We start from the raw sequence: 55,398 nt of genomic DNA, 5'->3' as shown, positions 1-55,398 counted from the left end.
CGGGAAAGGGGCGTAGGACCCCCGGCCCGAAGGGTTGCTTCTAAAAGGTTCTCCCTCGTTGTTGCTCGCTTCTTGAGTGGCTTGCGGCCACACGGCGGCGCTCGCGCCTAGATGGAGAACCTTTTAGAAGCAACGCGGGCTTTCCAAAGTGCAGGACAGGCTCTAGAACAGTCGTCCACCCTTTTTCCCTATTTTCCCATGTTCCAGTGGCTCATCAAAAAAGTTCTCGGCTCCAAAAACCAGCGTGAGGTCCGCCGCCTCCTTCCCATCGTGGAGCAGATCAACCGGATCGAGGAGGGCTACCGCTCCCTTTCCGACGACGCCCTGAGGGCGAAGACGGTCGAGTTCCGGGAGCGCCTCGCCAAGGGCGAGACCCTCGACGCCATCCTGCCCGAGGCCTTCGCCGTCGTGAAGAATGCCTGCCGCCGCTTCACCGAGGGGAAGCGGATGATCTCGGTCCGCGGCCACCAGCTGGCGTGGGAGATGATCCCGTTCGACGTCCAGCTCATCGGCGGCATGGTCCTCCACTCCGGCCGGATCGCCGAGATGGGGACCGGCGAGGGGAAGACCCTCGTCGCCACGCTCCCCTCCTACCTCAACGCCCTCTCCGGGCGGGGCGTCCACATCGTCACGGTCAACGACTACCTCGCCTCCCGCGACTGCGAGTGGGTCGGCGAGATCCACCGCTTCCTCGGCATCACCGTCGGCTGCATCCAGCACGGGCAGAGCCCGACGGAACGCCGCGCCCAATACGCCGCCGACATCACCTACGGGACGAACGCCGAGTTCGGCTTCGACTACCTCCGCGACAACGGCATGGCGACCCGCAGCGAGGACCAGGTCCAGCGCGGCCACGCCTACGCCATCGTCGACGAGGTCGACAGCATCCTGATCGACGAGGCCCGCGTCCCCCTCATCATCTCCGGCCCCGCCACCGTCTCGAACACCCAGGCCTACGAGAAGTACAAGGGCCCCGTCGCCCGCATCGTCCAGGAACAGCAGCGGGAACTCGCCCGCCTCGCGGAGCAGGTGCAGAAGCTCATCGCCGCCAACGGCCCGAAGGACCAGATCGGCCGCCTCCTCTACAAGATCAAGCTCGGCATGCCCCGGAACAAGCCCCTCCTGAAGCTGATCGAGGAGCCCGAGGTCCGTCGCATGATGGACACGGCCGAGCTCTCCTTCTACCAGGACACCCGCCGGACGGAGCTCTACGCGATCAAGGAGGAGCTCCTCTTCAGCATCGACGAGAAGAACCACGAGGCCGACCTCAGCGAGCGCGGACGGGCCTATCTCAGCCCCGCCGACCCGAACTACTTCTCCCCCTCCGACCTCCCGACCCGCTTCCACGAGATCGACAGCGATCCGGCCCTCGCCGACAACGCCGAGGAGAAGCTCCGCCAGCGCGCCGTCGCCCAGGCCCTCTACGAGGAGACGAGCGAGCGGATCCACAACATCGCCCAGCTCCTCCGCGCCTACTGCCTCTACGAGAAGGACGTCCAGTACGTCGTCCAGGAGAACAAGGTCGTCATCGTCGACGAGCACACCGGCCGCCTCATGGCGGGCCGCCGCTGGAGCGACGGCCTCCACCAGGCCGTCGAGGCGAAGGAGGGGGTGCAGCTGGAACGCGAGACCCAGACCCTCGCCACGATCACGATCCAGAACTACTTCCGCCTCTACGAGAAGCTCTCCGGCATGACCGGCACCGCCGAGACCGAGGTCAACGAGTTCCACGACATCTACAAGCTCGACGTCATCGTCGTCCCGCCGAACCGGAAGAACATCCGCAAGGACCTCGACGACACGATCTACAAGACCCGCCGCGCGAAGTACGGCGCCCTCATCCAGGAGATCAAGCGGCTCAACGAGACCGGCCAGCCGGTCCTCGTCGGGACGATCTCGGTCGAGTCGTCGGAGCTCGTCTCCCGCATGCTCGCCCGGGAGAAGGTCCCGCACCACGTCCTCAACGCGAAGTTCCACCAGCAGGAGGCCGAGATCGTCGCCGGGGCGGGCCAGAAGGGCGCCGTCACCATCTCGACGAACATGGCGGGCCGCGGTACCGACATCAAGCTGGGGCCGGGCGTCGCCGAGCTCGGCGGCCTCTGCGTCATCGGGACGGAGCGGAACGAGTCGCGCCGCATCGACCGCCAGCTCCGGGGCCGCTGCTCCCGCCAGGGCGATCCCGGCGCTTCGCGCTTCTTCATCTCCTTCGAGGACGACCTCATGCGGAACTTCGGCGACTCCCGCCGGATCTCCGACCTCATGACCCGCCTCGGCATGAAGGATGACGAGGAGCTCCAGCACCCCTGGCTGAACCGCGCCGTCGAGACCGCGCAGAAGCGGGTCGAGGAGCGGAACTACCTCATCCGGAAGCATACCCTCCAGTATGACGACGTGATGAACCTCCAGCGCGACGTCATCTACAGCTACCGCAGCGAGATCCTCGTCACCGAGGACCCCCGCGCCGAGGTCTTCGAGGTCGTCTCCGAGATCGTCCGCGGCGAGGCCCTCGCCCGCCTCGAGGGGCAGGAGGAGCCCGATGCCGCCGGCCTCCTCGCCTGGGTCAACTCGACCTTCCCCCTCGGCCTCCGCGCCGAGGAGATCGACTTCGCCCCGAAGGGCGGGGCCGCCGCCGTCGGGGAGGAACTCCTCGCCCGCGTCACCGAGGCCTACGACCTGAAGGTCAAGTTCGAGGAAGAGGATGCCGTGAAGGGGATCGAGCGTTACATCATCCTCTCCGCGATCGACCGCCTCTGGCAGGAACACCTCTACGCCATGGACGGCCTCCGCACCAGCGTCGGCCTCCGCGCCTACGGGCAGAAGGACCCCCTCATCGAGTACAAGCAGGAAGCCTACGCGATGTTCGAGGAGCTGATGGGCCGGATCAAGCACGAGGTCGTCCACAACCTCTTCCGCTCCGCCTCCAGCCTCACCGCCTTCGAGCGTTTCCTCAGCGCCCTGCCGCAGCGCCTCGTGAAGGCCGACCTCCCCTCCGGGATGGCCGCCCCCGCCGACGCTCCCGTCGCGCCCCTCCCTCCCGTCGAGGAGCCGGCGGCCAAGTCGGAATCGAAGCCGGAGCCGAAGCAGGAGGAGATGGTCCTCCCCCTCCGCCGCGATATCCCCAAGGTCGGCCGGAACGATCCCTGCCCGAACCACCCCGACGTGAAGTTCAAGAACTGCCCCTGCTCGAAGGGGATCAACCTTCCCCCCTCGCGGGGCTAAGGGCGGGAACGGGCGAGGCAAGGTCGGCACAGCACCGGAAAGACGCCCATGTCCTCGACGCCCATGACGGTACGGTTGGAACGGTGGACCTGGGCGGCGGCGATCCTCCTCGGCCTGGGGGCGGTCGCCTTCCTCCTCTGGCACATCGCCCGGCCCTACCCGGTCGAGGCTTCGGAGCCGTCCCATATCCTCAACACCGTCCTCTTCGTTCAGGGGATCAATCCCTACGCCGTCCCCTTCCATCCGGAGTGGCTCTACGTCTACGGCACCCTCCACAACGCCGTCGCCTATCCCTTCGCCCTTCTCTTCGGGCCGACGTTCCTCCTCCACCGGATTCTCTCCTGCCTCTGCCTCCTCCTCGCCACCGGCGTCCTCTACCGGGGGATGCGGCTCGACCGGATCTCCCCCGCGCTCGCCGGGTTCGGCGCGCTCCTCTTCTTCATCCACTTCGCCTTCTCGGTCACGATCACCGCGAAGGGGAACGCCGTCGCGATCCTCTGCTACCTGCTGAGCGTCGTCGTCCCCTACGCGGGGCGGTTCCGGCCCGGCAGCCTCGCCGCGGGGGCGCTCTTCTCGGTCCTCGCCTTTTACTCGAAGGGCTACCTCGCCCTCGGCGCGCCCCTCGTCTCCCTCTACCTCTTCTTCTTCCAGTCGCGGCGGCTCGGCCTCCTCTCGGCGGCCTTCTTCGGCTTCTTCCTCCTCGCCAGCGCCGCCGTCGTCCGGCATTTCTTCCCCCTCTTCCTCGAGGAATCGGTCCTCTACCAATACTACTGGACCCGCGCCTTCCACGACCGCCTCCACCTCTTCGTCGTGATGAAGGAGGTCGTCGTCGTCGAGGCCGCGCTGCTCGCCCTCCTGGCCTGGGGCCTGTGGCGGGGGAAAAAGGGGAGCGTCGAGCCCTTCGCCGCCTTCCTCCTGGCCGGGTCCTTCCTCGTCTACGTCGCGGTCCTCTCGCCGAACAAGGGGAACGGGAGCGCCTACGTCTACCACCTCGTCCTCCCCTTCCTGATCTGGGCGGCGCTCCTCGTCGTTTCCCGGAACCGGGAAGCCCTCGTTCCCCGGGTGCTGTTGCTCGCGTCGGTCGCCCTCGTCGCCCTCTTCGTCGGTCGTCCGGCCCTCCAATACGGCCATGGCGATCATCGCGCCGCATGGGAGCGCGTCGGCACCCTCCTCCGCGCCCATCACGATCCCCTATGCGACGGCTCCCTCTCCGAGTCGGTCCGCGCGGCGGGCCTGCCGGTCTACGACAACGGCCTCACCGAGGGCCTCCGTTACGTCACCGACAACCCCTCCGTTCCCGAGACCCGCCTCCACAAGGCCGAGGCGCGGGCCTATTGCGAGGCGATGACCGGGAAGCTGAAGGCGAAAGGCTTCGACCTCCTCCTCCTCTACCCGGAGGGCTCCCCCTTCTTCCCCCGCGAGCTGATCCCGCTCTATTACCGGAAGGTCGATTCGTTCTCCCTCTGGGAGAGCTTCCCCAACGATTTCAAATCGAATATCGAAGTCTGGGAACCCCTTCCCTAATCGTTCCCATCAGGCATGAACGTCGAGATCCTCAACACCGGCAGCGAGCTCCTTCTCGGCCACGTCGTCAACACCCACGCCGCCTTCCTCGGGCGGGAGGCCTTTCCCCTCGGCCTCCGCATCTCCCGGCAGACCACCGTCCCCGACGGGGCCGCGATCGGCACCGCCCTGGCCGAGGCGCTGGGCCGCTCCGACCTCATCCTCGTCACCGGGGGCCTCGGCCCGACCTCGGACGACATCACCCGGGAGCTGACCGCCGAACTCCTCGGCCTCCCCTTGGCCTCCGATCCCGCCGTCCTCGCCCATATCAAGGGCTACATCGAGTCGCGGGGGAGCGCGATGGCCCCCATCAATGCCCGGCAGGCGATGGTCCCCGCCGGGGCCGTCGTCCTCCACAACCCCGTCGGCACCGCGCCCGGCCTCATCCTCGAAAAAGAGGGGAAGATCATCGTCCTCCTCCCGGGACCGCCCCGGGAGCTGATCCCGATGTGGCGGGATGGCTTCGTCCCCTGGTTCCGGCGGCGGGGCCTTCTCCCCCCGCTCCACATGCGGAGCTGGAACATCGTCGACGTCCCCGAGTCGCGGCTGGCCACGATCATCGAGGAACCGCTCCGCGCCCTCCCCGGAGGGGAGACCCTCGAGATCGGCTACTGCGCCCGCCCCGGCCAGGTCGATCTCCGCCTCATCGCGCCCGCGCCCGCCGTGCTGGAGGCGGCGGCCCTTCTCGTCGCCGAAAAGCTGGGGCCGAACATCGCCACCGTCGACGGGGAAACCCTCGAAGCCTGCGTCGTCCGCCTCCTGACCGAGCGGAAGCAGACCGTCGCCACCGCCGAGTCTTGCACGGGGGGGCTCATCGCCCACCGCCTCACCAACGTCCCCGGGGCCTCCCGCGTCCTCCGGTACGGCTGGGTCGTCTACGCCAACGAGGCGAAGGTCGAGGAACTCGACGTCCCCACCCCGCTCTTCGCCGAGGACGGTCCCGGCGCGGTGAGCGAGGAGACCGCCCGCGCCATGGCCGTGGGGGCCCGCCTCCGCGCCCGGGCCGATTTCGCCGTCGCCGTCACCGGGATCGCCGGTCCCGACGGCGGGACGCCGGAGAAACCGGTCGGCACCGTCTGGATCGCCATCGCCTCGGATGCCGGGACCGAGGCGGTCCTGAAGACCATCAAGGCGGAGCGCGAAACCTTCAAAAACCGTGTCGCACAAACAGCGCTTGACCTTTTAAGGCGAGCCGTGCATACATCCGTATAATTATTATACAGAGTTATAACGAACCGCGAAAAAACGCAAAATAACGACACCCCTCACTGAACACGATTATGGCCAAAGCTGACACCAAGACCGACAAAACCGAGACGAAAGCCGAAACGAAGACCGGCGTCGTGCGCGACAAGAACCTCGAGCTCGCCCTCCAGGCCATCTCGAAGCAATACGGGGACGGTTCCATCGTCCGCCTCGGCGACGAGAACGCGAAACTCTCCATCGACGTCATCCCGACCGGCTCCATCGTCATCGACCACGCCCTCGGCGCGGGCGGCTTCCCCCGGGGCCGCATCATCGAGGTCTACGGCCCCGAATCGTCGGGCAAGACGACCCTGGCCCTCACCGTCATCGCCCAGGCCCAGAAGCTCGGCGGCAACGCCGCCTTCATCGACGTCGAGCACGCCCTCGATCCCCAGTATTCCCGGAAGCTCGGCGTCAACATGGACGAGCTCCTCGTCTCCCAGCCCGACTCGGGCGAGGAAGCGTTGAACATCGTCGAGACCCTCCTGAAGTCGAACGCCCTCGACGTCATCGTCGTCGACTCGGTCGCCGCCCTCATCACGAAGGCCGAAATCGAAGGCCAGATCGGCGACTCGACCGTCGGCGCCCAGGCCCGCCTCATGAGCAGCGCCCTCCGCAAGCTCACCTCGATCATCAGCAAGGCGAAGACCGTCGTCATCTTCACCAACCAGCTCCGCGAGAAGATCGGCGTCATGTTCGGCAACCCGGAGACGACCCCCGGCGGCAAGGCCCTCAAGTTCTACGCCTCGGTCCGCATCGACATCCGCCGCATCGCCGCCCTGAAGCACGCCGACGGCACCGTCTACGGCAACCGCACCCGCGTGAAGGTCGTGAAGAACAAGGTCGCCCCGCCCTTCACCGAGTGCGAGTTCGACATCCTCTACAACGAGGGCATCTCCGGCTTCGGCTCCCTCCTCGACCTCGCGATCGAGCAGAACGTCGTCGAGAAGAAGGGCGCGTGGCTCTACTACGAGGGGGCCCAGATCGCCCAGGGCCGCGACGCCGCCCTCAACGAGCTCAAGGGCAACCCCGAGCTCTTCGCCAAGATCGAGGCCGCCACGAAGGAAAAGATCGGCGTGAAGGTCCACGTGACGAAGGGCAGCAAGGCGGCGGCCGAGGCGAAGGCCGCCGAATAACCGTCCCCTCCCTCCGTTGCGGCACTTCCTCCTCCTTCCCCTGATCGCCGGGATCGGCTACGCCGTCGGCACGCTCTTCATCAAGCGCGCCGCGGCGCACGGCGTCGGTCCGTGGAGGACGGCCTTTGTCTGCAACATGGCGGTCGCCGTCTTCAGCCTCCCGTTCTTCCTGCTGGGGGCGGGCGGGAGCTTGCCGTGGGGGAAGTGGTATCAGCCGGTCATTGCCGCCGCCACCTTCTTCATCGGCCAGATCTTCACCTTCTACGCCATCGAGAAGGGGGAGCTCTCCATCGCCACGCCGATCCTCGGGACGAAGGTCATCTTCGTCGCCCTCCTAACCCTCCTTCTCATCGGCGTCGCCGTCCCTCTGAAGCTCTGGCTGGCCGCCTTCCTGACGGCGTTTTCCCTCGTCCTGCTCGGGGGAGGGAAGGCGACCGACGGCTCCCGCCGGAAGTTCTGGCTGACGGCGCTCTGGGCGGGCCTGGCCGCCTTCCACTTCGGCGTCACCGACACGCTGGCGCAGAAATGGGCCCCCGGCTGGGGCGGGGCGCGGTTCAGCTCGGTCGTCTTCCTCGTCTGCGCCCTCCTCTCCCTCGGCCTGATCCCCTTCTTCCACGCCCCGCTTCGGGCGTTGAAGGGGGAGGGGCGGAAGTACCTGATGTGGGGAATGGTCGTCGCGGCGGGGCAGGGGGCGATCCTTTATTACGCCATCGGCCGCTACGGCCACGCCACCTCGATCAACGTTGTCTACAACTTCCGCGCCCTCGCCACGATCCTCCTCGTCTGGATCGTCGGCCACTGGTTCGGGAACCGGGAAGGCGAAGCCGGCCATGGCGTGATGGCGCGGCGGCTCATCGGTTCGGCGTTGCTCTTGTTCTCGATCGGGCTGGTGATGAGCTAGAGGAGGGGCGGCCCTTCGGGACCGGGTACATCCCCTGTACAGGGGGAGGCGATCCGCCGCGTTTAGAGATGCAAGAGGGGCTGCGCCCCTCCCTGCAGGCCTTGAATCCATAAGCCCGCTCTACTCCGCGGGATCTAACCTCCTTGAGGGCCGAGCTATGGGAAGGAGCATCCAGTGGCAGGCCTATCTCCTCGGTGCTGAACACCGCTCCCTTCGAGACCGCTACATGAGCCGCTTTGCCGCCATCTGCGCCTTGAGGCACAACTCCGCCGCCTTGAACGCGTGCTTCTGCGTCATCGCCGTCTCGGTCCGATTCAGACAGTCGACGATCAGCCTCCCGAAGAACGGGAATCCGACCTGGCCTGCGAGGGAGAGGTGCTTCTCGCCGTCGCCGTTCACGAGGTAGAGCTGATCGCCGCCGCCTTCCCGGCCGACGTCGATGTACTTCCGCAGCTCGATGTAGCCCTTCGTCCCGAGGATCAGCGTCCGCCCGTCGCCCCAGGTGCGGAGCCCGGCGGGGGTGAGCCAATCGACGCGGAAGTGGTTCGTCGTCCCGTTGTCGCCGACGAGGTTCGCGTGGCCGTAGTCCTCGAGTTCAGGCGTTCCCGGATTGCCGTAGTTGGCCACGGCGGCCTCGGTGACGGTGGCGTCCTGCGCGCCGGAGTAGAAGAGGTACTGCTCGATCTGGTGGCTGCCGATGTCGCAGAGGATGCCGCCGTACTTCGCCTTCTCGAAGAACCAGCCGGGCCGGGAGGCCGGATCGCCGAGGCGATGGGGGCCGAACCCGGCGACCTGGACCACCCGCCCGATCGCCCCGTCGGCGATGAGGTCCCCGGCGGCGACGGCGCATTCGACGTGGAGCCGCTCGCTGTAATAGACCATGTACTTCTTCCCCGTCCGGGCCGCCGTCGCGCGGGCGAGGTCGAGCTGGTCGAGGGAGGTGAAGGGGGTCTTGTCGGTGAAGTAATCCTTCCCCGCCTTCATGACGCGGACGCCGAGGGGGCCGCGGTCGCACGGCACGGCGGCGGCGGCGACGAGCTGGATCCCCGGATCGTCGAGGATCGCCTCGAGGGAGGGGGCCGGCTTCGCCTGGGGGAACTTCGCCACGAAGGCGGCGACCTTGGCGGGATCGGGATCGTAGACGGCGCGGAGCGTGGCCCCCGCCTCGGTCAGCCCGTTGCACTGGCCGTAGATGTGGCCGTGGTCGAGGCCGACGGCGGCGAAGACGAACTCGCCTTCCTTCACCACCGGCGCCGGTTTGCCCTTCGGGGCGTAATTCATTCCTTCGGATTGGGGCATGGGAGGAGGCTATCAGGAATTGAACGACTTGGAAAAGTCCCCCGCCGTCTTGGCTAGCTTGGGCTTCGGCTTCGCCTTCGCGCTTTTCTTCGATGCGGCGATCCGTTTTTCGAGCAGCGCCGCATAGCGGGCTCCGCTGAGCGGCAGCGCCACGGTCGCCTCCTCGGAGGAGGAGAGGAGCATGGCGTTGGCCAGCTCGACCGAGTGGATGCCCTCGACGGCGGGGGCGATGAGGGTCTTCCCGTCGAGGATCGACTCGACGAAGTTCTTCAGGATGCCGTTGTGCTGCTCCCCGTTCCCGCTGATCGGGATCGTCGCCTCCCACACCGGGGGGCGCTCGAAGCCGTGCGGCGTGGTGCGGGAGAACTCCGACATCGGCACCTCGTTCCGCGTGTAGCTGAAGCGGCCGTTCTCGATGACCACGCGGCCCCGCTCGGCGGCGACCTCGAGGCGGTTCGTTCCCGGGGCCTCGCCCGTCGAGGTGATGAAGACGCCCGTCGCGCCGTCGCGGTAGGAGAGGTAGGCGGTGACGTCGTCCTCGACCTCGATGTCATGGTAGCGGCCCAGCGCCGCGAAGGCGCGGACCTTCTCCGGCATCCCGAAGAGCCACTGCCAGAGGTCGAGATTGTGCGGGCACTGGTTCAGCAGGACGCCGCCGCCCTCGCCCGCCCAGGTGGCGCGCCATCCGCCCGAGTTGTAGTAGGCCTGGGAGCGGAACCAGTTCGTCACCGTCCACTGGATGCGGCGGACGGAACCGAGCTCGCCGCTTCGGATCAGCTCGCGGAGCTTGAGGTAAAAGGGGTCGGTCCGTTGGTTGAACATCGCCGCGAAGACCTGCTTCCGGTGCTTGAGCTTGCTCGCCTTGTAGGCGGCGATCAGCTTCTCGCAATCGGCCTTGTGGACCGAGATCGGCTTTTCCACCAGCACGTGGAGGCCCGCCTTCAGCGCGGCGATCCCGATCGGCGTATGGGAGAAATGAGGCGTGCCGATCAGGACGGCATCGACCGCGCCGGAGGCGATCATCGCATCGCTCTCGGAGAAGGAGAGGATACCGGGAAAGGCGGCGAGGGCTGCCGGATTCATATCGCAGACCGCGCCGAGGACTGCGCCGGGGATTTTCCCCTCCAGGATCGCCCGCGCGTGGACGCCTCCCATGTTGCCCAAGCCGATGATACCGAAACGGACGTTCTTCATGGCAGGAAAAGTAGCATTTTTCAGTGAGCCATGATACGGACTCTTTAGGCATTTAATGGTATTTTTAACGCATCCATGGGATGAAAAAGGATCGTCAGGCGCGGCAATCGGGCGCACGATCGAAGGCCATGCCTTCCCCGGTTTCCTCGGTCATCCCCGCCTTTCCCTTCCGCGAGATCGAGATCGTCGGCCTCGGCGGGCGCATGCATGGACCGACGTCCCATCCCTGGGTATGGGAGACAACCACCCCTCATTTCAATTTCTGGTTTCTCATCCAGGGCGAGGGGCGGCTCCGCTACCGGAAGCGCGATTGGGTCCTCGAGCCGGGGACCTGCTTCCTCTTTCCGCCCGGCTCCCGCATTTCGGGCGGTCCCGCGCCCCACTCGCGGGAGCCGGTCCTGAACTTCTCCGTCCACTTCTTCCCCCGTCCCCGCCAGCCCGTCCCCGAGGACGCCCTCGCGCGGCTCTCCGGGCGGAAAGTCCACCGCATGGCCTTCTTCCTCGAACTGGCCCTCCACGCCACCGACGCCTACAAGCGGGGCGACGCGCACGGCCTGCGGCAGACCGAGCTGGCGGCCCTCCAGATGCTGCACCATCTCTGGCGCGAGGCCTCCTCCCCTCCGCCCCGCAAGCAGGACGATCGCATTCTCCAATTCCTCGCCGAGGCCGGGCGCAAGGGCGGGACCGACGTCCCCCGCCTGGCCAAACGGGTCGGCCTCTCCCCCTCGCAATTGACGCGTCGCGTGAAGGTCCTCACCGGTATGGCTCCCGCCGCCTACCTCATCCGGGAACGGATCAGCCACGCCTGCTCCCTGCTCACGGAGACCGCTCAATCGGTCAACGAAGTGGCCGAGGCCCTCGGCTACAGCGATCCCTCCTACTTCGTCCGCCAATTCCAGGAAGTGATGAAATCGACCCCCGCTCGCTTCCGCCGGAAGGCGTTGTCAGAAGGGCGCGCTTAATTTTCTTGCCGTCTTTTCGAACGGCGGCAATCTGTCCTTTCTGCTAAAGGAGCTGTGGCTGAGTGGCTGAAAGCGGCAGTTTGCTAAACTGTTTTAGGGGTTAAACCCTAACGGGGGTTCGAATCCCCCCGGCTCCGCAGCAGAGCTGCAAGACGGAAAGCCCCCTCAAAAAAAGCCGGAGGCGAACCCTAGGCTGCCGGGCCGCTCAGCAGCCGAAACAGTGGGACGTTGACGTAGTAGCTGTTTCGCCCGATTTTCAGCTTCTCGACGATTCCGGCCTTCGCCATTGCTTCCAGATACTTCGTTGCCGTGAGGCGCACAACGCGGAGGTCCCGCGCAACGAACTCGATTCGCGTGTAGGGGTGCCGGAAAAGGTTGTTCAACAAATCCTGACTGTAGATCCCGGGGAGTTCCGTGCGGAGGCGAAGCTTGGTCTCGGCAATGAGATTTTTGATGTGCTGCACTGTAATGAGCGTCTCCAAAGCTGTCGCTTCAATCGCCATAAGCATAAAGAGAATCCACCCTTCCCAGTCTTCCTTCTCGCGGATCGCCTGAAGGCCGCTGTAGTACGCCTCCTTGTGCCGGACGATGTAGCTGCTGAGGTAAAGAACCGGGAGATCGAGGAGCCGGTGTTGCACGAGGTGGAGGAGGTTCAGAATGCGCCCGGTGCGCCCATTCCCGTCGTAGAAGGGGTGGATGCTCTCGAATTGGTAGTGGAGGATCGCCATGCGGATCAGCGGATCCGGATCGCCCGCCTCATCCCGGTTCATGTGTTCGACGAAGTTGCCCATGAGCCTTTCGATCTCCGCTGAATCTTGCGGCGGCTCGTAGACGACGGCCCCGGTGTTGGAGTTCTTCAGAACTGTCCCGGGAAGCTTCCTCAGGCCGGCCCGGTTTTCGACGAGGGTCGCCTGGATTTCGAGGATGTGCTTGAGCCGGATCACACCCTCTTTGCGGACGTGCCGGAAGCCGACTTTGAGGGCGGCGGCGTAGCTGTGGACCTCCTTCGCCGCGGGGGTCTGGAATGTGCCGCCGACGGCGTCCGCCTGAAAGAGTTCGTCCTCGGTCGTGATGATGTTCTCAATCGTGGAGGAGTCCTTGGCTTCGCGGAGAGAGAGGGTATCAATGAGGATCTCTTCGTTCGGGATGGCCGTCACTGCCCCTTTCAGTTCAGCAAGGCGACGGTGCGCCTGGACTAAGCACTTCAGGATGGGAGCACTCTCCAGTTGGACTGATGGGGGCAAGGGGAGGAGAGGAAGAGATGACTTCATCATCAAGGGGATCGGAATGGTTTTTTACATGTCCCACACGATATGTAAAGAAAACGCCATTTTCTTTACATATCATTCCAGCTTGGGCGACCTTCTTCAATGAGGACCCACAGGCTCAGCCTTTTGGGCCGGTCGGCATTCTATACTGAGAATCGCAAGGCGCTTCACGCGAGGTGGTTGTCCGAGGTAGGCTCGCTTCCGTCCTTCCCCACCCGTGAAAGCTTTTCCGCGCCCTTTCTCTTTGCCCTTTTTGGTCGTGCTGGCCGTCGCTTTTCTGACGGCCCCGTTTCTCTCCGCACAGGAGGAAGCCCCGGCTGCCAAGGCGGAGAAGCCGTTCTCGGTCATCCTGAAGCTCGATGACCTCAATGGATACAAGGGCGAGTTGGGCCGGTGGCAGAAGTTGCGGGACTTCGCCGTCGAGCGGCAGTTGAAGCTCTCGATCGGGATCATCTGCAATTCCCTGGAGGGCGAGGGGAAGGAATCGTATTATGCCTGGATCAAGGAATTCCAGCAGACGGGCCTGGTCGAGTTCTGGAATCACGGATACGACCACCTGGCGTGGAAAGACGAGGCGGGGAAGCAATTCTGGGAGTTCAAGGGCCCTTCCTACGAGCAGCAGAAGGATCACCTCGTCCGCTCGCAGCAGCTGGCCAAGGACAAGCTGGGGATCACCTTCCGCGCCTTCGGGCCGCCCTTCAACCTGACCGATGCGGCGACGCTGAAGGCCCTTTCCGAGGATCCCGATCTCCAGATCTTCCTCTATGGGCAGCCCCAGACGGCCTCGGCAACGCCGCATCTCCTCATCCTCGATCACACCGACCTGACGATCGAGGAGCCGACCTTCGTCCCGAATCCGGCGAAGGTCGAGGGGGCCTATGCGAAGTTGGTCGGGAGTCGCGATTGCTTCGTGATGCAGGGCCATCCGGGGAAGTGGGACGACGCCCGTTTTGCGAACTTCGTCGCCATCGTCGATTTCCTCACGGCGAAGGGGGCCCGCTTCATCACGCCTTCGGAATATCTGGAAAGCCGCGCCGGCGGGACGAAGGCCGCGACGCCCTAGGTTTTTAAGCGGGTCGGCCCGCCCTACCAGACCCGGCTGATCTCCTCGTTCTCGGCCTTCTGCTTTTCCCTCTCCTCCGGGGTGAGGGTTTTCCGCTCCCGCAGCGATTGGACGTTCAGGACGACGAAGAGCGCGGCGAGGCTCACGAAAAATCCGATCAGGAATGCCTCGCCCTCCATGGGGCGAACCTATCCCGCTTGTTGGAGATGGAAAACCAAATGGTATACTTTTATTATATTAATATTGGTCTATCGCTAAATCTCTAAAGCCGGGTCTGGAAGACCCGGGGGGCGCAGCCGCAATGGCGTTTGAACCAGAAGGAGAAGTGAGAAAGGCTCGAGAAGCCGAGTTCCGAGGCGACTTCCTTCACCGAGACTCCGACCTCGCTCAACCGCATCTGGGCGTGGCGGAGGCGGCGACGCTCGAAGTACTGGCTCGGCGACATGTGCAGCTCGGCCCGGAAAAGCTGTTGCACCCGCCGCCACCCGACATTGAGGGCGAGGTCGACTGAGATGGAGGAGGCCGATTTGTTCAGCGGCCTTTTATCGAGGGCGGTCCGGACCTTCCCGACGGTCGAGTCCTGAATGGAGAAGGGGCGGGGAGTGGTCTTCCGTTTTTCGAGGCACGCCATCAGGACCGTAAGCCATTTCCAGAGGGCGGCCTGTCGGGCGGCATGGTGGACGAGGTCGGGGGCCTCCTCCGGATAGCTCTGGATCGAGGAGGGATGGCGCAGTTTCGGATGGACCGCCCGGCATAGGGCCACGGAGGCGGCCTGGAGGGCGTGGTCGGCGGCTCGGCGTTGGCTCTTGGGGACGTGGAGGCCGAAGGGAAGATCGTAGAGCGGCGGCTGGTCGACCAGCCCCAGCTGGTAGCCGATGGAGAGGAGGCGGGTGCCGGGGGCGGCGAACTGGGAGCGGTGGCCGGTGAAGGTGAAGAAGAGGTCGCCGGGGCGGCAGAGCGTTTCCTTCCCTTCGTGGCGGAGGCCGATCAGGCCGCTTTCGACGAAGAAGACGCCGGGCTGCACCTCGAATTCCTCAATCCAGGAATCGGAGAGGAAAAGGGTGCCGTGATAGGCCCAGAGCAGGGTGATGCGGGGGTGGACGGGACCGTGCAGCATGGATTCCTGGCAATGGCCGTTCCCCAGCCTAGGCGTGGCGGGCCGAAAGAATCAATGAACCTCTGCGGTCGCAGTGAAACCCTGTTTCCGGCGATAGGCGAGGCCCGCGAGGAAGGCTCCGAGGATCATGAGGGCGTACGTCGACGGCTCGGGAACGGCGGCGATCGAGGAGACGGTGAGGTTGTCGATCATTACCGAGTTGCCGGAGGATTGGTCGAAGAGGCGGAGGCCGATCTCGACATTGCTGAGCGCGGTGCCGGTGCCGAAGTTGTAGGTGCTCGTGAAGGTCCCGATGGTCATCGTGAGGATGGCCGAGGTGCCGCTGACGGTGTACTTCACGTCGACGTCGGTCGTGGTGTTGGCGGTGTAGCTGACCCCGCCATTCCCGCTGACGTCTGTTTTCACGAAATCGGCCCCCGAGTTGCTGCCGCTCGGGTTGCCGGTGAAGAAGCGGATGCGATCCGAGGTGTCGCTCACGTAATTGCTCAAAGCCAGCAGGCTCGAGGTTTCCCCGGTGGGGTTGATGAAGAGAACACCGATGCCGGGCGGGCTGGAGGGGACGGTGCCGCTCAGGGTGACCTGGAAGTGAACGTCGAGGCCGCCGCTGGTCGAGAAGGTATTCTGGACCGTACTGTCGGCGGGGGTCGTGTCATAGACGACCGCCCCGTTGGCCGAGTAGCTGTTCGAGAGGGTGAGGGCGAGGCTGCCGGACGCACCTTGGGCCGTTACAGAATTGGCAATGGCGGTGCCGGATAGATTGCGGAAGTTGTTCGTGAAATCGGTGATTCCGCCCTGAAAATCGAGGGAGACGAGGCTTTGCGCCTGGGCGGCAAGGGGGGCGGCGGCTAGGAGAGCGATGAAGAGAAAGCGTGAGAGGAGTGCGCGGCGAGTTCCCATCTTCATGGAACCACTCTGCGCCGGTTACCTCCTCCTCACGACCGAATTGGCTTACACCTTTCCGAACTCCGCTTGTGTCTTTGCGAAAAAACTCTTTTGATTAATTGCGATTTCCTGTCGGGCCGGAAGAAATCAATGAACCTCTGCGGCCGCAGTGAAACCCTGTTTCCGGCGATAGGCGAGGCCCGCGAGGAGGAGGACTCCGAGGATCATGAGGGCGGTGGTCGACGGTTCGGGAATGGCGGCGATCGAGGAGATGGTGAAGTTGTCGATGGTCGCGTAGGCAGTGCCGTTGACCGCATCGTAGAGTCGGAGCCCGATTTCGACGTTGGAGAGGGACGTTCCGGAGGCGAAGGTATAGGTGCTCGTCAGGCTGCCGACGGTCATCGTCAGGAGGGCCGAGGTGCCGCTGATCGCATACTTTACATCGACGTTGGTGATCGAGTTCGTGGTGTAGCTGGCACCGCCGTCTCCGGTCGTCGTGGTCCCTCCCTGGGCGTCGGCACCCGAGTTGGAGCCGTTCGGATTGCCGCCGAAGAAGCGGATGCGGTCCGAGGTGTCGGAATCGAAGTTGACCAAGGCCATTTGGCTCGAGGTTTCCGTGGTCGGATTGATGAAGAGGACGCCGATCGAGGGGCTGTTTGCCGAGCTCGCCCCAGTCCCTCCAAGAGAGACCTGGAAGTGGACGTCGAGCCCGGCGCTGGTGGAAAAGGTGTTCTTGACGCTCGAATCGGCGGGAGTGGTATCGAAGACGACGCTCCCGTTGCCCGAATAGCTGGTGGCGATCCTCAAGGAGAGGTTGCCGGCACCTCCACTGGCCGTGACGGGATAGTTCAGGGCGTTGGTCTGGGCGGTGGTATACAAGGCCCGGAAATTGCCCGTATAATCGGTGGTTCCGCCCTGGAAATCGAGGGAGTAAAAGGTCGTCTGCGCTCCTGCCGTGGAGATCCCGAGGCCGAGCATCCACGCCATGCCGACCAGGAGGCTCAAACGGGACGGGAAAAAGCCGCAAGTCCGAGGTGTCATGGAAACCAGTCTGAACCGGTCCCTTTTCCCTCACGACCGAATTGGCTTACATCGAGCCGAAGTTCGCTTGCTAATTTGCGAAAGGAATCTTTCGATTCTTTACGACTTTCGGAGCGGTTTCCCTCCCGCGCCGCTTCTATTTCTTCTCGTCCCCCGCCTTCGCGGCGGCGGCGCGGTCGGCGGCCTCGGCCTGTTCCTGGAGCGATTGCTTGATCTGGCTGATCTGGGCTTTCTCGGCATCGGTCGGGGCGGGGGCGTACCACTTCGCGATGCGGCGGCGGACGCCGTCGATGTCCTGGTAGAATGCGGGGCGGTAGAGGTAGATCTGGGTCGGCTGCGCGGTGGGCGGGAGGGGGGCCCAGGCGGAGGGGAGGTTCATGAGGATGTAGGGGGTGACGTTCGGCTGGTTCGGCGCCCGGTTCTCCTCGGCGACGACGCGGGCGGGGGGGAGGATCTTCGCCGGATCGGGGCCGGTCCGCTCGATCTCCCGCCAAGCGCTGTAGATGTGGGTGGCGGCCTGGGAATCGAGGAGGAGGTTCTTCGACTGCTCGGCGGCGGCGGGCGAGGAGGCGCCGATGATGAGGTCCTTCGCGGTGAGGGGGGAGAGGAATTTGGCGACCGGGACCCAGATCCATTCCTCGGGCTTCGCGTAGCGGTCGCTCTCCTTCTCGACGAACTCGCCCGCCTCGTCGAGGCGGGAGGCGCGCCAGCCGATCGAGTCTTTCGTCTGCCGGAAATCGACGGGGACCGGATGCCACGTCCCGTCGGGATGCCACGACCATTTCGCGCCCTCGGAGGTGTTCGTGGTCGGCGCATCGAGGGTCCACCAGCCGTAATGCTCGGTCCCCCAGCTCCCCGGCGTGGTGCCGATCCAGAGCCAGCCGAAGTCGCTGTACTCCCACCGGCCCTGGGTGAAGGGGACGGCGGCGTCGTAGGGGCGGAAGAACGGCTTGCCGTCCTTGATCGCCGCGTTGGTCCAGGTGCCGAGGGGGTTGAGGATGTCGAGGACGACGTCGAAGTCGGCCTTGCCCCGGTCGGCGTAGGCGGAGATCGCGGCGCGGCCCGGCGTGAGGGGGAGGACGGAGCCTGCGAGGAGGAGGAAGGGGAGGAGAAGGGTGGCGCGTTTCATGGGGGTGCTAGCTGGCTTTGGAAAGGTACTTGGCGATGCCCTGCCGGAACGATGCCTGTTTCAGGCCGAAGGCGGCGGCGGCGGGGGCGGGATCGCCGACGTTGTCGTCCCGGAGCATCGTGACCTGCGCCACGGTGACGGGGGGATCGGGCAGTTTCTCTAAGAGCGCCCCGGCGAGGAAGGCGAGGGGCCAAGGCAGGGGGAAGAAGAGGATGTGGCTTCCCTGCACCTCGACGATGACGCGGAGGAGCTCCCGGAGGGTGAGGGGCTCCGGCCCGACGAGGTCGTAGGTCTTCCCCGCCGCGTCGGCGTGGGGGATGGCGGCGACGAAGGCCTTGGCGACGTCGTCGACCGAGACCGGCTGGAGCCGGGAATGGCCGCCGCCGAAGAGGGGGAAGGTGTTCAGCTGGAGGAGCGAGAGCGGCGGGCGGAGGAAGGCGGCGAGGCGGTTCGCGAAGCGGTCCCGCGGCCCGAAGATCACCGAGGGCCGGAAGATCGTCCAGACCATGCCGCCGCTCCCGTTGCGGACGCTTTCCTCGCCCTCCCACTTCGTCGCGTGGTAGGGGGAGCGGGCGCCGGGCTTCGTCCCGAGGGCGCTCATGTGGACGAAGCGGTGGACATCGGCCTGCCGGGCGGCGCGGACGAGGTTCGCCGTCCCCTCGGCGTGGACGCGGCGGAAGGTGTGGGTGCCGCGCTCCGCGATGATGCCGACGAGGTGGACGACGGTGTCGACCCCCGCGCAGGCGGCGGGGAGGGAGGCGGGGTCGAGGATGTCCCCGGAGACGACCTCGATCTGGCCGTGGTTGCCCTTGGCCAGGGCGCGGAGCCAGGGCAGGCCTTTCCCCTTCACGGCATCGCGGCAGAGCAGGCGGATGGTATAGCCCCGCGCGGCGAGTTCCCGGACGACTTCGCGCCCGACGAACCCGGTGCCGCCGGTGACCAGGATGAGAGACATGGGGCGCGATTCTATCGGCCCCGCGCGGTTTCGGCAACCGGGAGGAGGGGGCGTCACGGTATTTTAACTTTGAATGGCCGCGGGAAGTGAGGTACTTTGGAGCATGCGCCGGATTTTCCTCTCTGTTTCCCTCCTGGGCCTCGCCCTGGCCTTCTCCACCCTCGCCCCCACCGCCCACGCGGGCCTCTTCTCCAGCTCGAAGACGCCGACGGCCTTCGAGGCCCTCGACGTGGCGAAGAAGCAGGTGACCCCCGAGATCGGCTCGAAGCTCATCTCGATCACCGGCGAGCGGAGCGAGACAGCGCTGACGCCCGACACCTGGAAGTTCAATTTCTACGACGAGCTCGCCAGCCAGCACGGGCGGCAGATCACGACGAAGGGCAAGGCCGTCGCCGGGGTCCGCGACGGGTACACCCAGCTCGATAAGTTCCGCCTCTTCGCCTACAAGCTCGAGGAAGTCGTCGGCCCCGACCAGCTGAAGATCGACTCCGACAAGGCGCTGAAGATCGTCCAGAAGACGAACCTCCTGAACAACTACTCCCTCAGCAGCGTCCTCTACACCCTCGCCCGCGATTCCGATCTCCGCGAGCCGGTCTGGAAGATCCAGATCTTCATCGACGGCGGCGACGGCAAGGAAAAGGACGCCGGCTACGCCCGCATCTCGGCCTTCGACGGCAAGGTCCTCGAGCTCCGCTTCAAGACCCTCGAGACGGCGAAGCCCGAGGCGAAGTAGCCCGCCCGCCCGATACCTTTGAAGGCGGGAAGAATGCGTCACCTCGCGATACGGAGGGCCGTTCTTCCCGCCTTTTTCGCTTTTCTCTCCCTTGCCTCCCTCGGCGCGGAGGAGTCCCGCCCCGCCGTCCCCGTCCCGCCCTTCAAGCCCCATCTGACCCCGGGGGAGCCGCTCCCCGACTGGTCCCGCCTCGAGGCGCGGCAGGAGGCGGTGACGCGGGCCGAGTTCGACCGGGCGCTGGAACGGCTCTACTCCTCCGGCCCCGACTCCCTCCGGCGCTTCCTTTCCTATGCCGACGTCTCCGACGCCGAGGCGGTCTTCTACGCCGACCAGGGGAAGACCGTCCCCCGGTTCCGCCTCCGCTTCGCGGCGTCGAAGGGGGCGAAGAAGGCGCTCCCTCTCTCTTTCGCCCCGTCGGGTCCCTCCCCGGGCCTGTCGGCCAAGCCCCTCGACGGTCTCGTCGTCTGCCTCGATCCGGGCCATATCGGCGGCGAGTGGGCGAAGGTCGAGGAGCGTTACTTCCAGGTCGGCGACGACGCCCCCGTCCTCGAGGCCCGGCTCGCGATCCTCGCCTGCCGCCGCGCCGCCACGGCGCTGGAGGCGGCGGGGGCCACGGTCCTCTGGACGAAGAAGACCGAGGAGCCGGTCACCCGCCTCCGGCCCGACGATCTCCGCCAGACGGCCCTCGACCTCCTGAAGGAAGGCAGCCCCGAGCAGCCCCTCCTCCTTCCTTCCGACCTGCTGGAGAAAAAAATCAGGATCACGGCGGAGAAGCTCTTTTACCGGACCGAGGAGATCGAGGCCCGCGCCGCGAGGATCGCCGCGATGAAGCCCCGACCCCAGCTCACCCTCTGCGTCCACTTCAACGCCGCCCCCTGGGGCGACCCGGGCCATCCGCGCCTCGTCCCGCAGAGCCGCCTCGTCGTCTTCGTCCACGGCCAATACTCGTCGGACGAGGTCGATTACGAGGACGAACGCTACGGCCTCGTCGCGAAGCTCCTCGAACAAAGCTCGTCCCTCGAGCTCGGCGTGGCCGAGAAAGTCGCCGCCGCGCTGGAGCAGGCGTGGCATATCCTCCCCGAGGAGTACAAGGATTGGCCCGCCGTCCGCCGCGTCGGCACCCATCCCTACCTCTACGCGCGGAACCTGCTGGCGAACCGCGCCTTCCCCGGCCCCGTCGTCTTCGTCGAGGGTCCCTACATGAACGCCGACGACGCCTATCCCCGCCTCGTCGCGGGCGATTACGAGGGGACCCGCCTCATCGCCGGGAAGGAACAGCGGAGCCTCTTCGCCGAATACGGCGAGGCGATCGCCAAGGGCGTGGTCGACTACGTCACCGCCGCCCGGGGCGAGTGAGGCGGCCTCGGATCCCCTTTAGACGACCTCGAGGTAATCGCGGTCGGGCAGGGCCGGGAACGGGGCGGCGGGAAGGGTCTGATACCAGAAGGCGACGGAGGCGATGTCGTCCTGCAGCGGGAGATAGCGCCATCCCGAGCGCCAGCCGAGGGCCTGGATCGTGATCTTCAGGTCGCTCTCGAAGCGGACGGGATCGGTGATGTGCCACCGGTACATGCCGAAGCGGGTCTGGGCCTGGTAGACGCCGTCGGGCCGGATCACCTGGTGGAGGCCGGCGTAGGGGGTGGTGAATTCCTGGTATTGCTTCGTCTGCCGGTTCTCGAAGTTGTAGGAGCCGCAGAAATAATCCTCGGTCCCCGTCCCGCAGATCGTCGGGAGCTCCCGGTCGCCGTCGAGGTAGAACTTGATCTCCCCCTCGCCCCACCAGCCGGTGTTGTTCACGCCCCACGCCATGTAGGTGCCGACGTAGTGGCCGCGCCCCCGTACCCCGTCGAGGATCGTGTAGACCTCCTTGTAGGGGAGGGGATTCACGCGGCGGAATTGGGCGTGGAAGTAGGCCGCATCGTCGGGGACCTCGGTCAGCACGTAGTTGATCTGGTAGTAGAGGCGCATCGACTCTTCGATGCCGATGTAGGTGAGCGTGATCCGGCACGATTTGCGGAACGGCATCTCCCAATAGCAGTTGAAGGCGCTGCCCGGATTAACGCAGACGGCGAGGGAGGAGAGGGGGGAGAATTGTCCCCAGCCGCTGGCGAAGAAATCGCCGATGGGGCATTCGACCGAGGGTGTCTCGGAGCCGTCCCAATAGAAGCGGAGGATCGTGTGTCGCCAGTTCCCCGTCGGCGTCATCCAGATCTGCTGGATCGCGCCCGGCCCCTCGATGAAGGCGATTTCCCGGGTCTGGCCCGATTCGATGATATCGTAGGGATTGACCTTCCATCCCTTGCCGAGGTCGTGCGACGGACCCGAGGCGACGCCCGTCTCGGCCCCGCCGCCCGCCCCCTTCGCGCCTGTCGGATTTTCCGAGCTGATCGAGCGGGTCTTCGCCCGGCTGAGGCGGAAGAGGTTTCCCATGGAAGAGCCAAGGCCGTTATAGGGAAGGGAAGGTTGCATGGTGCGAGGATGGCTCGCTCCCGGCCCGATTCCAATGGACGCTCTTTGGGAAGATTTGTAATATCTTTCGGTATCGAGGTTCCATGCTCCGCATCCGTTATCTCCACGAGAAGCCCCTTTTCCGGACGCCGCCGCTCCGCATCCGGGGGATCGGCATCCGGGAAAGGATGCCGCCCTGCTTCATTTCCCGGCCCGGGGGGACGGGGGACGCCCTGTTCATGCTCTTTCACTCCGCCGTCCGGATCGGGACCGATCCGGCCTCGCCCCTGCTGCCCGAAGGGACCGCGATCTTCTGGACGCCGGAGATGGGGCATCATTACGGCAGCATGGCCGAAAGATGGAGCCATTCCTGGATTCATTGCGACGGGGAGCGGCTGCGGGCGGCGTGCCGTGCCGCCCGCCTCGTCCCCGGAAGGCCGCTCCAGCCCCGGGACCCTTCCCGGGTGGAGCGGTACCTGTTCGATATTCACGGGGAACTGAGCGGCTCCTCCTCCCGGCCCGACGGGATCATTCTCGGGAACCTCCTCGAGAACCTCCTCCGGGAGGCGGCCCGCACCGGGCCTTCTCGCGCAAAGGCCGCCCCGCCCGGCCTGCTGCGGGCGAAGGAGCGGATCGACGCCGCCTACGAGCATCCGTTGACGCTCGACGCTCTGGCCCGGTTGGCCGGTCTCTCGGTGCCTCATTTCTGCACCGCCTTCCGCCGCAGCTTCGGCTTCACGCCGATCAGTTATCTGCTGCAACGCCGGATGGAGGTCGCCTCCGCCCTGGTGCGGGGGACCGGCCTTCCCCTGGGCGAGGTCGGCCGTTCGGTGGGCTGTCCCGATCCCTATTATTTCTCGAAGCTCTTCCGGAAACACTTCGGAATTCCTCCCTCGCGGCTCCGGCGGGAAAAAGCGTAGCTCATCAGGCCTGCGTCTGCGAGAGGGCGAGGTAGAACGTGGTGCAGACCACCAGGTAGAAGGCGAGCAGGAGGGAAAGAGTCATCACGGCGTGGAGGGAGGACGATTTCCAGGGTTGCGATTTCATACCCCGAAAGACGCCCCCCGCCAAACCGGGTTACGCCTTCTTTCCTTCTTCCTTTTCCACCTCGATCCGGGGGAAGAGCGGCGTGGGGGGCTGGACCGGCTTGCCTTCGAGGCGGTTGCCGAAGGCGGCCTCGGTGAGGCGGAACGATTCCGCGGTCACGGGGAGGTTCAGGACGGCGTAGATCTTCTCCGAGGTGTGGGGGAGGACCGAGGCGGTGAGGACGGCGACGCGGCGGACGGTCTCGGCCAAGGTGGCGAGGACGACGTCGAGGCGCGGGGCCAGGGCGGGGTCCTTCGCCAGCTTCCACGGGGCGCTCTGCTCGACGTACTGGTTCGCCTTCTGGAGGTAGGCCCAGAGATGCTGGAGGGCGATATGGATCTGCTTCGATTCCATGGCCTCGCGGAAGAGTGTGGTCGGCTCGTCGCTCTCCAGCTCGCGGTCGAGGTCGGTGAGGGCCTCGGCGGGGCGGGCGGGGACGCTTCCCTCGCGATACCGCCCGATCATCGAGAGGCTCCGCTGGACGAGGTTGCCGAGGTCGTTGCCGAGGTCGCTCTGGTAGCGTTGGATGAATTTCTCGTCGGTGAAGTCGGCGTCCTGGCCGAGCGACATCTCGCGCATGACGAAGTAGCGGAGGGCGTCGGGGCCGAAGGTCTCGATGTAGGGCTCGGGATCGACGACGTTGCCGACCGACTTGCTCATCTTCGCGCCGCGGTTCATCCACCAGCCGTGGACGACGAGCTGCTTCGGCTGCTCCAGGCCGAGCGCCTTCAGCATGATCGGCCAGTAGACGGCGTGGGCGGGGATGAGGATGTCCTTGCCGATGAGGTGGACGTCGGCGGGCCACTTGTCGGTGGGAAGGCCGGGATCGGCGAACGAGACGTAGTTGATGAGGGCGTCGAACCAGACGTAGGTGACGAAGTCCTCGGCGAAGGGAAGGGGGATGCCCCATTCGAGGCGGCTCTTCGGGCGGGAGATGCAGAGGTCGCCGATCGGGTTCTCGAGCGCGGCGAGGACCTCGTTCCGGCGGAACGAGGGGAAGATGAACTCGGGATGGTCGGTGACGTATTGGCGGAGCCAGTCCTGGTAGGCGGCGAGCTTGAAGAAGTAGTTCGGTTCCTTCGTCTTCACGACTTCGCCGTAGATCTCGGGCCAGACGCCGTCGACCTGGTCCTTCTCGGTGACGAACTGCTCGGCGCGGGCGCTGTAGAAGCCCTCGTGTTCCTTGAAGTAGATCTCGCCCTTGTCGTAGAGCTTCTGGAGGCAGGCGCGGACGTAGTCCTTGTGGGGCTGGTCGGTGGTGCGGACGAAGCGGTCGTTGGAGAGGCCGAGGCGGGCCCAGAGGTCGCGGAAGAGGGCGCTGGTCTGGTCGCAGAACTCCTGCGAGGTGAGGCCCGCCTTCTGGGCCGATTGCTGGACCTTCTGCCCGTGCTCGTCGACGCCGGTGAGGAAGAAGACCTCTTCCCCGAGGCTGCGGCGGTGCCGCACCATCACGTCGGCGAGGATCTTCTCGTAGGCGTGGCCGAGGTGGGGGCGGCCGTTGACGTAGTCAATAGCCGTGGTCAGGAAAAAACGCTGGGACATCCGGAGAGTTAAAGCCAAGACGGCAGGGGATGCAACCGGAGATGATCGGGCCTCGATCCCGGAGGGATCAAAGAAGGTAGCCGGGGGTTGAGGGCAAAGCCCGACACCCCCGGAATAACGTGAGAGAAGGGTCCGACCCCGGCAGGGGTCGCAGAGGTTGTCGGAGGTGCGCCCCGGCCTTCATCAAAGAAGGGACAACCTGATGACGGGGCGAATTTTCCGATCTGAAACCGGGGGTGTCGCTGCGCTCGACCCCCGGCTAATCGCTTCGACCCTTTCAGGGTCGAGGAGGCGTCGCTTAGTCGACGATGATCCAGACGTGGTTCCACCAGTAGCCGCGGTGGCCGTTGCGGACGATGTAGGGGTGGTGCTGGTGGTTGCCGTCCCAATAACCGTTCCGGTCATGCTCGTAGTGGGCGGGCTTGCCGTGGGGGCCGTGGCCGTGAGGGCCGTCGGCGAGGGCGAGGGGGGCGGTGCCGAGCAGGGCAAGGGCGGCGACGGAACCGAGGAGGAGGCGGGGGGAGGGGAGTTTCATGGAGTGTGTCAGGATTGAAGCCAAAGCTAAGCCATGAGGGCGGGCAGCGCAAACGGTCGGGGCAAAAGAAAAGGCGGAAGGATTTCTCCTTCCGCCTTTTTCGAGCTGGGCGCCTTAGCCCGCCCCGCCCGCGTCGCTGGGGGCGGGGGTGGTCGCCTCGACGGCGGAGGCGACGAGGAACTGGCGGTTGAGGCGGACGATGAGGTCGTAGGGGATTTCCTTCGGGCAGACGGCCTCGCACGCCATGGTGTGGGTGCAGGCGCCGAAGCCCTCGTCGTCGAGGGCGCGGACCATCTTCAGGACGCGGTCGTGCTTCTCGGGCTGGCCCTGGGGGAGCGAGTTGAGGTGGGCGACCTTGGCGGCGACGAAGAGCATCGGGGAGCCGTTCTTGCACTGGGCCGCGCAGGCGCCGCAGCCGATGCAATGGGCGGCGTCGAAGGCGGCCTCGGCGACGGGGCGGGGGATGAGGTGGGTGTTCGCCGCCGGGGCCTGGCCGGTGCTGACCGAGACGTAGCCGCCCGACTGGATGATCCGGTCGAAGGCGGAGCGGTCGGTGACGAGGTCCTTCAGGACGGGGAAGGCGGCGACGCGCCACGGCTCAACGACGATGGTCTCGCCGTCGGTGAAGGAGCGCATGTAGGTCTGGCAGGTGGTGACGGCGTGGTTCGGGCCGTGGGGCTTGCCGTTGATGACGAGGGAGCAGGTGCCGCAGATGCCTTCGCGGCAGTCGTGGTCGAAGGCGATGGTGTCGCGGGCGTCCTTGTTCGGGTTGACCGAGGCCTCGTCGTTGACGACGTCGAGCATCTCGAGGAACGACATGTTCGGGTTGATGCCGTGGGCCTGGTAGGTGACGAAGCGGCCTTCGGCCTCGGGGCTTTCCTGACGCCAGATTTTGAGAGTGAAATTCATGGGGTGATTTTCAGGTGGAGTGTCGGGGGACGGGCCTAAGGCCTATTTATAGCTCCGGGTGACGAAGGAGAGTTTCTCGTAGATGAGCGGCTCGACGAGGCGTTCGGGCGGGGCGTCCTCACCTTGGTAAGCCCAGGCGGCAACGTGGGCGAAGTCATCGTCGTTCCGCTTGCACTCGCCGTCTTCCTGGTATTCCTCGCGGAAGTGGGCGCCGCACGATTCCCGGCGGGTGAGGGCGTCGCGGCAGAGGAGTTCGCCGAGTTCGATGAAGTCGGCGACACGGTTGGCCCGCTCGAGGGCCTGGTTCATCTCGGCGCCGGTGCCGGGGACGCTGACGTTCTTCCAGAAATCCTCGCGGAGCTTCGGGATCAGCTCGAGGGCCTTCTTCAGCCCTTCCTCGTTGCGGGCCATGCCGCAGTAGGTCCAGAGGATCTTGCCGAGCTCGCGGTGGAACTCGCTGATCGGCTTGTCGCCCTTGATGTTGACGAGCTGGTCGATGCGGGCCTGGCTCTCGGCGAGGGCGGCCTGCGCCTCGGGACAATCGGCCTTCGGGCGGTTGGCGGGCTTCTGCTTCGCGAGGTAGTCGCCGATCGTGTAGGGGAGGACGAAGTAGCCGTCGGCGAGGCCCTGCATGAGGGCCGACGCGCCGAGGCGGTTCGCGCCGTGGTCGGAGAAGTTCGCCTCGCCGACGCAGAAGAGGCCGGGGACGGTCGTCATGAGGTGGTAGTCGACCCACAGTCCGCCCATGGTGTAGTGGACGGCGGGGTAGATCCGCATCGGGGTCTTGTAGGCGTTCTCGGCGGTGATCTCGTTGTACATGCCGAAGAGGTTCGCGTATTTCTCGCGGACGCCGTGCTCGCCGATCCGCTTCGTGACCTCGGTGAAGTCGAGGTAGACGCCGAGGCCGCTCTCGCCGACGCCGCGGCCCTCGTCGCAGACGCGCTTCGCGGCGCGGGAGGCGATGTCGCGGGGGGCGAGGTTGCCGTAGCTCGGGTACATCCGCTCGAGGAAGTAGTCGCGCTCGTCCTCGGGGATCTGGTCGGGGTGGCGGTTGTCCTTCTGCTTCTTCGGGACCCAGACGCGGCCGTCGTTGCGGAGGGACTCGGACATCAGGGTGAGCTTCGACTGGTAGTCGCCGGTCACCGGGATGCAGGTGGGGTGGATCTGGGTGTAGCAGGGGTTGGCGAAGGCCGCGCCGCGCTTGTAGGCGCGCCAGATCGCCGTGGCGTTGGAGCCGCGGGCGTAGGTGGAGAGGTAGAAGACGTTGCCGTAGCCGCCGGTGCCGAGGACGACGCAGTCGGCCATGTGAACGGTGAGCTTCCCGGTGACGAGGTCGCGGGCGACGATGCCCTTCGCGTGGCCGTCGACGACGATGAGGTCGACCATCTCGGTCCGGTAGAAGAGCTCGACCTTCCCGGCCTTCACCTGGCGGGAGAGGGCCTGGTAGGCCCCGATGAGGAGCTGCTGGCCGGTCGCGCCGCGCGCGTAGAAGGTGCGGGAGACCTGGGCGCCGCCGAAGGAGCGGTTCGCCAGGAGGCCGCCGTATTCGCGGGCGAAGGGGACGCCCTGGGCGACGCACTGGTCGATGATGTTCACGCTGACCTCGGCGAGGCGGTGGACGTTCGCCTCGCGGGCGCGGAAGTCGCCGCCCTTGATCGTGTCGTGGAAGAGGTGGAAGACGCTGTCGCCGTCATTCTGGTAGTTCTTCGCCGCGTTGATGCCGCCCTGGGCCGCGATGGAGTGGGCGCGGCGGGGGCTGTCCTGGAAGCAGAATGACTTCACGTTGTAGCCGAGCTCGCCGAGGGTGGCGGCGGCCGCACCGCCGCCGAGGCCGGTGCCGACGATGATGATGTCGTATTTCCGCTTGTTGTTCGGGGCGACGAGCTTGACGTTGTTCTTGAAGCTCGACCACTTGCCTTCAAGCGGGCCTTCGGGAATCCGGGGATCGAGTTTGGGGAGAGGGATGCTCATGGATGGGCCTTGTTACCTGATTATTTGACGATTCCGGTGAGGACGCCGAGCGGGACGGCGGCCATGGCGAGGAAGACGAAGAGCCCGAACGCGCGGGCGATGAAGTTCTGCCAGGGGAAGGTGGCGCGGTTCCCGATGCCGAGGGAGCGGAAGAGGGCCGCCGCGCCGTGGTTCAGGTGGAGGCCGAGGATGGCGACCGAGATGAGGTAGAAGGCCGAAATCCAGACGTTGCTGAAGCCCTCGACGACCATCCGGTGGATGTCGTGGATGGCGGTGATCTCCGTCGAGCCGTTGTGGACATCGGGGACGGTGAGGAGGTTCAGCGTGGCGACGTCGGCGGCGGAGACGGGGGCCTCGTAGCCGCGCGACGTGGCGAAGGGACCGGCCTCGACGGTGAACTGGAGGATGTGGAAGACGATGAAGACGGCGAGGACGAGGCCGCCGACGAACATCGTCCGGCTGGCGAAGGTCGCCTTGTTCGCCTTGATGACGGCGTAGGGGACGGGGCGGGCGGCGCGGTTCCGTTTCGTGAGGATGATGGCCGCGACGATGTGGGCGACGGCGGCGGCGAGGAGGAAGAGGCGGAAGGGCCAGATCAGCGTGAAGCCGTGGAGGCCGGAGTGGTGGAGGAGGTAGCCGTAGCTGTTGATCGCCTCGGCCGGGAGGAAGACGAGGAGATTTCCAAGGGCGTGAACAATTGTGAATCCGAAAAGGATCAGACCCGTAATAGCCATGATGGCCTTAAGGAGAATGGCCGACTTGACGGGACAGTGGCAGGAAGAAGAGCCGGGGGAGGCCGCTTTCTGGACGGCAGTGGTGGGGGTGCCCATAGGGAGGCATGGTACAGGAGGGACGTACGGGAAGTCAACTGGCGGGAATGACTCATTTCAGGCCGTTTTGCCGAAGAAAAAGGGTCGAAATGCCCAAAAAGGGCAAAAACGACCCCCAAAATCCTCGTTTTTTGCAAATTGGAGCGAGGGAAGGAAAATTGCTCCGGCTTGCGGTCCTTTTTCTTCGGCTTGCGGTGGTGAAGAAAAAAAGGGGGAGAGTCATCGCGAGCGTGTGGCGTGGGACGAAACTCCCTAAGGTGCCTGGGCTGTGCGTCCTTTCTTCTTCCGCTTTCATTCGTGGCTCGGCCTCGGATCGGCTCTGGTCTTGACCTTCGTCGGACTGACGGGCTCGCTCATGGTCTTCAAGGAGGCCATCGACAAGGCGCTCCATCCGGCGTTCTACTTCGTCCCCGCCGCAGAGCAGAAGGGGGAGAAGCTCTCCCTCGATCTCCTCGTCGCGAAAGTCGCCGAGGCATGGCCGGGATGGCGGGTCACGGTGATCTCCCTCGAAAGCTACCGGGAGGCCGACCGGGCTCTGTGGGTGCGGTTGCGGAGCGATGCTGAGAGGAGCAACGCCTATGTTTCCGTCGATCCCTACACCGGGCGCGTGGGGGAGCTGCGGCGGAATGCGTGGAATGACTGGGTGCTCCGGCTCCACTCCACCCTCCTGCTCGGAAATTGGGGCGGGGCGGCGGCCTGCCTCTTCGCCCTCGGGCTGATCGGGCTGGGCGTCAGCGGGTTGATCGTGCTGGGCGGGCGGTTGCGAGGGGTTCCTTTCCTGCCCCGGCGGGAGCGAGGCGCGCGACTCTCTCTTTCCGACCTTCACAAGACGGTCGGGTTCTACGCGCTGCTTTTCAATCTCGTCCTCGCCCTGACGGGGGGCTGGATGAATCTCTTCGTCTTTCCCCGGCTCTTCGCCCCGAAGAAAACGCCGCCGCCGATGACGATGACCGTGGCGGCCGCTCCCGTTCCGATCTCCGGCGCGATCGCGGCGGCGCGGACGGCCCTGCCCGATCTCGAGCCGGAGTATCTCTTCCTTTCCCCGAGGCCGGGCGGCCCGGTCAGCGTCTACGGCGGGGTGCCGCACGCGTGGTTCTCCCACCCGTTCTGCAGCGGCGTGACGGTCGACGCGAAGACGCTTCAGCCGCTGAAAGTGCGCGATTTCCGGACGCTGAAGGGCGGGGAGAAAATCCTCTCCTACGTGACGCCGCTCCACTTCGGCAACTTCGGCGGCTGGCCGATCAAGGTGGTCTACGTCCTCGGGGGGCTCACGCCCGGCGTCCTTTCGGCGAGCGGGTGCGCGATCTGGTGGATGCGGCGGAAGAAGGCCGCCGCCGTCAGCGCGGCGACGGCGGTGACGACCTAGCCATTCATCACCGGCTTCGAGCCGGAGTCGGTCTCCGGCAGCGGCGATACCGGCTGGGGATGGTCGTTCCCGTATTCCCGCGATTCGAGTTCCTCTTCCGCTTTGTACCAGAAGGCTTCGGCTTGACCGTTGCCCTCGGGCCGGCCCGCTTCCACCCACAGTTCATGCGCCCGCTTCTCGACGGCTGCTTCCTTGGGGATCATGGGATAACCTAACCCCGATTGCCCCGTTCGCCAAATGGCCCCAGGTCGTGACACGACCTAGCGCGGCGGATCGAGAGGGACGGTCTGAATGGGGAGAGGGGAGAGCAGCTCGTTCAGGTCGGCCTCGGCCTCCTGCTCCTCGGGCGGGAGGGTCGAGAGGCCGGCCAGCCGGAGGGCCTCGCCGACAAGGGTGAGGGAGCCGAGGAGGAGGGTCGGCATCGGATGGGAGAGGAGCTCCGGCCACAGCGCGGGGAGCGAGGGCGCGAGGCGGGCGCCGGGGAAGTGGGCGAGGAGGGTGGCGGGCTCGGCGGCCCGTTCCCCCGTGGCGCGGAGGAGGATCGTCTCCCGCGTCTGGGGCAGGAGGAGCCGGGCGGCGACGGCGTGGTCCTTGTCGCTCATCCCGCCGTAGACGAGGCGGAAGGGGAGGGCCCCGAAGGCGTCCCGCCAGGCGGCGAGGGCGGCGGCGATCCCCTCGGGATTGTGGGCGCCGTCGACGACGAAGGGCGGCTCGGGCTCGCCGCGGACGATCTCAAAGCGGCCGGGCCAGGTCGTCTGGGCGAGGGCCTGGGCGGCTTTTTCTTCAGGGAGATCGGGAAGGCCGAGGGCGGCGAGGAGGCGATGGGCGGCGACGGCGCAGGCGGCGTTGCGGCGCTGGTGGGGGCCGGAGAGGCGGAGGGGCGGGAGGGCGGCGACCTCCGCCGGGGTGATCTCGTGCAGCGGGGCGTTCTTCTCCCGGGCGATGCGGCGGAGGATGGAGAGGGGCTCGGCCTCGGTCTCGGCGGTGACGACGGGGACGGAGGGCTTGATGATCCCCGCCTTTTCGATGGCGATCTTGGCGGGGGAATCGCCGAGGAAGGAGGCGTGGTCGCTCCCGATGTTCGTGATGATCGAGACGGCGGGGGTGACGATGTTGGTCGAGTCGAGCCGCCCGCCGAGGCCGGTCTCCCAGACGACCCAGTCGACCTGCTCCCGCTCGAAGTGCCAGAGGGCGAGGGCGGTGAGGGTCTCGAAGAAGGTCGGCTCCAGCCCCTGCGCCGTCGCCGCCGCCGTGACGCGGGTGATCCCCTCGATGAAGGCGGGGCGCGGGATCGGCGCGCCGTCGACGGCGATCCGCTCCCGGACCGAAAGGAGGTGGGGCGAGGTGAAGAGGCCGACGCGCTGGCCGCCCGCCCGGAGCAGAGAGGCGAGGAAGGCGGCGGTCGAGCCCTTGCCGTTGGTCCCGGCGAGGTGGACGAAGCGGAGTTTCCGGTGGGGGGAGCCGAGGGCGGCGGCGAGGGCCTCCATGTTCTCCAGCCCCAGCTTCATGCCGAGCCTGCGGCGGGCGGCCAGGACCTGGAGCACCTCCCGGTAGCGAGGCATGGCCGGCTTATTTGCCGATTCCGCCCTGGAGGTGGCGGAGGACGGTGCCGATGGAGGAGCGGAGCTGGTGGCGGCCGACGATCATGTCGATGAGGCCGCGGTCGAGGAGGAATTCCGAGGTCTGGAAGCCCTTGGGGAGTTCCTGGCGGGTCGTCTCCTTGATGACGCGGGCCCCGGCGAAGCCGACCATCGCCTTCGGCTCGGCGATGATGAGGTCGCCCAGGGAGGCGAAGCTGGCGGTGACCCCGGCCATCGTCGGATTGGTGAGGATGGCGAGGAAGGGGAGGCGGGCCTCGCCGTGGCGGGCGAGGGCGGCGCTGGTCTTCGCCATCTGCATGAGGCTGAGCATCCCCTCGTACATCCGCGCGCCGCCCGAGGCGCAGACGACGATGACGGGGCATTTCTCGGCGGTCGCCCGCTCGATGGCGCGGGTGATCTTCTCCCCGACGACGGAGCCCATGCTCCCGCCGAGGAAGGAGAAGTCCATGACGGCGAGGGAGACCTTGCGCTCCTCGATCGCGCCGAGGCCGGAGAGGACGGCGTCCTTCAGCCCGGTCTTCGCCTGGTATTTCTTGATCTGGTCGGTGTAGGACTTCGCCCCGGTGAACTTCAGGGTGTCGACGGGGGAGAGGGAGTCGTCGTATTCGGTGAAGGAACCGGGATCGACGAGGGAAGCGATCCGGGCGCGGGCCCCGATCGGGAAGTGGTGGTTGCAATGCTTGCAGACCTCGAGGTTCAGCGTCAGCTCCTTCGCGTAGAGCATCTCCTTGCACTGGGGGCATTTCGTCCAGAGACCGTCCGGGATCTCGAGTTTGCTGTCTCCCGTGGGGATGAGGATGGCTTCGGTCGATTCGTGGATCATGGCAGGAAAAAAGTGGGGGTTGGGGGTGCTAGGCGCGGGCCACGGTGAGGGCGGCTATGCGTGCCACGCCTTCGGAGCGGAGGACTCGGGCGCAGGCTTCGGCAGTCGCGCCGGTTGTGAAGACATCGTCAATCAATAGCAAACGAAGGCCCTTTACGTCAAACCGGGTATTTATGCCTAGAAGGGGGGCCTGGTAGGCGAAGGCCCCGGTCAGGTTCCGCAACCGCCCGCCCCGGGTCAGCCAGGCCTGCTTCTCCGTCGGTCGGATCCGCCGGAGGCAGGGGTAGAGGGGGAGGCCCTGCCGTTTTCCCAGTTCCCGGCAGAGCTCCTCCGCCTGGTTGAAGCCCCGGTCCCGCTGCCGCACCGGATGGAGCGGGACGAAGACGAGGCCGTCCCACCGTTCCCCGGCGGCGAACTGGCGGAAGCCGTCCTCCAGGTGATCGGCGAGGGTCGAGAGAAGATGGAACCGGCCCCGGTATTTGAAATCGTGGATCGCGTCCCGGATCGGCCCCTCGGCCCGCCACGCCGCCCGCGCCCAGGAGAGAGTCCAGTCCCGGTCGGCGCAGTTCCCGCAGAGGAAGGCGCCGGGAAGGAGGCCGGAGGGCGGCGCGGGAAAGGGCTCCCCGCAGCGGGCGCAGAAGGGGGGCTCGATGCGCCGGGTGATCTCCTCGCCCGAGGGGGGCGGCTGGGGCGGGAAGGCGAGGTCGAGGGCCTCGCGGCCCCAGCCCTTTACCCGGGAGCCTACTTCGAGGAGGAGGCGGGCCATTTCCATACGACGAGGGCCGCGACGGCGACGAAGAGGAAGCTGAGGGGGTTGGTCGAGAAATCGCCGCCCGCCCAGTGGCCGGGGAGGCCCTGGGTGAGCTTGTGCCCGGCCCGCTCCGCGACGATCCATCCCGCATGGAGGCCGATGGGGAGCCAGAGCGCCCCGGTCCGCCACCGGGCCAGCGCCAGGACGAGGCCGACGGCGACGAGGAGGCCGAGGCGGGGCTGGCACCACCCGAGGCCCGCGAAGGGGGTGAAGGCGAGGCCGACCGCCCGGAAGCCATCGCCGATGCCGGGGGTGGCGGGCTTAAAATCGGAGGGGACCTTGAGGTAATGGAGAAGGGCGAAGATCAGGCTCCCGACGACGATCGCGGCGGCGATGCCGAACCGTTTTTCGAGAACCCGCTGGATGACGCCCCGGAAGAGGAGCTCTTCCAGGGGGGCGAGGGCCCAGGCTCCCGCGACGATGCCGAGGAGCTTCAGGAAGGGAAGGTCGGCCTGCCACGCCTGCCCCCCCAGAAGGAGGGCGCAGAGGAGCGCCGCCGCCCCCGTCGCGAGGCCGAGGAAGAACCCCCCGCCCAGATCGCGGCCGAGCCGGGCGGTGCGGTGCCAGCCCGTTTCGGAGAGCGAGCCGATGCCGAGGCCCTTCCAGAAAAGCCAGAGCCCCAGCAGCGCCGAGAGCATCAGGCACCGGTTCACATACCGGGGGAAGGGATAGTGGAGGAGGCCGTGGAGCGCATGCCACACCCACGGGGCGAGGACCGCCGCCGCCACGAAGGGGAAGACGATCAGGCCGAAGAGGGAGAGAGCCGGGGAAGGGGAGGACCGGAATCGCATGCCGTTATTTCCCATCCATGAATAACAAACAAAAATCGCGTTGTCATCCCCGGTGAAGGACGGCATAACGGACCCCTTAGTTGTTCCAGGCACCGTCCCGGCCCGGATAACCTAACCAGCGTCTCTCTTAAGGAATGAGTTCCCAAGTCATGTCAAAGCCCTCCGCCTCCCCCAAATCGGCTCCCGCTGCCAGCCCCGCTTCCGCTTCCAAAGCCGCCCCTTCCGGTAAAACGGCTCCCGCCCTGGCCCCCCTCGAGTTCGAGAAACCGGTCGTCGAACTGGAACGGATGTTGGCCGACCTCAAGGCCCGTTGCGCCGATCACGACGTCGATCTTTCGAAGGAAATCGCCGCCCAGGAGGCGAAGATCGCCGAGGAGCGGACCCGGATCTACGGGAAGCTGACCCCCTGGCAGCGCGTCCAGATCGTCCGCCACGGGCAGCGCCCCTTCTTCCTCGACCACGCCTCCCGCCTCTTCACCGACTTCACCGAGCTCTGCGGCGACCGCCTCTACGGCAACGACCGCGCCATCCTCGGCGGCCTCGCCACCTTCGAGGGCGAGTCGGTCCTCGTCATCGGCCAGCAGAAGGGCCGCGACGTGAAGGAGAACATCCTCCGCAACTTCGGCAGCCCCCATCCCGAGGGCTACCGCAAGGCCCTCCGCCTCATGGAGATGGCCGACAAGTTCAATCTCCCCGTCCTCTGCTTCATCGACACCCCCGGCGCCTACCCCGGCCTCGGCTCCGAGGAGCGCCACATCGGCGAGGCGATCGCCGTCAACCTCCGCGAGATGTTCAAGCTCCGGGTTCCCGTCATCGCCGTCGTCCTCGGCGAGGGCGGCAGCGGCGGGGCGCTCGGCATCGGCATCGCCGACCGCGTCCTCCTGCTGGAGAACGCCTACTATTCCGTCATCTCCCCCGAGGGCTGCGCCGCGATCCTCTGGGGGTCGGCCTCCCACGCCCCGAAGGCCGCCGAGGCGCTGAAGATGAACGCCGTCGACCTCCTGAAGATGGGCCTCATCGACGACGTCATCGCCGAGCCCGTCGGCGGGGCCCACCGCGATTGGGACGCCGCCGCCGCCTCGGTCCGCGCCGCCATCGTGAAGCAGCTCAAGCAGCTGCGGAAACTCTCCGTCGAGCAACTCCTCGAGGAGCGTTACGAGAAGTTCCGCAAGTTCGGCGAGTTCGAGGAGCAGCAGGCCGCCGTCCTCTCCCGCGGCAAGGGCCGGAAGTAATTCCGCCGCCCCGCTTTCCCTTTCCCCATTCCATTGCATGAACGAACTTGAGACGATCCGCCATTCCGCGGCCCACGTGCTGGCGACGGCGCTCCTTGAAATCTGGCCCGACGCCCAATTCGCCGCCGGCCCCCCCGTCGAGCAGGGCTTCTATTACGACGTCGACCTGAAGCACCGCGTCAGCCCCGAGGATTTCCCGAAGATCGAGGAGGTCGTCTCCCGCATCCTGAAGGAAAGGCAGCCCTTCGTCCGCGAGGTCATCTCCCGCGCCGACGCGCAGGCGATGGCCGAGCGTGGCGAGTTGGCTGCCCTCGGGCCGCGCCCGACACCGAGCGTCTTCAAGCTCGATATCTTGAAGGGGATCCCCGAGGGCGAGACGATCACCCTCTTCCGTAACGCTGCATTCACCGACCTCTGCGCCGGGCCCCACGTCCCCGACACGGGCGGGATCGGCGCGTTCAAGCTCACCCACGTCGCCAGCGCCTACTACAAGGGCGACGAGAAGAACCCCCAGCTCCAGCGCATCTACGGGACCGCCTTCGCCACCCAGGCCGAGATGGACGCCCACTTCGCCATGATCGAGGAGGCGAAGAAGCGCGACCACCGGAAGCTCGGCAAGGAACTCCAGCTCTTCACCTTCGACGAGGACATCGGTCCCGGCCTGCCGCTCTGGCTGCCGAAGGGGACGGTCCTCATCGAGGAGCTCGAAAAGCTCGCGAAGGAGACCGAATTCGCCGCGAACTACCAGCGCGTCCGCACCCCCCACATCGCCCGGGAAAAGCTCTACAAGACGAGCGGCCACCTCCCCTATTACGCCGAGAGCATGTTCCCCCCCATGGAGATGAAGGAGGACGAGTCCGACAAGGAGCCCGTCACCTACTACCTGAAGGCGATGAACTGCCCCCATCACCACAAGCTCTTCGCCGCGCTCCCCCGCAGCTACCGCGACCTTCCCTTGCGGTTCGCCGAATACGGCACCTGCTACCGCTACGAGCAGTCGGGCGAGCTCTTCGGCCTCATGCGCGTCCGCGCCATGCAGATGAACGACGCCCACATCTACTGCACGGCGGAGCAATTCGCCGCCGAGTTTCAGGCCGTCAACGAGATGTACCTGAAATACTTCAAGATCTTCGGGATCGAGAAATACCGGATGCGCTTCTCGACCCACGACCCGGAGAAGCTCGGCCAGAAGTACGTCGATGAGCCCGAGCTCTGGAAGAAGACCGAGGACATGGTCCGCAAGGTCCTCATCGAGACCGGCATCAACTACATCGAAGTCCCGAACGAGGGGGCCTTCTACGGCCCGAAGATCGACGTCCAGGTCTGGAGCGCCATCGGCCGGGAATTCACCCTCGCCACGAACCAGGTCGACTTCGCCGTCCCCGCCCGCTTCGGCCTCGAGTTCACCACCTCGGCGAACACGAAGGAGACCCCCCTCTGCATCCACCGCGCCCCGCTGGGGACCCACGAACGGTTCATCGGCTTCCTGATCGAGCACTTCGCGGGCGACTTCCCGCTGTGGCTCGCCCCGGAGCAGGTCCGCATCCTCCCGGTGAACCCGGAGCTCAACGGCGAGGCCGAATCCCTCTGCGCCGAGCTGCGCGCGAAGGGGATCCGCGCCGCCGTCGACGGCAGCCCCGACCGCCTCGGCGCGAAGATTCGGCTTGCTCAGGTGGAGAAAACGCCTTACATGGTCGTTTTAGGCAAGAATGAGGTCGCAAACCGTCAATTATCCGTCCGTAGCCGCAAACACGGTGATCTCGGCGTGATCGACCGCTCCGCCTTCTTTACCCGGATCGAATCGGAAATCTCCGAACGCGCTCTCTGAGGAAGCCTCCCTTTCCAACAGTCCAACAAACCCGAACACCCCTCGCATACCCATCCCCCCTCCGTGGCCCGTCCCCCCAGAAATTTCAATAGTGGTCGCTTCAGCCACCACACCCATCGGCACAACAATTTCATCCGCGCCCGCGAAGTCTTCGTGATCGGCTCGGACGGGAAGCCCGCAGGTACCTTCGCCATCCTCGACGCCCTGGCCCTGGCCAAGCGCGAGGGCCTCGACCTCGTCGAGATCTCCCCCAACGCCAATCCCCCCGTCTGCCGGATCACCGATTACGGCAAGTTCCGCTACGAGCAGGCCAAGAAGGAGAAGGACTCCAAGAAGCACGGCGGCGCGACGAAGGTGAAGGAAATGCAGTTCCACGTGAACATCGACCCGCACGACTACGGCATCAAGATGCGCCGGGCCGAGGGCTTCATGTGGAAGGGGATGAAAGTGAAGTTCTCCCTCTATCTCCGGGGCCGTGAAAACCTCCACAAGGAACTCGCCGTCGAGCTCATGCGGAAGGTCCGGGCCGACCTCCTCCACATCGGCATCGCCGACCAGGAACCGAAATTAGTTGGCAAAAACATCTCAATGATGCTAGCACCTGTCCCCCTCCAGAAACGGACACGGCGCTTCACCTCGGACGATTACGAGGACGAAGGTGGCGACGACGACGTCGAAGAGGGGAATGAGACCGAAGCCCACGAGGGGGAGACCCCCGAGACGGGCGACGGTAAGGAATAGTCGGATTTTTATAGATCAGTCGGAAATAGGAAAGTTATATGCCCAAAGCCATTGCCAGAAGTAAGACGAAGAAAGCGGTCGCCAAGCGTTTCAAGATCACCGCCACCGGTAAGATCCTGACGTCCCGCGCCGGACGCCGCCACCTTGCCTCCTCCAAGAACCGGAAGCGGATGCGCAGCCTCGGCAAGACCAAGGTGGTCGACGTGACCGACGAGACCCGGATCAAGGCGAACCTCCCCTTCAGCAACCGGAAGTAAGGAGGCTGACATCCCCGTTTCAGGGGGTGGGTCTTTGCGAAAAAGCCAGGCCAAGTCCATCGGGACTTGGCCTGGCTTTTTGTGTTTTGGTGGGGAGGGGGGGCTTTTGGGGGGGGGCGGAGGGCCCGTTGGGGCTGGCGGGGTCGACCCTGTACAGCTGGAGGCGATCCGCTTTATAGCCCAAGAGGGGCTTCGCCCCTCCTGGAACTTGTCTCCCGACCCTGCCAGTTAGTTTCCCCTTTACGAGGTATTGCGCTATCGCGCAGGCAGTCCCCTTCTGAGGGCCTGAACTAGGCGGACGCGTTTCCCCCTGCGCCTTGTCTCTTCACGGGATTAAAATCGGATGGTTCCGGTACGCCCGAGGGTACGTATTGAAGGGGGAGCGGTACCAATACGCCCTGACTCCTATTGGGAGAGGGGCGCTTGGGAGAAGTTACGCGTCCTTCTGCGGGGGGGGAGTTGAAATGGCTTATCGTAAGTGTCTTTCGGCCCGGCCTGTGCGTCCTCCGACCAGCGCCGGGCTTCCCACGCCGCCTTCCAGCGAGGCCCGCTTCGCCAGGCTTGAATCGATCAGGGCCATCAGGTTCAGGACGTTGCCGCGCAGGGTCACGGCTTGGGCGCTCAGTTCCTCGGCGGCGGCGGCCGTCTCTTCGGAGGTGGCGGCGTTTTTCTGGGTCACGGTGTCGATGTCGTGGACGGCGGTACTGATCTGGGTGATGCCGGTGGTCTGCTCGGAGGTCGAGGAGGCGACTTCGTTGCTGATCCCGTTCACGTCCTGGACCAGGGAGGCGATCTCCTTGAGGCGGTTCTGGACGAGGGCCGATTTCTCCAGGAGGGCGCCGACGGTGGTGGCGACCTTCTCGCTGATCTGCGCCCCCGCGTGGCTTCGCTGGATCGTCGACTCGATGAGGGTCGAGGTGTTCTTCGCCGCCTCGGCGCTCCGCTGGGCGAGGGCGCGGACTTCTTCGGCGACGACGGCGAACCCGGCGCCCGATTCCCCGGCCCGGGCCGCCTCGACGGCGGCGTTCAGGGCGAGGATGTTCGTCTGGAACGCGATCTCGTCGATCGTCTTGATGATCTTCGCGATGTCGTTGCTCGAGCTCCGCATCGCCTGCATCGCGGTTTCCATCTCCCGGCTCGTGTTGCCGACCTCCTCGAGGGTGGCGGCCATCGAGTTGACATCCCCCAGGCCGATGTCGACGGCCTTCCGGGTCCGGCCCGCCGAGTCGGAGGCGGAGACGGTCCGGTCCTGATTCTGTTTTCCGAGGGCCGATATCTGCTCCAGGGAGGCGCTGGTCTCTTCGATCGAGGCGGCCTGGTGGCTCGTCCCCTCGGCGAGGGACTGGCTGGCGGTGGAGAGGCTCTCCGCGACGCAGGAGAGCTGGTCGGAGCCCTCGGTGAGGTCGGCGGCCACCTGCCGGAGGGTGGCGTTGGTGGAGCGGATGATCAGCCAGGAGGTGACGACGGCGAGGACGAGGGTGAGGGCCGTCGACCAGATCATCAGGTTCTGGGAGAAGAGGGTTTCCCGGCGGATGACGTCGGTGAAGACGCGGGTATCCTCCTGGACGTCGTTGGAAAGCTTCTGGACGGCCTGGACGTAGCCGTCGAGGAGGGGAGCCAGGGTCGCCTGGAATTCGGCGTTCGCCCCGGCCTTGTCGCCCTTCTGGCTCATCTCCATCACCTTTGCCCGGGTCTCGATGTAGCGTTTCCGGAAGTCGACGATGGTGGCGTATTCGGCCCGGTCCTGCTCGTCGGTCAGGGTCGCCTCGTAGGCCTTGTAGCGTTCGCTCGCCCCGGCGCTGTTCTCCTTCATCCGGGCCTCGGTGGCGGTCATCTCCTGGGGGTTGGTCGAGGCGATGTGGGAGAGGAAGAGGTAGCGGTTCGTCAGGACGGCCTGTTTGATCCCGTCGAGGGCTTCGAGCCGGACGAGGGAGGTGCTATGGAGGAGTTCGACCTTTTTCCGGATCGAGGTCGAGATCACGATGCTGGTCGCCGAGACGGCGATCAGGATGGCGATCAGGATGGCAAAGCCGCAGATGATCTTCTGGGCGATCGTCATCTTCGAGGAGGAGGCGTCATTCATGGCAGGGGGAGCTTCTGAGGGGGGTTGAGACTGAAATTCCATGTTTAGGTTATCAGAATCACCGACCTCGTTACTATCGGTGGGATTCCTGTTTTGGCGTAGGATTTTCACCTACAGAGGCGGCCCGGAGCGGGTCCGGAGGCGGATGTACAGGAAAATCGTGCGGAAAAGGAAAGATCCCCTTTACAGAAACGCGAAAAACGGCATCATCACCCTTCCCATCGAATAGGGACCGCCCGATAGGCGGGTTACTTGCAGTCTAAAGATTTGAATTAAGATAAAGGATAGATCATGGCACGCACCACCAATGCTCCCGCTTCGCGCGAACGTCGCAAGCGCGTCGTCGCCGCCGCGAAGGGCTATCGCGGACGCCGCAGCAAACTGTTCCGCTACGCGAAGGATGCCCGCTACAAGGCCATGTACTGGTCTTACCGGGATCGCAAGCAGAAGAAGCGGAACTTCCGCGCCCTCTGGCTCACCCGTATCAACGCGGCCTGCCGCGCCAACGGGATCACCTACAGCCGCTTTGCCGAGGCCCTCAAGAAGGCCTCCATCGAGATCGATCGCAAGATCCTCTCCGACCTGGCCATGACGGAGCCGACCCTCTTCGCCGCCGTCATCGGCTCGGTGAAGGTCGCCAAGGTCTGATCCGGCACGACAGCTAGACCGAACGTCCCGCCTCCTCTCTTCTTCGGAAGAGACAAAGAGCCCGGGGTTGTTTAAAAGAGGGCGCGATTTTAACGAATCGCGCCCTTTTTGTTTCTTTTGTTTTTACCGATTCCAACCCATCCATGAGTGCCTCCTCCTCCGCCGCCAAGAAAGCGAAGAAAAAACGCTCCCGCGCCCCGATCCCGGCGGAAAACATCTACCCGGTCCTCCCCGCACCCGGCTACGTGACGCCCGTCTGCCTCGGGATCGGGGTGATCCTCGTCGCCGTCGCCCTCGGGTTCTTCGTTCCCCAGCCCGGCCCGGGCCTCCTCCTGGAGAAGCTCCGCTTCCTCCTCTTCTTCGCCGCCGCCCTCTTCTGCGCCTGGATCGGCTTCGGGACCGGCCAGCTCCGGGTCGAGGTCATCGGCCGGGAACTCCGCATCCGGGGCGACATCTTCTCGAAGAAGATCGATGCCGCCGAGATCCGGATCGACCGCGCCCGGATCGTCAGTCTCGCCTCCGACCCCGATTGCGGCCTCCTCTTCCGCCTCTACGGGGCTGGCCTGCCCGGCTACACCACGGGGCTCTTCCTCCTCCGCCGGGGCGGCCTCGCCTGGGCCATGGTCACCGACCGCCGCTCGGTCCTCTGGCTCCCGACGACGAAGGGCTACACCCTCCTCCTCAGCATCGACCGGGCCGAGGAACTCCTCGCCCGCCTCCAGAAATTCAGCGCCCGCCGGGACGCCGACGTGACGGCGCAGGTCCAGGCCCAGCCCGAGGCGTCCTAACACTCCCCCCCTTTCACCCCCCTCCTTCCGTGGAAAACGAAATCCGCCAGCAGATCGACGCCCTCCGTTCCGACATCCTTTCGGCCCTCGCCGCCGCCCCCGACGCCGCGGCGCTCGAGGAGGTCCGGTTGAAGTATTTCTCCAAGAACGGCCTCATCGCGCCGGTCATGGAGAAGGTCGGCTCCGCGCCGAAGGAACTCCGCCCCGTCCTGGGCCGCCTCGTCAACGAATTCAAGGCGACGGTGAACCCCGCCTTCGAGGAGAGGAAGAACGCCTTCGCCGCCGCCGCCGAGACCGCCGGGATCGACGCCACGCTCCCGGGCCGCCCCGTCCCCGTCGGCAGCCTCCATCCGATCTACGCCGCGCGCGATCGCGCCATCGGGATCTTCCGCCGCCTCGGCTTCGCCCTCGCCGACGGCCCCGACATCGAGACCGAGCACTACAACTTCGACGCCCTCAACACGCCGAAGGACCACCCCGCCCGCAACGAGGGGGACACCTTCTACCTCGCCGACCGCGCGCTGAGGCACGGCCTCTCGAAGGACGACGCGAGCGCCGCGAAGGAGGGACGCCTCCTCCTCCGCACCCAGACCTCGCCCGTCCAGATCCGCGTCCTGGAGCAGCTCGCCGCCTCGGGGAAGCAGCCGCCCGTCCGCATCGTCGCCCCCGGCCGCTGCTACCGCCGGGACGAGATCGACGCCACCCACGGCATCGCCTTCCACCAGATGGAAGGCCTCGTCGTCGACGAGGGGGTCTCCCTCGCCGACCTCAAGGGAACTCTCGAACTTTTCTTCCGCGAGCTCCTCGGCGAAGACCTCAAGTTCCGTTTCCGCCCCCACTTCTTCCCCTTCACCGAGCCGAGCTTCGAGGTCGACGCCTCCCGCCCCGGCAACCAGGTGAAGGGCCGGGAGTGGCTCGAGATCTGCGGCTGCGGCATGGTCCACCCGAAGGTCCTCGCCAACGCCGGGATCGATCCCGAGCGTTACACCGGCTTCGCCTTCGGCTTCGGCATCGAGCGGATCGCCATGATGGTCCATCAGGTCAACGACCTCCGCCTCTTCGGGGAGAACGACGTCCGCCTCCTCAGCCAGCTCAGCCCGAAAGTTTGATTCCCATGAGCGATACGCCTGCGACCCCTCCCAATTACAAGGAAACCGTCCTCCTCCCGAAGACCGACTTCCCCATGAAGGCCGACCTCCCGAAGCGGGAGCCCGGCTTCCTCGCGAAGTGGAAGGCCGACGACCTCTACGGCCGGATCCAGAAGAAGGACGCGCCCAAGGGAAAATTCATCCTCCACGACGGCCCCCCCTTCGCCAACGGCGACGCCCACATGGGCCACGCCCTCAACAAGACGCTGAAGGACATCGTCATCAAGTACAAGACGATGGCCGGGTTCCGCGTTCCCTACGTCCCCGGCTGGGACTGCCACGGCCTCCCCATCGAATTCAAGGTGATGAAGGAGCTGCCGCCCGAGAAGCGGGACCCCGTCAGCATCCGCCAGGCGAGCGAGGCCTACGCCCGGAAGTACATCGCCCTCCAGCGCGGCCAGTTCGAGCGCCTTGGCATCCTCGGCGATTGGGAGAACCCCTACCTCACGCTGAACCACGGCTACGAGGCCGACATCCTCCGCACCTTCGCCACGCTGGTCGAGAAGGGCCTCGTCTACGAGGGCCTCCGCCCCGTCCACTGGAGCACCGGCTGCCAGACCGCCCTCGCCGAGGCCGAGATCGAGTACGCCCCCCGCACCGATCCCGCCCTGATGGTGAAGTTCCCCCTCACCGACGAGGGCAAGGCGAAGCTCGGCCTCTCCGCGAACAAGACCGCCTCCCTCGTCATCTGGACGACGACGCCGTGGACCCTCCCCGCGAACCTCGCCGTCGCCGCCTCGCCGACCCTCGCCTACGAGGCTCACGAGGTGGAGGGAGAGATCGTCATCGTCGCCGCCGCCCTCGTCGCCAAGGTTCCCCGCCTCGCCGGGACGCCGCTGGTGAAGGCCTTCGCCAAGGGCTCCGAGATCGAGGGGGCGACCTACCGCCATCCCTTCCTCGACCGCGTCTCCGCCGTCCACACGGGCGACTTCGTCACCGCCGACGCCGGCACCGGCCTCGTCCACATCGCCCCCGGGCACGGCATGGACGACTACCAGCTCGGCCAGAGCAAGGGCCTCGGCATCCTCGCCCCCGTCGACGACCGGGGCTGCCTCACCGCCGAGGCCGGGGTCGCCGAACTCACCGGCGTCTACGTCTTCAAGGCGAACCCGCTCATCCGCGACCTCCTCCAGGCGAGCGGCCACCTGTGGAGCGAGGAAGAGTACACCCACGATTATCCCCATTGCTGGCGCTCGAAGACCCCCATCGTCTTCCGCGCCGTGAAGCAGTGGTTCATCAAGGTCGACGCCTTCCGCCAGGCCTCCCTCGACGCCCTCGACCACGTCGAGTGGATCCCCGGCTGGGGCATCAACCGGATCAAGGGAGCCGTGGCGAGCCGCGCCGACTGGTGCATCTCCCGCCAGCGTTCCTGGGGCGTCCCGATCCCGGTCTTCTACCGGGACGAAAAGCCGATCCTCGACGCGGGCCTCATCCGCAAGTTCGCCGACATCGCCGAGGCGCGCGGCACCAACGCGTGGTTCGAGACCCCCGCCGCCGACCTGGCCCGGGAACTCGGCCTCGAAAACCCGGCAGAACTGCGGCAGGGGACCGACACCCTCGACGTCTGGATCGATTCTGGGAGCAGCCACGCCGCCGTCCTGAAGCGGCGTCCCGAACTCGCCTTCCCCGCCGACCTCTACCTTGAGGGAAGCGACCAGCATCGCGGCTGGTTCCAGTCGTCGCTCCTCCTCTCCGTCGCCACGAACGGCGTCCCTCCCTACAAGCGGGTCCTCACGAACGGCTTCGTCGTCGACGTCGACGGGAAGAAGCTCTCGAAGTCGAGCGGCGCGAAGGGGATGATCGACTACGTCAACGAGTACGGCGCCGACATCCTCCGCCTCTGGGTATCCAGCGAGGACTACCGGAACGACGTTCCCTTCTCCAAGGAGATCTTCACCCGCGTGGCCGATACCTACCGGACGATGCGGAACACGATCCGGATCCTCCTCGGGAACCTCGCCGGATTCGACCCCGCGCAGGACGCCGTCGCCGACGCCGACCTCACCGAGGTCGACCGCTACCTCCTCGCCCGCCTCGACGAGGTGATCGTGAAGGCCCGCGAAGCCTACGAGGCCTACGAGTTCCATCAGGTCTACCACATCGTCAACCGCTTCTGCTCCGTCGAGGTCTCGGCCTTCTACGTCGACGTCCTCAAGGACCGGATGTATTGCGACGGGGAAAAGTGGGCTTCCCGCCGCTCGTCGCAGACCGCGATGCGCCGGATCGTCGAGGCGCTGCTGAAGCTCCTCGCCCCCATCGTTTCCTACACCGCGGAGGAGGCGTGGTGCTTCCTCGGCTCGTCGGAGTCGATCCATCTCCAGCCGCTCCCCGAGGCGGGGACGCCCGCCGATCCCGCCTTCGTCGCCCGCTGGGAACGGATCCTGACCCTCCGCACCGCCGTCAACGAGTCGCTCGAAAAGGCCCGTCAGGCGAAGACCATCGGGAAGAGCCTCGAGGCCGAGGTCGCCCTCACCGCCCCCGATGTCGCCGAAAGCGATGCCGAGCTGCTGAAGCTCGTCTTCATCGTCTCCCGCCTGAAGTTGAAGACGGGCGGCGAGGTCGCCGCCGAGGTCACCCGCGCCGAGGGGGAGAAATGCCTCCGCTGCTGGAAATACGACGAGACCCTGGGCGCCGATCCGGCCCATCCCGCCCTCTGCGCCCGGTGCGCGAAGGCGGTCTCCTAAACCTCGCCCCCATGACTCCGGAGCCCGCCCGCACCTCCCCCCGTCCGCTCTTCTACGTCGCGGCGCTCCTCCTCCTCGCCCTCGATCAGGCGACGAAGGCGTGGGCGTTGGCGAACTTCGTCGTGCGGGACCGCGAGGTGATCCCCGATTGGCTCAACCTCACGCTGGCTTGGAATACCGGGATCGCCTTCAGCCTCTTCCGGGGGAACAACGGGTGGCTCCTCGCCATCGTCGGCCTCTTCATCGCCGTCGGCCTCTTCTACGCCCGGAAGATCGACTGGCGGCCCCGGGAGACGAACCTCCTCTTCGCCCTCCTGCTGGCCGGGGCCTTCGGGAACCTGGTCGACCGGGTCCGGCACGGGGCCGTCGTCGACTTCATCGACGTCCATGCGGGGGTCCACCACTGGCCGACCTTCAACGTCGCCGACAGCTGCATCACCGTCGGCGCAGGGATCCTCGTCTTCCAGGCCCTCTTCCCGCCCGTCCGTCCTCCGGCAAAGAAAAGTTGATCGACGCCCCCGCGATAGTAGATTTCTTTATGGCCCTGCTTGCTTCTCCCCCCCGTACCTTCTCCCCGCTCCAGGAACGGATCTTGCGACTCAAGAAGGAGAAGAACGCCGTCCTCCTCGCCCACAACTACCAGGTGGGGGAGATCCAGGACGTCGCCGATTTCGTCGGCGATTCCCTCGGCCTCTCCTACAAGGCCCAGGAGACCGATGCCGACTGGATCGTCTTCTGCGGCGTCCACTTCATGGCCGAGACCGCGAAGATCGTGAACCCCTCGAAGCGGGTCATCATCCCCGACCTCGACGCCGGATGCTCCCTGGCCGACTCGTGCCCCGCCGACAAGCTCGCCGCCTACCTGGCTGCGAACAAGGCCGCCGACGGGCGCGAACTCTACGTCGTCTCCTACATCAACTGCACGGCGGGCGTGAAGGCCCTCAGCGACGTGATCTGCACCTCGGGCAACGCGGTGAACATCGTCAACCGGATCCCCGCCGACCGGGAAATCCTCTTCGCCCCCGACCGCAACCTCGGCGAGTGGGTCCACGAGAAGACGGGCCGCCCGATGCGCTACTGGGACGGGAACTGCTACCTCCACGTCGAGTTCACCCACGCCAGCCTCACGAAGATCCGCGCTGCCCATCCCGACGCCCCCATCGTCGCCCATCCCGAGTGCACCCGCCCCGTCCGCCTCCTGGCCGACGAGGTCTGCTCGACCGAGAAGATGGTCCACTACTGCCGCGACAGCGCCGCCCCCGCCTTCATCATCGCGACCGAATCGGGGATGCTGGAGCGCCTCCGCCGGGAACTTCCCCACAAGGAATTCATCCCCGCCCCGACCGACCTCTGCGCCTGCGCCGACTGCCGCTTCATGAAGCAGATCACGCTGGAAAAGCTCGCCGCCTCCCTGGAGACCGGCAACCCCGAGATCGTCCTCGACCCCGAGGTGGCCCGCAAGGCGCTCCCTTCGCTGGAGCGGATGCTGGAGTGGAGCCGGTAGGGGCGGTTTGGTTTAAGATAGCCGGTCAGCCCGTGTTTCCTTGACCCCGAAGGGGTCAAAGCCGGTAGCCGGTGGTTGAGGCCAAGAGCCGACACCACCGGTTTGCACCAGGTCGGAAAATCGCCCTGGAAAGAAGAGGGCCTTTTCATGATTCCGACCAGGGCGATCTCCTTGCCGCTCCGCTTGCAAGTGCGCTCCGGCTTGGCCTTTCCGGAAAGAGAGCCTGCGGGCGGAGCGCGATTCCATTTGCGTCGTACCGGTGGTGTCGCTCCGCTCAACCACCGGCTACCGGCTTTGATCCCTCCGGGATCATCCTGAAGTTCATTGCCCCAGCCGCATGTCGGAATCCCAATACCCGAAGAGGAGCAGCGCAATCAGCCCCAGATAAAGCAAAGCCATGGCCACCCGCTTCCCCGGATGGGTCGCGTAGTACGCCACCATTTCCGGGGTTCCCCGTTCGAGGAACGTCTTCTTCACCCGGGGGACGGCGTAGAAGAGAACGAGAAGGACGATGAAGATCGCCCCCCAGGAGTGGAAGTAGAAGACCGCCCCGCCGAGGAGGAGCAGGCCGACGAACCAGAACCACGGGGAGACGGCGGCGCAGATCCGCCCGCCGTCGAGCGGCGGGACGGGGATAAGGTTGAAGAGGTTGAGGATGAAGCTCGCCGAGGCGACGGCCATCAGCCAGGGAAGGTCGAGCCAGAGGGCGACGGCCCAGCCGATCCACGAGCCGAGCGCGCCCGCCAGCGGCCCGCCGTAGGCCATCAGCGCCTCGGTCCAGGCGTCCCGGGGATGTTCCTTCATCGTGATCGAGGCGCCGACGAAGGGAATGAAGAGGGGGGCGCTGACGGGCAGCCCGAGCCACTTCGCGGCGACGACATGGCCCATCTCGTGGACGAAGAGGAGGCCGACGAAGCCCGCCGCGAAGCGCCATCCGTAGAGCCACGAGTAGACCCAGATCATGAGGAGCATCGAGAGGCTCGTCTTGAGCGACTTCAAGACGAGGAAGCCGTACTTCAAGGCCATGATGCCGAGGGCGACGATCCAGCCGAAGAGCCCCTTCGCTTTTTCCTTCGGCGCGGAAGGCGGGAGGGGCTGGGGAGTTTCGAGCGGCTCGGTCATGGCCACGAGGTTAGCGCGGGGCGGGGGCCTTGAAATCAAAAAGCCGCTTCCCGAAGGAAGCGGCTTGGATGAAAGGCGAGGCGGGCTTAGGCCAACTTCTCGAGTGCCTCGATGCGGTCTTCGAGGGGGGGGTGGCTCGCCCAGATGTGGGTGGTGCTCGGCTTGCCGCTGATCTTGAAGTTGCTGAGGGCGGGGGCGCGGTCGTCGTAGATGAAGTCGCTCTCGGTGATCTGCTTCAGCCGCTTCAGGGCGGCGATCATCGGTCCCTTGCCCTCGAGGCGGGCGGCGCCGGCGTCGGCCTTGAACTCGCGGCTGCGGGAGTAGGCGAGGACGACGAGGCTGGCCAGGACGCCGAGGCAGATCTGGGTGACGAACTGGCCGATCATGAAGCCGATCCCGGGGCCGCGGTCCTCGTCGCGGCCGTTGCTGAGGGCGCGGTCGACGGCGAAGGCGATGATGTAGGAGAAGAAGACGACGAAGGTGTTCAGGATCCCCTGGAGGAGGGTCATGGTGACCATGTCGCCGTTGGAGACGTGGGTCATCTCGTGGGCGAGGACGCCCTCGGCTTCCTCGCGGGTCATGACGCGAAGGAGGCCGGAGCTGACGGCGACGAGGGAGTTGCTGCGGGAGGGGCCGGTGGCGAAGGCGTTGACCTCGGGGCTCTCGTAGATGCCGACCTCGGGCATGGCGACGCCGACCTTGGCGGCCTGGCGGCGGACGGTGTCGACGAGCCATTCCTCGGTCTCGTTTTCGGGGGAGGTGATGACCTCGATGTTGTAGCTCATCTTCGCGATCCACTTCGAGATGGCGAGGGAGATGAAGCTGCCGGTGAAGCCGACGACGAGGGAGAAGCCGAAGAGCGTGGTGTAGTTCAGCCCGTTGGCGGTGATGAAGCGATCCAGGCTGAAGAGGTGGATCACGATCATCATGACCGCGAGGATCGCGATGTTCGTGAGGATAAAGAGGAAGATGCGTTTCATGGTGTTTCTACTTTAGTCGACCCCCACGGGCGGGCAAGAGTAACACGATTTCCTCGTCGTTACCTATTGGGCCGCAACGGGAAAAAGCGTTAGGCCCTTAAGGATGTCGAGGGCGCGGAGGAGGGCGGTGTCCTGGAGGGGAAGGGGTTCGTCGGCGGTCGCGCGGGCGGGGGAGGTGAGGTAGTCGGCGATCTCGGGATTCTCCTCGTGGACGAGGGAGGCCTCGTTCATATGATGCCGGAGAGGGGCTTCGACGAGGCCTTTCGCTGCCGGGCCGAGGGCGATCTGGGCGAGGATCTCCTGCTCGGCCTTGTCGTCGATGTAGAGGGAGATGTCGGGGGTGGCCGGTTGGCCGAGGAGGGAGATGCCGTCGGGAAGGGTGGCGACGGCGGTGGCGACGCGGACGATCGAAGGGGGGGTGGTGTCGAGGGCGACGCTTTCGAGCAGGGCGCTCGAATCGGAGGGGGTTCGCCCGATGAGGATCGCCCCGGCCTCGCGGCGGAGGAGGGTGGCGAGGGTGGCGGCGGCCCCGCCGGTCTGGGGATTGACGAGGACGACGAGGGTGCCGGGGAAGAGCGGAGTGATGGGGAAGCTGTCCGGGGCGATGGCGGAGAAGACCTGCTCGGGGCCGCGGAGCGATTGGAGGGAGAAGAGGGGATGGACGGCACCCGTCGCCTGGGGAGGGACGAAGTAGGAGGCGATCCGGGCGGCGACGTCGAAGTCGGCTTTCGCGGCGGCGTTGTTGTTCCGCAGGTCGAGGACGAGGCCGGGGAGTTTCTTCGTCCAGTACCAGGTGCCGATCTCGGTATCGAGGGCGGTCCAGTTTTTCCCTTTCTCCAGGTTGAAGTTCCGCAGCCGCCAGAATCCGACGTTGCCCGGGAGGACTTCGGTCCGGATCGGCAAGGCGGCGGGGAGGGGGGAGCCGACGAAGACGCCGGGGGGCAGGACGCCTTCGGGCCGATTCTTCAGGGCGGCGGGATTGTAATAGAGGCGGTCGAGGACGGGGCCGATCTTTTGCGCCGTCTCGGGGGCGAAGGGGAGCGGTTTGAGGGCGGCAAAAGCAGGGAAAGCGCAGGCCAGGAACAGCGAGAGCCATCCCGTTGCCCGTGCCATGCTGGTCCGCCCCATCGCCTAGCTCCCGATGTGGGCCTTCGCCCCGATGTCCCGGCGGTAGATCATGCCGGGGAAGGAGATCCCGTCGATCCCGGCGTAGGCGTTCTTCCGGGCGGTCTCGAAGTCCTTGCCCCACGCCGTGACGGCGGCGACGCGCCCCCCGGAGGTGACGATCTCGCCCTTCTTCCCGACCTTGGTCCCCGCGTGGAAGACGGCGGTCTCCTTCGCGGTGACGGGGGTGGTGAAGCCGGGGCCGGTGATGACGCCGCCGAGCTGCGGGTCTTCGGGATAGCCGGGCGCGCCGAGGACGACGGTGACGGCGGAGAGGGCGTTGAACTTCAGCGGCAGGTCGCCGAGTTCCCGCTTCGCGACGGCGGCGGCGATGTCGAGGAGGGGGGTCTCCAGCAGGGGGAGGACGGCCTGGGTCTCGGGATCGCCGAGGCGGACGTTGATCTCGAGCATCTGCGGCCCGGTCGGCGTCAGCATCAATCCGGCGTAGAGGACGCCCTGGTAGTCGATCCCCTCGGCGCGGAGGGCGGCGAGGATCGGCTTCAGGACCGTCTCGACGATCTCGTTCTTCGTCGCCTCGGTGAGGAAGCGGGCGGGGGCGTAGGCCCCCATGCCGCCGGTGTTCGGGCCGGTGTCGCCCTCGCCGACCCGCTTGTGGTCCTGGGCGAGGGGGAGGAGCTGGAGGGCGGTGCCGTCGGTGATGGCGAGGAAGGAGACCTCGGGGCCGGTGAGGCATTCCTCGATCACGATCCGCTTGCCCGCGTCGCCGAAGACCCGCTTCTCCATGATCTGCCAGATCGCGAGGGCGGCCTCGCCGGGGGTCTGCGCGATGATGACGCCCTTGCCCGCCGCGAGGCCGTCGGCCTTGATCACCTGGGGATAGCCGCCCTGGGTCCCGGTCCCTTCCTTCTGGCCCAGCTTCTGGCTGTAGGCGTAGGCGGCGAGGGGATCGCTGAAGTCGGCGCCGGCGGCGGTGGGGATGTGGTAATTCTGGAAGAGGCGCTTCGTGAGGACCTTGCTCGCCTCGAGCTGGGCGGCCTTCCGGTTCGGGCCGAAGACGCGGAAGCCTTTTTCGTGGAGGCGGTCGGCGAGGCCGAGGCAGAGCGGGGCCTCGGGACCGACGAAGGTGAAGGTCGGCTGCTCCTTCTCCGCCCAGGCGACGAGGGCGTCGATGTCGGTGGCGGCGATCGGGAGGTTGGTGCCGAGGGCGGACGTCCCGGCGTTGCCGGGGGCGATGAAGAGCCCGGTGACGCGGGGATCCTTGCGGAGGTGCCAGGCGAGGGCATGTTCGCGGCCGCCGCCGCCGATGAGGAGAACTTTCATGAGTGGGGAAAAGGGGAGGGGTGCCGGGCGCCTTGTTTATTGGGCCTTCGGCGGATAATCGAGGACGTAGATCGTCGGCTCCTTCGGGAGGCCGGTGGCGTTCAGGGTGATCTCCCCGGCGCCGACGTGCTTCACGGGCCCCTTCCATCCCGCGAGGAATTCCTCGAGGGAACGGAGGTCGAGGGCGCTCGAATATTGGGTCTTGAAGCAGATCGGGATGATGATGCGGGCGTTGAGGTCGCCGACGATGCGGGCGAGGTCGGCCGGGGTCAGGTCCTTGTTGCCGATGGGGAGGAAGAGGACGTCGGCGGTTCCGATCTCCTCCCGCTGGGAGGCCGTGGGGATGTGGCCGATGTAGCCGAGGTGGACGATGCGGATGCCGTCGATGGTGAAGCCGAAGACGGTGTTCGTCCCGCCCCGCGCGCCCTGCTCCTTGTCGAGGTAGGTGCGGGTGCCGCGGAACATGAGGCCGCGCGCGTTGTTCAGGCCGATGCCGGTGACGCTGCGGAAGGCCTGGGGCGCACCGAAGAGGCGGGAGCTGGCGTTGTGGTCCTCGCGCTCGCAGCTCGCCAGGACGATGTCGGCGGGGAGACGGTCGGGGAAGGGATAGCGGACCGTCTCCTCGCCGTAGGGATCGAGGGCGATGCGGACCCCCGTCGTCGTGATGACGTAGGCGAAGCCGTGGCCGTAGTAACGGAGGGTGAGGGGCTGCGTCGGAAGTGGGGTGAATTGGCCCTTCGAGTCGGAGCAGCCGGTGAGGAACGGGAGAACGAGGGCGGCGAGGCAGGAGAGGGCCGCCGCAAAGGGGATCCGAAGACGCATCGGAGGAGGCTAGTGACGAAGGGGGTGAAAAGCAAGTGGGAGCGAGCGAGGGTAGCTGGGCTCGGTGGGACTTGAACCCACACTCCTTTCGGAACCAGAACCTAAATCTGGCGTGTCTGCCATTTCACCACGAGCCCGTGGGAGTCGCCGATTCTACACGCGAAGGGGGAGGAGGTCACACGGATTCGTCGGGGAGGGGCGTTCACTATCCCTTCACCTCCCCTTTTCCCCCGCGCCAGAAAAACCAAGCCAGCGTCCCGATCCAGGCCAAAAGTCCCGCCCCGTAGAGCCAGCCGAGTGCGGCGAGGCTTCCCGGGGCGAGGTGGGGGACGGGGAGCCGGTTCGCCCGGGCAAGCTCCCGATGCATGAGGAGGAGCCAGAGGAGATTGAACGCCGCGATCCAAAAGCCATGCTCGAAGAGGAAGCGGCAGGCGCGGGCGTGGTTTCCCGGCTGGTGCCAGTAATCGGCCCGGGGGACGTTCAGGGCCGAAGGGGGAAAGAGCCGGATCGAGTAGCAGGTGGCGATGAGGAAGAGGCTCATCCCGAAGCCGAGGCCGCCGAAGGAGATCAGATGGGCGCGGAGCGGGAGGAATCCGTCGGCGCGTCCCGCCGCATCGAAGTGGCTGGCCACGGTCTCGGGAAGGGTCGCCGCGTCGTGGGCCAGCGAGAGGCCGAAGAGGAGCGCCGTCAGGAGGAAGGCGATGCGGGGGAGGGTGAGGCGCATGGGCGCGGGGAACCATGCTGGTTGTTGCAAAAGAGGCAAGCCCGATCCATGATAAGGGGATGTCGTCCGATCCCGCGCCCCCCTCCGTTTCTGCCCCGACCGCCGCGGGTCGGCTCTTCGTCGTCGGCACCCCGATCGGGAACCTGGAAGACATCACCCTCCGCGCCCTCCGCGTCCTGAAGGAGGCCGACCTCGTCGCCGCCGAGGACACCCGCCATTCGATCCACCTGCTGAACCATTTCGAGATCAAGAAGCCCCTCGTCAGCTACCACCAGTTCAACGAGGCGAAGCGGGTCGCCGAGTTCCGGGAACACTTCGCCCACGGGAAGAACATCGCCCTCATCAGCGATGCCGGGATGCCCGGCATCTCCGATCCGGGGGAGCGCCTCATCCGGTCGTGCGTCGAGGCCGGGATCACCGTCGAGGTCGTCCCGGGGCCGTCGGCGGTCCTCCAGGCCCTCGTCGGCGCGGGGTTCCCGATGGTGCCGTTCCATTTCGGGGGATTCCTCCCGCCGAAGTCGGGCGGGCGGCGGCGGGAGATGGAGGAGGCGGCGGCCCGTCCCTCGACCTCGGTCTATTTCGAGTCCCCCCACCGCCTCGTCCGCGCCCTGGCCGACGCGCTGGAGGTGATCCCGGAACGGGAGCTCTGCGTGGCGCGGGAACTGACGAAGAAGTTCGAGGAAATCCGGCGCGGCACCCCGGCCGAGCTCCTGGCCCATTACGAGGCCCACGCGCCGCGCGGCGAAGTCTGCCTCGTCATCCGGGGGGCCGACGCGAAGGAACTCCGCGAGGCGGCGAAGGAGGCGGCCCGCGAGGCCCGCTTCTCAGAGAAGGAGTCGAAAAAAGACTCGCAAGAGGCCGCCGGGGAGCTACTTGATTAAAGGGAACTGCGCCATGCGTCTTCTCTTCCCCCTTTTCCCCGCGCTTGCGGTGACTCTTTTTGCGACTCTCGTTGCGGCCCTTCTTCCGCTCCTCGGCCGTGCCGAGGACCCGGCCCCGCTCCCCGCCTCGCCCTCCGCCCCCGTCGCCACCTCGGCCTCGCCCGACCAGCTTCCCCGTCCGGCGTCGATCAACGAGCCCCCGCCGCTGACGCTCGACCCCCGCATCCGGGTGATGAAGATCCACGAGGTCCGCAATGACGAGACCTACAATCCCCACCGCAACGAGGCCCTCGAATTCGAGAAGAGCTACTGGAACTACGGCGCGATCACCGCGGCGCAGAAGGAGGCCGTCCGGGGTCAGATCTACGTCATCAGCTGGCGCAACGACGGCCCGCCCGACCGCTTCAGCGCCCGCTTCGAGTACCGGCAGACCAAGACCCGGGACCAGATCAAGGTCCAGACCCTCGACAACCCGGCGGTCAACGGGAACGTCCGCTCCATCTTCAAGGTGACCGGCGCCGAATACCGGCAGGACGGCCCCGTCGTCAGCTGGCGCTTCACCGTCTGGCGCGGGAACCGGATCGTGGGCGAGGAAAAATCGTTCATCTGGTAAGGAAACCGCCGGTCCCCATCGTCCCTTGATTCCATGACTTTCTTCGCCGCTACCACGCTCTTCCTCTCCCAGGCTGCCGCCGCCGCCCCCGGCGACGGTGCCACCTCGGGCCTCCCCCTCTCCCTCACCAGCGGGGAGACCCTCGGCCTCTTCGCCGTGATGCAGCAGGGCGGGCCGCTGATGTGGCCGATCCTCGCATGCAGCGTCGTCACAGCGGCGATCTTCGCCGAACGCTTCCTCTATTACCGCCGCTGCCGCATCGCCGTCCCGGAGTTCCTCTCCGGCATCGCGAACCTCCTCCGCCGGGGCCTCCACCGCGAGGCGCTGGAGCGGTGCGAGGAGGGCTACGGCCCCGTCTCCCGCGTCGTGCGGCAGGCGATCCTCGCCCGGGAACTCCCGCCGACCGAGCTGCGCGAGGTCGTCCGCGAGGTCGCCCTCCTCCAGCAGCCCCGCCTGGAGACCCACCTCGGCGTCCTCG

Annotated in this window: 52 protein-coding genes and 2 tRNA genes (1 of these 54 cut by a window edge); 25 read left to right on the top strand and 29 right to left on the bottom strand. The window is 66.2% G+C overall.

Going from position 1 to position 55,398, the window contains the following annotated elements; all coding sequences use genetic code 11:
- Positions 1-198 precede the first annotated feature (198 nt).
- From secA to BLU04_RS15770, 5 genes are all read left to right on the top strand, one after another.
- Complete coding sequence (gene secA, locus BLU04_RS15790; RefSeq protein WP_093288202.1) at positions 199-3,219, top strand: preprotein translocase subunit SecA; 3,021 nt, start codon at positions 199-201, stop codon at positions 3,217-3,219.
- A 48-nt stretch (positions 3,220-3,267) separates the two neighbouring features.
- Complete coding sequence (locus BLU04_RS15785) at positions 3,268-4,743, top strand: hypothetical protein (protein ID WP_157895417.1); 1,476 nt, start codon at positions 3,268-3,270, stop codon at positions 4,741-4,743.
- 15 nt (positions 4,744-4,758) lie between these two features.
- Positions 4,759-5,994, top strand: a complete 1,236-nt coding sequence (locus tag BLU04_RS15780; protein ID WP_093288198.1) for a competence/damage-inducible protein A — start codon at positions 4,759-4,761, stop codon at positions 5,992-5,994.
- A gap of 68 nt (positions 5,995-6,062) precedes the next feature.
- Entirely contained in the window at positions 6,063-7,163 is a 1,101-nt protein-coding gene (gene recA / locus BLU04_RS15775; protein WP_093288195.1) for a recombinase RecA, read from the top strand.
- 16 nt (positions 7,164-7,179) lie between these two features.
- Positions 7,180-8,064 (top strand): DMT family transporter, encoded by an 885-nt coding sequence (locus BLU04_RS15770; protein WP_093288192.1) that lies wholly within the window; start codon positions 7,180-7,182, stop codon positions 8,062-8,064.
- A 222-nt stretch (positions 8,065-8,286) separates the two neighbouring features.
- Here the strand turns inward: BLU04_RS15770 and BLU04_RS15765 are convergent, their stop codons facing one another.
- Together BLU04_RS15765 and BLU04_RS15760 are read right to left on the bottom strand one after the other, a co-directional pair.
- Positions 8,287-9,363: a Gfo/Idh/MocA family oxidoreductase gene (locus BLU04_RS15765; protein ID WP_093288190.1), complete on the bottom strand. Its 1,077-nt coding sequence runs from the start codon at positions 9,361-9,363 to the stop codon at positions 8,287-8,289.
- Positions 9,364-9,375: 12 nt separating this feature from the next.
- Positions 9,376-10,557 carry a Gfo/Idh/MocA family oxidoreductase gene (locus BLU04_RS15760; protein ID WP_093288187.1) on the bottom strand — a complete coding sequence of 394 codons (1,182 nt, stop codon included), beginning with the start codon at positions 10,555-10,557 and terminating at the stop codon, positions 9,376-9,378.
- A gap of 80 nt (positions 10,558-10,637) precedes the next feature.
- On the opposite strand from BLU04_RS15760, the gene BLU04_RS15755 reads away from it, so the two are divergent.
- Both BLU04_RS15755 and BLU04_RS15750 read left to right on the top strand, forming a co-directional pair.
- Complete coding sequence (locus tag BLU04_RS15755; RefSeq protein ID WP_093288185.1) at positions 10,638-11,519, top strand: AraC family transcriptional regulator; 882 nt, start codon at positions 10,638-10,640, stop codon at positions 11,517-11,519.
- Between the two features lie 48 nt (positions 11,520-11,567).
- Positions 11,568-11,656, top strand: a tRNA-Ser gene (locus BLU04_RS15750).
- A 51-nt stretch (positions 11,657-11,707) separates the two neighbouring features.
- Here BLU04_RS15750 and BLU04_RS15745 read toward each other — a convergent pair.
- Positions 11,708-12,790 carry a Fic family protein gene (locus tag BLU04_RS15745; RefSeq protein ID WP_093288737.1) on the bottom strand — a complete coding sequence of 361 codons (1,083 nt, stop codon included), beginning with the start codon at positions 12,788-12,790 and terminating at the stop codon, positions 11,708-11,710.
- 241 nt (positions 12,791-13,031) lie between these two features.
- Between BLU04_RS15745 and BLU04_RS15740 the strand changes: the two genes are divergently transcribed.
- Positions 13,032-13,850, top strand: a complete 819-nt coding sequence (locus tag BLU04_RS15740) for a DUF2334 domain-containing protein (RefSeq protein ID WP_157895416.1) — start codon at positions 13,032-13,034, stop codon at positions 13,848-13,850.
- Positions 13,851-13,873: 23 nt separating this feature from the next.
- Here BLU04_RS15740 and BLU04_RS16680 read toward each other — a convergent pair whose 3' ends face one another.
- The 6 genes from BLU04_RS16680 to BLU04_RS15715 all read right to left on the bottom strand — a co-directional run bounded on the left by BLU04_RS16680 (position 13,874) and on the right by BLU04_RS15715 (position 18,974).
- Positions 13,874-14,029 carry a hypothetical protein gene (locus BLU04_RS16680; protein ID WP_157895415.1) on the bottom strand — a complete coding sequence of 52 codons (156 nt, stop codon included), beginning with the start codon at positions 14,027-14,029 and terminating at the stop codon, positions 13,874-13,876.
- An 83-nt stretch (positions 14,030-14,112) separates the two neighbouring features.
- Positions 14,113-14,967: a helix-turn-helix transcriptional regulator gene (locus BLU04_RS15735; protein ID WP_093288180.1), complete on the bottom strand. Its 855-nt coding sequence runs from the start codon at positions 14,965-14,967 to the stop codon at positions 14,113-14,115.
- A 51-nt stretch (positions 14,968-15,018) separates the two neighbouring features.
- Entirely contained in the window at positions 15,019-15,870 is an 852-nt protein-coding gene (locus BLU04_RS15730; protein WP_093288177.1) for a PEP-CTERM sorting domain-containing protein, read from the bottom strand.
- Positions 15,871-15,996: 126 nt separating this feature from the next.
- A complete protein-coding gene (locus BLU04_RS15725; RefSeq protein WP_157895414.1) occupies positions 15,997-16,854 on the bottom strand; it encodes a PEP-CTERM sorting domain-containing protein in 858 nt (285 codons plus the stop codon).
- A 172-nt stretch (positions 16,855-17,026) separates the two neighbouring features.
- Positions 17,027-18,019, bottom strand: a complete 993-nt coding sequence (locus BLU04_RS15720) for a DUF6600 domain-containing protein (protein WP_093288172.1) — start codon at positions 18,017-18,019, stop codon at positions 17,027-17,029.
- Positions 18,020-18,026: 7 nt separating this feature from the next.
- Positions 18,027-18,974, bottom strand: a complete 948-nt coding sequence (locus BLU04_RS15715; protein WP_093288170.1) for a complex I NDUFA9 subunit family protein — start codon at positions 18,972-18,974, stop codon at positions 18,027-18,029.
- 103 nt (positions 18,975-19,077) lie between these two features.
- On the opposite strand from BLU04_RS15715, the gene BLU04_RS15710 reads away from it, so the two are divergent.
- Positions 19,078-19,707: a hypothetical protein gene (locus BLU04_RS15710; protein WP_093288167.1), complete on the top strand. Its 630-nt coding sequence runs from the start codon at positions 19,078-19,080 to the stop codon at positions 19,705-19,707.
- A 33-nt stretch (positions 19,708-19,740) separates the two neighbouring features.
- Complete coding sequence (locus tag BLU04_RS15705) at positions 19,741-21,063, top strand: hypothetical protein (protein WP_093288163.1); 1,323 nt, start codon at positions 19,741-19,743, stop codon at positions 21,061-21,063.
- Between the two features lie 18 nt (positions 21,064-21,081).
- Here the strand turns inward: BLU04_RS15705 and BLU04_RS15700 are convergent, their stop codons facing one another.
- Positions 21,082-22,176, bottom strand: coding sequence for a glycoside hydrolase family 172 protein (locus tag BLU04_RS15700; RefSeq protein WP_093288160.1), 1,095 nt, complete (start codon positions 22,174-22,176; stop codon positions 21,082-21,084).
- Positions 22,177-22,259: 83 nt separating this feature from the next.
- Between BLU04_RS15700 and BLU04_RS15695 the strand changes: the two genes are divergently transcribed.
- Positions 22,260-23,075, top strand: coding sequence for an AraC family transcriptional regulator (locus BLU04_RS15695; protein WP_093288159.1), 816 nt, complete (start codon positions 22,260-22,262; stop codon positions 23,073-23,075).
- Positions 23,076-23,079: 4 nt separating this feature from the next.
- On the opposite strand, the gene BLU04_RS17125 is transcribed toward BLU04_RS15695, so the two are convergent.
- The 6 genes from BLU04_RS17125 to BLU04_RS15670 form a co-directional block, all read right to left on the bottom strand.
- Positions 23,080-23,202: a hypothetical protein gene (locus BLU04_RS17125; RefSeq protein WP_255360053.1), complete on the bottom strand. Its 123-nt coding sequence runs from the start codon at positions 23,200-23,202 to the stop codon at positions 23,080-23,082.
- Between the two features lie 30 nt (positions 23,203-23,232).
- Positions 23,233-24,783: a methionine--tRNA ligase gene (gene metG, locus BLU04_RS15690; protein WP_093288157.1), complete on the bottom strand. Its 1,551-nt coding sequence runs from the start codon at positions 24,781-24,783 to the stop codon at positions 23,233-23,235.
- A gap of 298 nt (positions 24,784-25,081) precedes the next feature.
- A complete protein-coding gene (locus BLU04_RS15685; protein ID WP_093288154.1) occupies positions 25,082-25,318 on the bottom strand; it encodes a hypothetical protein in 237 nt (78 codons plus the stop codon).
- Positions 25,319-25,432: 114 nt separating this feature from the next.
- Positions 25,433-26,227 (bottom strand): succinate dehydrogenase/fumarate reductase iron-sulfur subunit, encoded by a 795-nt coding sequence (locus BLU04_RS15680; protein ID WP_093288152.1) that lies wholly within the window; start codon positions 26,225-26,227, stop codon positions 25,433-25,435.
- A gap of 42 nt (positions 26,228-26,269) precedes the next feature.
- Complete coding sequence (locus tag BLU04_RS15675; RefSeq protein ID WP_093288149.1) at positions 26,270-28,198, bottom strand: fumarate reductase/succinate dehydrogenase flavoprotein subunit; 1,929 nt, start codon at positions 28,196-28,198, stop codon at positions 26,270-26,272.
- A gap of 20 nt (positions 28,199-28,218) precedes the next feature.
- The gene (locus tag BLU04_RS15670) at positions 28,219-29,028 is read right to left on the bottom strand and encodes a succinate dehydrogenase cytochrome b subunit (RefSeq protein ID WP_093288146.1); all 810 of its coding nucleotides are present in this window, start codon (positions 29,026-29,028) and stop codon (positions 28,219-28,221) included.
- Between the two features lie 268 nt (positions 29,029-29,296).
- On the opposite strand from BLU04_RS15670, the gene BLU04_RS15665 reads away from it, so the two are divergent.
- Entirely contained in the window at positions 29,297-30,394 is a 1,098-nt protein-coding gene (locus tag BLU04_RS15665; RefSeq protein ID WP_093288144.1) for a PepSY-associated TM helix domain-containing protein, read from the top strand.
- Here BLU04_RS15665 and BLU04_RS15660 read toward each other — a convergent pair.
- Genes BLU04_RS15660 through BLU04_RS15640 form a run of 5 tightly spaced genes read right to left on the bottom strand, consistent with a single transcriptional unit; the run spans position 30,391 to position 34,420 of the window.
- The gene (locus BLU04_RS15660; RefSeq protein ID WP_093288141.1) at positions 30,391-30,597 is read right to left on the bottom strand and encodes a DUF2934 domain-containing protein; all 207 of its coding nucleotides are present in this window, start codon (positions 30,595-30,597) and stop codon (positions 30,391-30,393) included. The genes BLU04_RS15665 and BLU04_RS15660 overlap by 4 nt on opposite strands.
- A gap of 57 nt (positions 30,598-30,654) precedes the next feature.
- The gene (locus BLU04_RS15655) at positions 30,655-31,956 is read right to left on the bottom strand and encodes a folylpolyglutamate synthase/dihydrofolate synthase family protein (RefSeq protein ID WP_093288139.1); all 1,302 of its coding nucleotides are present in this window, start codon (positions 31,954-31,956) and stop codon (positions 30,655-30,657) included.
- Positions 31,957-31,963: 7 nt separating this feature from the next.
- Positions 31,964-32,818: an acetyl-CoA carboxylase, carboxyltransferase subunit beta gene (gene accD, locus BLU04_RS15650; RefSeq protein WP_093288136.1), complete on the bottom strand. Its 855-nt coding sequence runs from the start codon at positions 32,816-32,818 to the stop codon at positions 31,964-31,966.
- 28 nt (positions 32,819-32,846) lie between these two features.
- The gene (locus tag BLU04_RS15645) at positions 32,847-33,584 is read right to left on the bottom strand and encodes a ComF family protein (RefSeq protein ID WP_093288134.1); all 738 of its coding nucleotides are present in this window, start codon (positions 33,582-33,584) and stop codon (positions 32,847-32,849) included.
- On the bottom strand, positions 33,560-34,420 hold the full coding sequence (locus tag BLU04_RS15640; RefSeq protein ID WP_157895413.1) for a CPBP family intramembrane glutamic endopeptidase: 861 nt from the start codon (positions 34,418-34,420) through the stop codon (positions 33,560-33,562). Before BLU04_RS15640 ends, BLU04_RS15645 begins: the two co-directional genes overlap by 25 nt.
- A gap of 149 nt (positions 34,421-34,569) precedes the next feature.
- On the opposite strand from BLU04_RS15640, the gene BLU04_RS15635 reads away from it, so the two are divergent.
- The 4 genes from BLU04_RS15635 to rpmI all read left to right on the top strand — a co-directional run bounded on the left by BLU04_RS15635 (position 34,570) and on the right by rpmI (position 38,478).
- On the top strand, positions 34,570-35,652 hold the full coding sequence (locus BLU04_RS15635) for an acetyl-CoA carboxylase carboxyltransferase subunit alpha (protein WP_093288129.1): 1,083 nt from the start codon (positions 34,570-34,572) through the stop codon (positions 35,650-35,652).
- Between the two features lie 37 nt (positions 35,653-35,689).
- Positions 35,690-37,480 carry a threonine--tRNA ligase gene (gene thrS, locus BLU04_RS15630; RefSeq protein ID WP_093288126.1) on the top strand — a complete coding sequence of 597 codons (1,791 nt, stop codon included), beginning with the start codon at positions 35,690-35,692 and terminating at the stop codon, positions 37,478-37,480.
- A gap of 63 nt (positions 37,481-37,543) precedes the next feature.
- Positions 37,544-38,221: a translation initiation factor IF-3 gene (gene infC, locus BLU04_RS15625; RefSeq protein WP_093288125.1), complete on the top strand. Its 678-nt coding sequence runs from the start codon at positions 37,544-37,546 to the stop codon at positions 38,219-38,221.
- Positions 38,222-38,259: 38 nt separating this feature from the next.
- Positions 38,260-38,478 (top strand): 50S ribosomal protein L35, encoded by a 219-nt coding sequence (gene rpmI / locus BLU04_RS15620; protein WP_093288122.1) that lies wholly within the window; start codon positions 38,260-38,262, stop codon positions 38,476-38,478.
- Positions 38,479-38,947: 469 nt separating this feature from the next.
- Here rpmI and BLU04_RS15615 read toward each other — a convergent pair whose 3' ends face one another.
- A complete protein-coding gene (locus BLU04_RS15615) occupies positions 38,948-40,561 on the bottom strand; it encodes a methyl-accepting chemotaxis protein (RefSeq protein ID WP_162274706.1) in 1,614 nt (537 codons plus the stop codon).
- A 291-nt stretch (positions 40,562-40,852) separates the two neighbouring features.
- Between BLU04_RS15615 and rplT the strand changes: the two genes are divergently transcribed.
- From rplT to nadA, 6 genes are all read left to right on the top strand, one after another.
- Entirely contained in the window at positions 40,853-41,209 is a 357-nt protein-coding gene (rplT, locus tag BLU04_RS15610) for a 50S ribosomal protein L20 (protein WP_093288117.1), read from the top strand.
- Positions 41,210-41,352: 143 nt separating this feature from the next.
- Positions 41,353-41,997: a hypothetical protein gene (locus tag BLU04_RS15605; protein ID WP_093288115.1), complete on the top strand. Its 645-nt coding sequence runs from the start codon at positions 41,353-41,355 to the stop codon at positions 41,995-41,997.
- Positions 41,998-42,026: 29 nt separating this feature from the next.
- Positions 42,027-43,106 (top strand): phenylalanine--tRNA ligase subunit alpha, encoded by a 1,080-nt coding sequence (gene pheS, locus BLU04_RS15600; RefSeq protein WP_197672975.1) that lies wholly within the window; start codon positions 42,027-42,029, stop codon positions 43,104-43,106.
- Positions 43,107-43,111: 5 nt separating this feature from the next.
- Positions 43,112-45,829, top strand: a complete 2,718-nt coding sequence (gene ileS, locus BLU04_RS15595) for an isoleucine--tRNA ligase (RefSeq protein ID WP_093288112.1) — start codon at positions 43,112-43,114, stop codon at positions 45,827-45,829.
- 11 nt (positions 45,830-45,840) lie between these two features.
- The gene (gene lspA / locus BLU04_RS15590; RefSeq protein WP_157895412.1) at positions 45,841-46,338 is read left to right on the top strand and encodes a signal peptidase II; all 498 of its coding nucleotides are present in this window, start codon (positions 45,841-45,843) and stop codon (positions 46,336-46,338) included.
- Between the two features lie 29 nt (positions 46,339-46,367).
- Entirely contained in the window at positions 46,368-47,333 is a 966-nt protein-coding gene (gene nadA / locus BLU04_RS15585) for a quinolinate synthase NadA (RefSeq protein WP_093288107.1), read from the top strand.
- A 321-nt stretch (positions 47,334-47,654) separates the two neighbouring features.
- On the opposite strand, the gene BLU04_RS15580 is transcribed toward nadA, so the two are convergent.
- The 7 genes from BLU04_RS15580 to BLU04_RS15550 form a co-directional block, all read right to left on the bottom strand.
- Complete coding sequence (locus BLU04_RS15580) at positions 47,655-48,455, bottom strand: site-2 protease family protein (RefSeq protein WP_093288105.1); 801 nt, start codon at positions 48,453-48,455, stop codon at positions 47,655-47,657.
- An 86-nt stretch (positions 48,456-48,541) separates the two neighbouring features.
- Entirely contained in the window at positions 48,542-49,435 is an 894-nt protein-coding gene (gene htpX, locus BLU04_RS15575) for a protease HtpX (protein ID WP_093288103.1), read from the bottom strand.
- 63 nt (positions 49,436-49,498) lie between these two features.
- A complete protein-coding gene (locus BLU04_RS15570; protein ID WP_157895411.1) occupies positions 49,499-50,548 on the bottom strand; it encodes a S41 family peptidase in 1,050 nt (349 codons plus the stop codon).
- An 18-nt stretch (positions 50,549-50,566) separates the two neighbouring features.
- Positions 50,567-51,880: a phosphoribosylamine--glycine ligase gene (gene purD / locus BLU04_RS15565; RefSeq protein WP_093288098.1), complete on the bottom strand. Its 1,314-nt coding sequence runs from the start codon at positions 51,878-51,880 to the stop codon at positions 50,567-50,569.
- 36 nt (positions 51,881-51,916) lie between these two features.
- Positions 51,917-52,702: an MBL fold metallo-hydrolase gene (locus BLU04_RS15560; RefSeq protein WP_093288097.1), complete on the bottom strand. Its 786-nt coding sequence runs from the start codon at positions 52,700-52,702 to the stop codon at positions 51,917-51,919.
- A gap of 56 nt (positions 52,703-52,758) precedes the next feature.
- Positions 52,759-52,839, bottom strand: a tRNA-Leu gene (locus BLU04_RS15555).
- Between the two features lie 68 nt (positions 52,840-52,907).
- Positions 52,908-53,426 carry a hypothetical protein gene (locus BLU04_RS15550; RefSeq protein WP_093288094.1) on the bottom strand — a complete coding sequence of 173 codons (519 nt, stop codon included), beginning with the start codon at positions 53,424-53,426 and terminating at the stop codon, positions 52,908-52,910.
- Between the two features lie 59 nt (positions 53,427-53,485).
- Between BLU04_RS15550 and rsmI the strand changes: the two genes are divergently transcribed.
- The 3 genes in view from rsmI to BLU04_RS15535 are tightly spaced (at most 33 nt apart) and all read left to right on the top strand, a layout consistent with a single transcriptional unit that may run on beyond the window.
- Positions 53,486-54,307 carry a 16S rRNA (cytidine(1402)-2'-O)-methyltransferase gene (gene rsmI, locus BLU04_RS15545; protein WP_093288092.1) on the top strand — a complete coding sequence of 274 codons (822 nt, stop codon included), beginning with the start codon at positions 53,486-53,488 and terminating at the stop codon, positions 54,305-54,307.
- Positions 54,308-54,320: 13 nt separating this feature from the next.
- Positions 54,321-54,920 carry a hypothetical protein gene (locus tag BLU04_RS15540; protein WP_093288090.1) on the top strand — a complete coding sequence of 200 codons (600 nt, stop codon included), beginning with the start codon at positions 54,321-54,323 and terminating at the stop codon, positions 54,918-54,920.
- 33 nt (positions 54,921-54,953) lie between these two features.
- Positions 54,954-55,398, top strand: partial view of a MotA/TolQ/ExbB proton channel family protein gene (locus BLU04_RS15535; RefSeq protein WP_093288087.1) — the 5' end (the start) only. It continues 464 nt past the right edge of the window; 445 of the gene's 909 nt are visible here — the first part of the coding sequence; its start codon is at positions 54,954-54,956; its stop codon lies off the right edge, out of view.

Source organism: Verrucomicrobium sp. GAS474 (assembly GCF_900105685.1).
Lineage (GTDB): Bacteria > Verrucomicrobiota > Verrucomicrobiia > Methylacidiphilales > GAS474 > GAS474.
Note: the sequence above shows the minus strand (reverse complement) of the source record. Positions and strands in the feature narration are given on the sequence as shown.

Excerpts from the sequence above, each read along its gene's own strand:
- rplT (WP_093288117.1), top strand. The coding sequence starts at position 40,853 with ATGGCACGCACCACCAATGCTCCCGCTTCGCGCGAACGTCGCAAGCGC.
- BLU04_RS15615 (WP_162274706.1), bottom strand. The coding sequence starts at position 40,561 with ATGAATGACGCCTCCTCCTCGAAGATGACGATCGCCCAGAAGATCATC.
- BLU04_RS15635 (WP_093288129.1), top strand. The coding sequence starts at position 34,570 with ATGTCAAAGCCCTCCGCCTCCCCCAAATCGGCTCCCGCTGCCAGCCCC.
- htpX (WP_093288103.1), bottom strand. The coding sequence starts at position 49,435 with ATGAAACGCATCTTCCTCTTTATCCTCACGAACATCGCGATCCTCGCG.
- BLU04_RS15715 (WP_093288170.1), bottom strand. The coding sequence starts at position 18,974 with ATGTCTCTCATCCTGGTCACCGGCGGCACCGGGTTCGTCGGGCGCGAA.
- BLU04_RS15645 (WP_093288134.1), bottom strand. The coding sequence starts at position 33,584 with ATGGCCCGCCTCCTCCTCGAAGTAGGCTCCCGGGTAAAGGGCTGGGGC.
- BLU04_RS15670 (WP_093288146.1), bottom strand. The coding sequence starts at position 29,028 with ATGGGCACCCCCACCACTGCCGTCCAGAAAGCGGCCTCCCCCGGCTCT.
- ileS (WP_093288112.1), top strand. The coding sequence starts at position 43,112 with ATGAGCGATACGCCTGCGACCCCTCCCAATTACAAGGAAACCGTCCTC.
- rpmI (WP_093288122.1), top strand. The coding sequence starts at position 38,260 with ATGCCCAAAGCCATTGCCAGAAGTAAGACGAAGAAAGCGGTCGCCAAG.
- BLU04_RS15675 (WP_093288149.1), bottom strand. The coding sequence starts at position 28,198 with ATGAGCATCCCTCTCCCCAAACTCGATCCCCGGATTCCCGAAGGCCCG.
- BLU04_RS15685 (WP_093288154.1), bottom strand. The coding sequence starts at position 25,318 with ATGAAACTCCCCTCCCCCCGCCTCCTCCTCGGTTCCGTCGCCGCCCTT.
- BLU04_RS15730 (WP_093288177.1), bottom strand. The coding sequence starts at position 15,870 with ATGAAGATGGGAACTCGCCGCGCACTCCTCTCACGCTTTCTCTTCATC.
- BLU04_RS15735 (WP_093288180.1), bottom strand. The coding sequence starts at position 14,967 with ATGCTGCACGGTCCCGTCCACCCCCGCATCACCCTGCTCTGGGCCTAT.
- BLU04_RS15655 (WP_093288139.1), bottom strand. The coding sequence starts at position 31,956 with ATGCCTCGCTACCGGGAGGTGCTCCAGGTCCTGGCCGCCCGCCGCAGG.
- BLU04_RS15745 (WP_093288737.1), bottom strand. The coding sequence starts at position 12,790 with ATGAAGTCATCTCTTCCTCTCCTCCCCTTGCCCCCATCAGTCCAACTG.
- BLU04_RS15540 (WP_093288090.1), top strand. The coding sequence starts at position 54,321 with ATGCGTCTTCTCTTCCCCCTTTTCCCCGCGCTTGCGGTGACTCTTTTT.
- BLU04_RS15760 (WP_093288187.1), bottom strand. The coding sequence starts at position 10,557 with ATGAAGAACGTCCGTTTCGGTATCATCGGCTTGGGCAACATGGGAGGC.
- BLU04_RS15560 (WP_093288097.1), bottom strand. The coding sequence starts at position 52,702 with ATGCGTCTTCGGATCCCCTTTGCGGCGGCCCTCTCCTGCCTCGCCGCC.
- secA (WP_093288202.1), top strand. The coding sequence starts at position 199 with ATGTTCCAGTGGCTCATCAAAAAAGTTCTCGGCTCCAAAAACCAGCGT.
- BLU04_RS15605 (WP_093288115.1), top strand. The coding sequence starts at position 41,353 with ATGAGTGCCTCCTCCTCCGCCGCCAAGAAAGCGAAGAAAAAACGCTCC.
- BLU04_RS15785 (WP_157895417.1), top strand. The coding sequence starts at position 3,268 with ATGTCCTCGACGCCCATGACGGTACGGTTGGAACGGTGGACCTGGGCG.
- BLU04_RS15695 (WP_093288159.1), top strand. The coding sequence starts at position 22,260 with ATGCTCCGCATCCGTTATCTCCACGAGAAGCCCCTTTTCCGGACGCCG.
- purD (WP_093288098.1), bottom strand. The coding sequence starts at position 51,880 with ATGAAAGTTCTCCTCATCGGCGGCGGCGGCCGCGAACATGCCCTCGCC.
- thrS (WP_093288126.1), top strand. The coding sequence starts at position 35,690 with ATGAACGAACTTGAGACGATCCGCCATTCCGCGGCCCACGTGCTGGCG.
- rsmI (WP_093288092.1), top strand. The coding sequence starts at position 53,486 with ATGTCGTCCGATCCCGCGCCCCCCTCCGTTTCTGCCCCGACCGCCGCG.
- BLU04_RS15705 (WP_093288163.1), top strand. The coding sequence starts at position 19,741 with ATGCGTCACCTCGCGATACGGAGGGCCGTTCTTCCCGCCTTTTTCGCT.
- BLU04_RS15765 (WP_093288190.1), bottom strand. The coding sequence starts at position 9,363 with ATGCCCCAATCCGAAGGAATGAATTACGCCCCGAAGGGCAAACCGGCG.
- BLU04_RS16680 (WP_157895415.1), bottom strand. The coding sequence starts at position 14,029 with ATGGAGGGCGAGGCATTCCTGATCGGATTTTTCGTGAGCCTCGCCGCG.
- accD (WP_093288136.1), bottom strand. The coding sequence starts at position 32,818 with ATGATCCACGAATCGACCGAAGCCATCCTCATCCCCACGGGAGACAGC.
- BLU04_RS15700 (WP_093288160.1), bottom strand. The coding sequence starts at position 22,176 with ATGCAACCTTCCCTTCCCTATAACGGCCTTGGCTCTTCCATGGGAAAC.
- BLU04_RS15580 (WP_093288105.1), bottom strand. The coding sequence starts at position 48,455 with ATGACCGAGCCGCTCGAAACTCCCCAGCCCCTCCCGCCTTCCGCGCCG.
- BLU04_RS15710 (WP_093288167.1), top strand. The coding sequence starts at position 19,078 with ATGCGCCGGATTTTCCTCTCTGTTTCCCTCCTGGGCCTCGCCCTGGCC.
- nadA (WP_093288107.1), top strand. The coding sequence starts at position 46,368 with ATGGCCCTGCTTGCTTCTCCCCCCCGTACCTTCTCCCCGCTCCAGGAA.
- lspA (WP_157895412.1), top strand. The coding sequence starts at position 45,841 with ATGACTCCGGAGCCCGCCCGCACCTCCCCCCGTCCGCTCTTCTACGTC.
- BLU04_RS15755 (WP_093288185.1), top strand. The coding sequence starts at position 10,638 with ATGAAAAAGGATCGTCAGGCGCGGCAATCGGGCGCACGATCGAAGGCC.
- BLU04_RS15680 (WP_093288152.1), bottom strand. The coding sequence starts at position 26,227 with ATGAATTTCACTCTCAAAATCTGGCGTCAGGAAAGCCCCGAGGCCGAA.
- BLU04_RS15780 (WP_093288198.1), top strand. The coding sequence starts at position 4,759 with ATGAACGTCGAGATCCTCAACACCGGCAGCGAGCTCCTTCTCGGCCAC.
- BLU04_RS17125 (WP_255360053.1), bottom strand. The coding sequence starts at position 23,202 with ATGAAATCGCAACCCTGGAAATCGTCCTCCCTCCACGCCGTGATGACT.
- metG (WP_093288157.1), bottom strand. The coding sequence starts at position 24,783 with ATGTCCCAGCGTTTTTTCCTGACCACGGCTATTGACTACGTCAACGGC.
- recA (WP_093288195.1), top strand. The coding sequence starts at position 6,063 with ATGGCCAAAGCTGACACCAAGACCGACAAAACCGAGACGAAAGCCGAA.
- BLU04_RS15660 (WP_093288141.1), bottom strand. The coding sequence starts at position 30,597 with ATGATCCCCAAGGAAGCAGCCGTCGAGAAGCGGGCGCATGAACTGTGG.
- BLU04_RS15640 (WP_157895413.1), bottom strand. The coding sequence starts at position 34,420 with ATGCGATTCCGGTCCTCCCCTTCCCCGGCTCTCTCCCTCTTCGGCCTG.
- BLU04_RS15570 (WP_157895411.1), bottom strand. The coding sequence starts at position 50,548 with ATGGCACGGGCAACGGGATGGCTCTCGCTGTTCCTGGCCTGCGCTTTC.
- BLU04_RS15550 (WP_093288094.1), bottom strand. The coding sequence starts at position 53,426 with ATGCGCCTCACCCTCCCCCGCATCGCCTTCCTCCTGACGGCGCTCCTC.
- BLU04_RS15720 (WP_093288172.1), bottom strand. The coding sequence starts at position 18,019 with ATGAAACGCGCCACCCTTCTCCTCCCCTTCCTCCTCCTCGCAGGCTCC.